Annotated in this window: 47 protein-coding genes, 2 tRNA genes and 1 pseudogene (1 of these 50 running past the window's edge); 23 read left to right on the top strand and 27 right to left on the bottom strand. The window is 67.9% G+C overall.

All coding sequences use genetic code 11. The features are described from left to right. Positions 1-127 precede the first annotated feature (127 nt). Both K9U41_RS00005 and K9U41_RS00010 read left to right on the top strand, forming a co-directional pair. Positions 128-307, top strand: a pseudogene (locus tag K9U41_RS00005) (hypothetical protein); the annotation flags it as partial. Positions 308-770: 463 nt separating this feature from the next. Beyond that, on the top strand, positions 771-1,379 hold the full coding sequence (locus tag K9U41_RS00010; RefSeq protein WP_282638915.1) for an NAD(P)-dependent oxidoreductase: 609 nt from the start codon (positions 771-773) through the stop codon (positions 1,377-1,379). Between the two features lie 148 nt (positions 1,380-1,527). Here the strand turns inward: K9U41_RS00010 and K9U41_RS00015 are convergent. The 7 genes from K9U41_RS00015 to K9U41_RS00045 form a co-directional block, all read right to left on the bottom strand. Continuing rightward, positions 1,528-1,604 (bottom strand) — tRNA-Arg (locus tag K9U41_RS00015). 179 nt (positions 1,605-1,783) lie between these two features. Continuing rightward, the gene (locus K9U41_RS00020; protein WP_282638788.1) at positions 1,784-3,262 is read right to left on the bottom strand and encodes a HAMP domain-containing sensor histidine kinase; all 1,479 of its coding nucleotides are present in this window, start codon (positions 3,260-3,262) and stop codon (positions 1,784-1,786) included. Between the two features lie 204 nt (positions 3,263-3,466). After that, positions 3,467-3,781 (bottom strand): HPr family phosphocarrier protein, encoded by a 315-nt coding sequence (locus K9U41_RS00025; protein ID WP_282638916.1) that lies wholly within the window; start codon positions 3,779-3,781, stop codon positions 3,467-3,469. 73 nt (positions 3,782-3,854) lie between these two features. Beyond that, a complete protein-coding gene (locus K9U41_RS00030) occupies positions 3,855-4,256 on the bottom strand; it encodes a PTS sugar transporter subunit IIA (RefSeq protein WP_138400954.1) in 402 nt (133 codons plus the stop codon). Positions 4,257-4,364: 108 nt separating this feature from the next. Continuing rightward, positions 4,365-4,814: an HPr kinase/phosphorylase gene (locus K9U41_RS00035; RefSeq protein WP_282638789.1), complete on the bottom strand. Its 450-nt coding sequence runs from the start codon at positions 4,812-4,814 to the stop codon at positions 4,365-4,367. Between the two features lie 3 nt (positions 4,815-4,817). Further along, positions 4,818-6,626, bottom strand: a complete 1,809-nt coding sequence (locus K9U41_RS00040; RefSeq protein ID WP_282638790.1) for a sensor histidine kinase — start codon at positions 6,624-6,626, stop codon at positions 4,818-4,820. Between the two features lie 34 nt (positions 6,627-6,660). Further along, positions 6,661-7,359 (bottom strand): response regulator transcription factor, encoded by a 699-nt coding sequence (locus K9U41_RS00045; protein WP_282638792.1) that lies wholly within the window; start codon positions 7,357-7,359, stop codon positions 6,661-6,663. Positions 7,360-7,616: 257 nt separating this feature from the next. On the opposite strand from K9U41_RS00045, the gene K9U41_RS00050 reads away from it, so the two are divergent. Both K9U41_RS00050 and K9U41_RS00055 read left to right on the top strand, forming a co-directional pair. Then, positions 7,617-8,333, top strand: a complete 717-nt coding sequence (locus K9U41_RS00050; RefSeq protein WP_282638793.1) for a HugZ family protein — start codon at positions 7,617-7,619, stop codon at positions 8,331-8,333. Positions 8,334-8,579: 246 nt separating this feature from the next. Further along, positions 8,580-10,193, top strand: a complete 1,614-nt coding sequence (locus tag K9U41_RS00055; protein ID WP_282638794.1) for a phosphoenolpyruvate carboxykinase — start codon at positions 8,580-8,582, stop codon at positions 10,191-10,193. Positions 10,194-10,336: 143 nt separating this feature from the next. Here K9U41_RS00055 and K9U41_RS00060 read toward each other — a convergent pair whose 3' ends face one another. Beyond that, positions 10,337-10,753, bottom strand: coding sequence for a MucR family transcriptional regulator (locus K9U41_RS00060; RefSeq protein WP_282638795.1), 417 nt, complete (start codon positions 10,751-10,753; stop codon positions 10,337-10,339). 490 nt (positions 10,754-11,243) lie between these two features. On the opposite strand from K9U41_RS00060, the gene msrB reads away from it, so the two are divergent. The 8 genes from msrB to rsmA all read left to right on the top strand — a co-directional run bounded on the left by msrB (position 11,244) and on the right by rsmA (position 22,028). Next, complete coding sequence (gene msrB, locus K9U41_RS00065) at positions 11,244-11,699, top strand: peptide-methionine (R)-S-oxide reductase MsrB (protein WP_282638796.1); 456 nt, start codon at positions 11,244-11,246, stop codon at positions 11,697-11,699. After that, complete coding sequence (locus tag K9U41_RS00070) at positions 11,689-13,785, top strand: S9 family peptidase (protein WP_282638797.1); 2,097 nt, start codon at positions 11,689-11,691, stop codon at positions 13,783-13,785. Before msrB ends, K9U41_RS00070 begins: the two co-directional genes overlap by 11 nt. 235 nt (positions 13,786-14,020) lie before the next feature. Beyond that, positions 14,021-15,229, top strand: a complete 1,209-nt coding sequence (locus K9U41_RS00075) for an LptF/LptG family permease (RefSeq protein ID WP_282638798.1) — start codon at positions 14,021-14,023, stop codon at positions 15,227-15,229. 5 nt (positions 15,230-15,234) lie between these two features. After that, positions 15,235-16,329: an LPS export ABC transporter permease LptG gene (gene lptG, locus K9U41_RS00080; RefSeq protein WP_282638799.1), complete on the top strand. Its 1,095-nt coding sequence runs from the start codon at positions 15,235-15,237 to the stop codon at positions 16,327-16,329. A gap of 98 nt (positions 16,330-16,427) precedes the next feature. Next, entirely contained in the window at positions 16,428-18,854 is a 2,427-nt protein-coding gene (locus tag K9U41_RS00085; RefSeq protein WP_282638800.1) for an LPS-assembly protein LptD, read from the top strand. A gap of 110 nt (positions 18,855-18,964) precedes the next feature. After that, complete coding sequence (locus tag K9U41_RS00090) at positions 18,965-19,876, top strand: peptidylprolyl isomerase (protein ID WP_282638801.1); 912 nt, start codon at positions 18,965-18,967, stop codon at positions 19,874-19,876. Positions 19,877-20,112: 236 nt separating this feature from the next. Further along, a complete protein-coding gene (gene pdxA / locus K9U41_RS00095; protein WP_282638802.1) occupies positions 20,113-21,165 on the top strand; it encodes a 4-hydroxythreonine-4-phosphate dehydrogenase PdxA in 1,053 nt (350 codons plus the stop codon). Further along, entirely contained in the window at positions 21,162-22,028 is an 867-nt protein-coding gene (gene rsmA, locus K9U41_RS00100; RefSeq protein WP_282638803.1) for a 16S rRNA (adenine(1518)-N(6)/adenine(1519)-N(6))-dimethyltransferase RsmA, read from the top strand. Before pdxA ends, rsmA begins: the two co-directional genes overlap by 4 nt. A gap of 87 nt (positions 22,029-22,115) precedes the next feature. Here the strand turns inward: rsmA and metH are convergent, their stop codons facing one another. The 3 genes from metH to K9U41_RS00115 all read right to left on the bottom strand — a co-directional run bounded on the left by metH (position 22,116) and on the right by K9U41_RS00115 (position 27,910). Further along, positions 22,116-25,856 (bottom strand): methionine synthase, encoded by a 3,741-nt coding sequence (gene metH, locus K9U41_RS00105; protein ID WP_282638804.1) that lies wholly within the window; start codon positions 25,854-25,856, stop codon positions 22,116-22,118. Between the two features lie 93 nt (positions 25,857-25,949). Continuing rightward, complete coding sequence (gene metF, locus K9U41_RS00110; RefSeq protein WP_282638805.1) at positions 25,950-26,891, bottom strand: methylenetetrahydrofolate reductase [NAD(P)H]; 942 nt, start codon at positions 26,889-26,891, stop codon at positions 25,950-25,952. Beyond that, complete coding sequence (locus tag K9U41_RS00115; protein WP_282638806.1) at positions 26,891-27,910, bottom strand: ArsR/SmtB family transcription factor; 1,020 nt, start codon at positions 27,908-27,910, stop codon at positions 26,891-26,893. Before K9U41_RS00115 ends, metF begins: the two co-directional genes overlap by 1 nt. Before the next feature lie 276 nt (positions 27,911-28,186). Here K9U41_RS00115 and K9U41_RS00120 point away from each other — a divergent pair, with 276 nt between their 5' ends. Continuing rightward, entirely contained in the window at positions 28,187-29,491 is a 1,305-nt protein-coding gene (locus K9U41_RS00120) for a L,D-transpeptidase (protein WP_282638807.1), read from the top strand. A gap of 532 nt (positions 29,492-30,023) precedes the next feature. Next, positions 30,024-30,593, top strand: coding sequence for an HdeD family acid-resistance protein (locus K9U41_RS00125; RefSeq protein WP_282638808.1), 570 nt, complete (start codon positions 30,024-30,026; stop codon positions 30,591-30,593). A 181-nt stretch (positions 30,594-30,774) separates the two neighbouring features. Here K9U41_RS00125 and K9U41_RS00130 read toward each other — a convergent pair whose 3' ends face one another. The 3 genes from K9U41_RS00130 to K9U41_RS00140 form a co-directional block, all read right to left on the bottom strand. Continuing rightward, positions 30,775-33,846, bottom strand: a complete 3,072-nt coding sequence (locus K9U41_RS00130) for an efflux RND transporter permease subunit (protein WP_282638917.1) — start codon at positions 33,844-33,846, stop codon at positions 30,775-30,777. A gap of 68 nt (positions 33,847-33,914) precedes the next feature. Continuing rightward, positions 33,915-34,964, bottom strand: coding sequence for an efflux RND transporter periplasmic adaptor subunit (locus K9U41_RS00135; protein ID WP_282638809.1), 1,050 nt, complete (start codon positions 34,962-34,964; stop codon positions 33,915-33,917). 307 nt (positions 34,965-35,271) lie between these two features. Beyond that, a complete protein-coding gene (locus K9U41_RS00140; RefSeq protein WP_282638810.1) occupies positions 35,272-35,898 on the bottom strand; it encodes a TetR/AcrR family transcriptional regulator in 627 nt (208 codons plus the stop codon). A 156-nt stretch (positions 35,899-36,054) separates the two neighbouring features. Between K9U41_RS00140 and K9U41_RS00145 the strand changes: the two genes are divergently transcribed. Both K9U41_RS00145 and K9U41_RS00150 read left to right on the top strand, forming a co-directional pair. Continuing rightward, positions 36,055-37,140, top strand: a complete 1,086-nt coding sequence (locus tag K9U41_RS00145; protein WP_282638811.1) for a WD40/YVTN/BNR-like repeat-containing protein — start codon at positions 36,055-36,057, stop codon at positions 37,138-37,140. 16 nt (positions 37,141-37,156) lie between these two features. Continuing rightward, the gene (locus K9U41_RS00150) at positions 37,157-37,450 is read left to right on the top strand and encodes a MoaD/ThiS family protein (RefSeq protein WP_282638812.1); all 294 of its coding nucleotides are present in this window, start codon (positions 37,157-37,159) and stop codon (positions 37,448-37,450) included. Between the two features lie 162 nt (positions 37,451-37,612). Here K9U41_RS00150 and K9U41_RS00155 read toward each other — a convergent pair whose 3' ends face one another. Beyond that, positions 37,613-38,608 carry a phosphoglycerate dehydrogenase gene (locus tag K9U41_RS00155; RefSeq protein ID WP_282638813.1) on the bottom strand — a complete coding sequence of 332 codons (996 nt, stop codon included), beginning with the start codon at positions 38,606-38,608 and terminating at the stop codon, positions 37,613-37,615. A gap of 187 nt (positions 38,609-38,795) precedes the next feature. Continuing rightward, a complete protein-coding gene (locus K9U41_RS00160; protein WP_282638814.1) occupies positions 38,796-39,281 on the bottom strand; it encodes an Hsp20 family protein in 486 nt (161 codons plus the stop codon). A gap of 250 nt (positions 39,282-39,531) precedes the next feature. Between K9U41_RS00160 and K9U41_RS00165 the strand changes: the two genes are divergently transcribed. Together K9U41_RS00165 and K9U41_RS00170 are read left to right on the top strand one after the other, a co-directional pair. Beyond that, the gene (locus K9U41_RS00165; RefSeq protein WP_282638815.1) at positions 39,532-40,191 is read left to right on the top strand and encodes a pentapeptide repeat-containing protein; all 660 of its coding nucleotides are present in this window, start codon (positions 39,532-39,534) and stop codon (positions 40,189-40,191) included. Between the two features lie 108 nt (positions 40,192-40,299). Then, positions 40,300-41,247 (top strand): alpha/beta hydrolase, encoded by a 948-nt coding sequence (locus K9U41_RS00170; RefSeq protein WP_282638816.1) that lies wholly within the window; start codon positions 40,300-40,302, stop codon positions 41,245-41,247. A 56-nt stretch (positions 41,248-41,303) separates the two neighbouring features. Here the strand turns inward: K9U41_RS00170 and hisN are convergent, their stop codons facing one another. Further along, positions 41,304-42,086, bottom strand: coding sequence for a histidinol-phosphatase (hisN, locus tag K9U41_RS00175; protein WP_282638817.1), 783 nt, complete (start codon positions 42,084-42,086; stop codon positions 41,304-41,306). A 1,311-nt stretch (positions 42,087-43,397) separates the two neighbouring features. Then, complete coding sequence (locus K9U41_RS00180) at positions 43,398-44,285, bottom strand: N-formylglutamate amidohydrolase (protein ID WP_282638818.1); 888 nt, start codon at positions 44,283-44,285, stop codon at positions 43,398-43,400. Between the two features lie 190 nt (positions 44,286-44,475). Between K9U41_RS00180 and cpdR the strand changes: the two genes are divergently transcribed. Continuing rightward, positions 44,476-44,838 (top strand): cell cycle two-component system response regulator CpdR, encoded by a 363-nt coding sequence (gene cpdR, locus K9U41_RS00185; RefSeq protein ID WP_012114807.1) that lies wholly within the window; start codon positions 44,476-44,478, stop codon positions 44,836-44,838. Positions 44,839-44,899: 61 nt separating this feature from the next. After that, positions 44,900-44,974 (top strand) — tRNA-Val (locus tag K9U41_RS00190). Positions 44,975-45,070: 96 nt separating this feature from the next. On the opposite strand, the gene K9U41_RS00195 is transcribed toward K9U41_RS00190, so the two are convergent. Together K9U41_RS00195 and K9U41_RS00200 are read right to left on the bottom strand one after the other, a co-directional pair. Next, entirely contained in the window at positions 45,071-45,490 is a 420-nt protein-coding gene (locus K9U41_RS00195; protein ID WP_282638819.1) for a hypothetical protein, read from the bottom strand. 137 nt (positions 45,491-45,627) lie between these two features. After that, positions 45,628-46,923: a hypothetical protein gene (locus K9U41_RS00200; protein ID WP_282638820.1), complete on the bottom strand. Its 1,296-nt coding sequence runs from the start codon at positions 46,921-46,923 to the stop codon at positions 45,628-45,630. Between the two features lie 258 nt (positions 46,924-47,181). On the opposite strand from K9U41_RS00200, the gene hemH reads away from it, so the two are divergent. Together hemH and K9U41_RS00210 are read left to right on the top strand one after the other, a co-directional pair. Beyond that, on the top strand, positions 47,182-48,243 hold the full coding sequence (gene hemH, locus K9U41_RS00205; RefSeq protein ID WP_282638821.1) for a ferrochelatase: 1,062 nt from the start codon (positions 47,182-47,184) through the stop codon (positions 48,241-48,243). 111 nt (positions 48,244-48,354) lie between these two features. Further along, positions 48,355-48,531, top strand: coding sequence for a hypothetical protein (locus K9U41_RS00210; RefSeq protein ID WP_282638822.1), 177 nt, complete (start codon positions 48,355-48,357; stop codon positions 48,529-48,531). Between the two features lie 107 nt (positions 48,532-48,638). Here the strand turns inward: K9U41_RS00210 and K9U41_RS00215 are convergent, their stop codons facing one another. Continuing rightward, positions 48,639-49,517, bottom strand: coding sequence for a bifunctional helix-turn-helix domain-containing protein/methylated-DNA--[protein]-cysteine S-methyltransferase (locus K9U41_RS00215; protein ID WP_282638823.1), 879 nt, complete (start codon positions 49,515-49,517; stop codon positions 48,639-48,641). A gap of 169 nt (positions 49,518-49,686) precedes the next feature. Next, positions 49,687-50,460: an SDR family NAD(P)-dependent oxidoreductase gene (locus K9U41_RS00220; protein ID WP_282638824.1), complete on the bottom strand. Its 774-nt coding sequence runs from the start codon at positions 50,458-50,460 to the stop codon at positions 49,687-49,689. Positions 50,461-50,756: 296 nt separating this feature from the next. Here K9U41_RS00220 and K9U41_RS00225 point away from each other — a divergent pair, with 296 nt between their 5' ends. Then, positions 50,757-51,332 (top strand): protease inhibitor Inh/omp19 family protein, encoded by a 576-nt coding sequence (locus tag K9U41_RS00225; protein ID WP_282638825.1) that lies wholly within the window; start codon positions 50,757-50,759, stop codon positions 51,330-51,332. Between the two features lie 17 nt (positions 51,333-51,349). On the opposite strand, the gene bluB is transcribed toward K9U41_RS00225, so the two are convergent. From bluB to K9U41_RS00250, 5 genes are all read right to left on the bottom strand, one after another. Further along, entirely contained in the window at positions 51,350-52,030 is a 681-nt protein-coding gene (gene bluB, locus K9U41_RS00230; RefSeq protein ID WP_282638826.1) for a 5,6-dimethylbenzimidazole synthase, read from the bottom strand. A 148-nt stretch (positions 52,031-52,178) separates the two neighbouring features. Beyond that, the gene (gene glpK, locus K9U41_RS00235) at positions 52,179-53,672 is read right to left on the bottom strand and encodes a glycerol kinase GlpK (RefSeq protein ID WP_282638827.1); all 1,494 of its coding nucleotides are present in this window, start codon (positions 53,670-53,672) and stop codon (positions 52,179-52,181) included. 23 nt (positions 53,673-53,695) lie between these two features. Then, positions 53,696-55,198, bottom strand: a complete 1,503-nt coding sequence (gene glpD / locus K9U41_RS00240; RefSeq protein WP_282638828.1) for a glycerol-3-phosphate dehydrogenase — start codon at positions 55,196-55,198, stop codon at positions 53,696-53,698. A gap of 322 nt (positions 55,199-55,520) precedes the next feature. Further along, the gene (locus K9U41_RS00245) at positions 55,521-56,282 is read right to left on the bottom strand and encodes an SDR family NAD(P)-dependent oxidoreductase (RefSeq protein ID WP_282638829.1); all 762 of its coding nucleotides are present in this window, start codon (positions 56,280-56,282) and stop codon (positions 55,521-55,523) included. Positions 56,283-56,324: 42 nt separating this feature from the next. Continuing rightward, positions 56,325-57,671, bottom strand: partial view of an acyl-CoA synthetase gene (locus K9U41_RS00250; protein ID WP_432715703.1) — the 3' portion only. The gene runs 342 nt beyond the window's last position; only the last 1,347 of its 1,689 coding nucleotides appear in the window; its start codon lies off the right edge, out of view — the gene reads right to left on this strand; the stop codon is at positions 56,325-56,327.

Raw genomic sequence — 57,671 nt, forward strand, 5'->3', positions numbered from 1 at the left:
TCGGCCAAACCACCTAAACCCTCAAAGGAGAAGCCCCGAAACTTGACCGCAACCTGACCCAAGACCACCATCACCCCGGGTCACTTCTCAGTGGAAATCCAGGGTCACTTCTCGCCGGAAATCAACAGACGGACGCATGGTGCATGATTTCTACGTCTTCGAGGTCAAGGCTCCCGGGGCTTCGAAGGGCGAGTGGGACCTCTACAATCTGGTCGCCACCTTGCCCGGGGACGAGGCCTTCCGCCCCCTCTCCGAAAGCGCCTGCCCGGCCATCATCGCCGCGCGCGGAGAGAAGAAGGCGAACTGAATGACGGGCCGCGCCCCGGCGCGGCCCTGGTCCTGCACCATCTGTGGCGGCGGCCTGAAACATCTCAAAAGGGCCCCTGAGCTAAAGCTCAGCACTGGCCAGCGCGAACGTCCGTTTCTGGGGCGATTGTCAAAGACCGCTACTGGCGCGTCCTACCCGGTCCGCCAAAGGGCGGCAAACGATAATCTGCAACCTCACAATCCGGCCCCGCGACCCACCCGAGGGTGGCGAGCAGACCGCCGGGGGCAGCAGCACCGGATGGGGCGGCCCCCTCGCCGCTACCGCAGAGAGGGCATACTCGGATCACTGTCCATATGTGCGCTGGCCGCGACAGGCCGGCGTGGAGCGCCCCGCACCCGACAATGGCTCGGCTGCGAGCCCACCGCTCCTGAACTGATCCCTTAGCGAGCTGCGTTGTCGCGGCTCTGTCCACAAGGAGGAAAACAATAGGAATGTTCTGATCATCGGCGCGGCCGGCAAGACGGGGGCGATCGTAGTCGAGCGAGCCGTGGCGGCCGGGCACGTTGTGACCGTGTTCGTTCGCGATGCGGCGAGGTATCGCGCGCCCGAGAACGTCCGCGTCATCGCTGGGGATGCGACCGATCACGCGAGCGTGGACGAAGCGATGGCCGGGCAGGACGCCGTGATCGACACGATCGGCGGGAAGGCGCCGTACTGCAAGACGACGCTCGAGCGCAGCGTCGCCGGCGCGGTCGTCGCGGCGATGAAGGCGAACGGCGCGAGGCGCGTCATCGTTATCAGCTCGTTCGGCGTCGGCGACTCGGCTGACCAGGTGGGCTGGTTCGTAGAGCATGTGATTGTGCCGACGTGGCTGCGCGGCTCGACCGAAGACAAGGCTGCGACGGAAGCTGTCGTCCGCGCGAGCGGCATTGCCTTCGTCATTGTCCGTCCCGCGATGCTCACCGATGACGCCGCCACCGGAAACGTAAAGGTGTTTCGGGGACGCGACACCGCCCACAAGACCAGCCGGGCCGACGTGGCGCAATTCTGCGTCGATCAGTTGACGAGCGACGAACACGTCGGCAGCGCGGTGACAATCGCCAACTCATGAAGGCGCGTCACCAATGAGAACTCTGGGAATTTGAAAGGGAAGGTCGCGGGCAATGCGGCCCAATCGCAAACTTCAGCCAAAACCGTTTCAAAAACCGTTTCAGATCCGGAAACTGAAACGGTGAACTTCGGCTAAGTCATTGATTTAATGGCGCGCCGGGGAAGATTCGAACTCCCGACCCCCAGATTCGTAGTCTGGTGCTCTATCCAGCTGAGCTACCGGCGCCTGTGCCCGAAACCGGTGGGAACCGGTCTGGAAGGGAAGCCCTTCCCGGGCGTCGCGACGTTGGAGCGCCGCGAGGACCCGTGAGCTACACCCTTCCAGCGGACCACGCAAGACTGGATGCTTGAGAAAAACCGCGCGACCCCACTCCCATGTGGAAAACTGCGCAGCACACCAATACCTCAGGCGCGGATGCGCTCGCGCCGGTGGTGGCGGCTTTCCGGCTGGTCGGGGATGGTGATGCGGAAGGTGGTGCCCACCTGGGTGTCCAGAAGGCGGATCTCGCCGCCATGGGCCCGCACCAGCTCATCGGCGATGGGCAGGCCGAGCCCGGTGCCGCCGCGCCGCGCCGAGGACACGAAAGCCTCGAACAGGTGCTCGCGGCGCGCCGCCGGAATGCCCGGCCCGGTGTCGCCCATCTCGATCTCCACCACCGCACCCTTGCGCCGCGCCTTGATGCGGATCTGGTCCCGCTCGGGGTCCACCGGCGCGCGCACCTCCAGCGCCTGCACGGCGTTGCGGGCGATGTTCAGGATCACGCGGAACAGCTGGTCGGGGTCGGCATCGGCCACGAGCCCCCGCTCGATATCCACCACCCAGCCGATCCCCGAGCCGCTCTGCAGGCCCAGCGTCTCGCGCACCTCGTCGAAGAGCTGGGCGAGGGCCACGTCGCGCCGCTCGGGCAGCGGCTCCTTGGCGCGGCCGTAGGAGAGGGTCTGCTCGCAATAGGTGATGGCACGGTCGAGGGCCGCCAGCAGCTTCGGCGCGAAGCGCTGCACGGTTGGGTCCGGCACGGTGGCCAGACGGTCGGAGAGCAGCTGCGCGGACGACAAGAGGTTGCGCAGATCGTGGTTGATCTTGGACACCGCCAGGCCGAGGGCCGCCAGATGGCTCTTCTGGTGCAGGGTCTGGGACAGTTCGCGCTGCATCTCCTCCAGCGCCTCCTCGGCGGTGCCGATCTCGTCGGAGCGGCCGGAGGGCACGATGATGCGGGAGGCATCCTCCGGGTTCTCGCGGAACGCCGAGATGCGCTCGGTGAGCCGCCGCATGGGCCGCACGAACAGCCAGTTGAGGCTCACATAGACCAGCACGCCCGCCGCCACCGCCACCGCCAGCGACACAAGCAGCACGGTGGCGGCGAAGCGCAGCAGCGCCGCGCGCAGGGGCGTGCCGCTGAGGACGATCTCGATGAAGTCGGCGCCGCGCGGCGGATCGCCCACCACGCGCAGGATGCGGCCGTCGGGGGCCGTGAGCGTATCGAAGGCGTCGTGGACCGCGGTCCACAAGGTGGTCTCGCGCATGTCGATATGCACGTTGGCCATGGGCGGCATGTCGGAGGCGGCGAGCAGGCGGCGCGTGTCCTCGCGCTTCACCACGATCACCTTGGCGCCGACGCTCTCCAGCAACTGGCGGGTGAGGTCGGGCGAAATGCCCTCCTGCGGGGCGGCATCGAGCACGAGGGCGGCGGTGCGGGCCGCCGCCAGCCGGTCGGAGAGCCAGGCAATGCGGTAGTTGGCGATGGTGGGCACCAGCACCGCGATTTCGGCCATGGCCACCACGGCGACGGTCAAGGCGAGAAGCTTGGTGGACAGCCCGAGGCTCCACCGGGCGCCCCTGGGCGCCGGCCGGGTCTCCGGCTGATGGCTCGTCGGCTCCAACATGGCACTGATACGGGGGGCAGACCCGTCCCGGATCGCCGCGCCCAGCGCGCGAGCGATCGACATTAAGAAATAGGCAACCAATCGGTCACCGGCCAGAGCGACTTGAGATTGAGGTAAATGCCGGGCCCAAGCGGTGCCGGAATGCCAGGCCCTTGGCCCGGCAGGCGGCAGGCGGCCAGCGGCGCGATTATCCTGGCTGCGGCGCTATTCGTCCTCGCCGAAGCGGTCGGCCACCAGGGTATCGAGGGCCTCGAGCACCGCGGCGGCCTCGTTGCCGGTGGCGGTCACGGTCACTCTGGTGCCGGGGCCGGCGGCCAGCATCATCAGGCCCATGATGGAATTGCCCCCTACCGCCTCACCATTGCGACATACGGTCACGTAGGCGTCGAACCGCTCCACCGTCTGCACGAACTTGGCGGAGGCACGGGCATGCAGGCCACGCTTGTTCACGATCGGCAGGGCACGCACCAGGGCCTCGGGGGCGATGGGTCCGCCACACGCCGCCTCGGGACACTCCATCTCGTGCGGCATCTCTTGGTGCGGCATCTCTTGGTGTTGCGCCTCGTCCGCGTCCGCCCGCGGGACGAAGGCGTCATTTACCGGAGAGGACACGGCTTGCGACATTGATGTATTTCCTCCCGGCTTCCTGCGCCACATCGACGGCCTGCTCCAGCGGCAGCTCGCCACGCACCTTGGCGAGCTTCACGAGCATGGGCAGATTGATGCCCGCCACCACCTCCACGTCCGGCGTGTTCATCACCGAGATGGCGAGATTGGACGGCGTGCCGCCGAACATGTCGGTGAGGATCACCACACCGTCGCCGGTCCGCACCCGGTCCACGGCTTCGATGATGTCCTGCCGCCGCCGTTCCATATCGTCCTCGGGACCAATGGTAACGGTGGCCATCTGGGTCTGCGGACCCATGACGTGCTCCAGGGCGGAGCAGAATTCGTCGGCAAGGCGGCCATGTGTGACGAGGACGAGACCGATCATGCTTCCTCCGCCTCCACCACCCCTGGATGAAGGCCTCCCGCGTTGCGGGACGGCCATATTCAGATCGGCTCAAAAATTACGCAAGGGGTGCAACGCACAAAAGCACATTTAATCATCGTGGTCACGCGTTCCGATAATGCAAGCGAGAACCAGTGGCGCCTTGCCCCATTCCTCCAATGGAATACGTTCAACTTCAATGCCTTGAAGGAGGATTCGCCGGGCTTGCGGGGCCGGCATCCGGCTGGCGTCGGGTGCTGCAAGATCGACCACATGCCGCACCGCCACCATGGGACGATACGGTAACCGGCGGATGCCGAGGCCGCGCATCTCGATCAAACCGGCCAGCGCGGGGGCTGGACGCGCCACCAGGACGCCGTCCTCCGGCGCCAGCAGCACCCGGTCGTCGGCCACCAGCTCGGCGGGGGACAGGCTGCGCGGCGCGTCGAGGATGAGCCGCAGCGCAAGGCTCGACTTGCCCGAGCCGGACGGCCCGCGGATGAGCACCCCGAGATCGCCGATGGCGATGCAGCTGGCATGGATGCTGGCGGGCGCGCCCACGGCTCAGGCCGTCGGCAGGCGCACGACGAAGCGGGCGCCGGTCACCTGAGGCGTGCCGTCGGCTCCGGCTTCCGTGCGGTTCTCGGCCCAGATGGTGCCGCCATGGGCCTCCGCGATCTGCCGCGAGATGGAGAGGCCGAGCCCGGAATTCTGCCCGAAGCCCTGGTGCGGCCGGTCCGTGTAGAAGCGCTCGAAGATGCGCGAGAGCGCATCCGGGCGAATGCCGGGGCCGTCGTCGTCCACCACGATCTCGGCGCCATCCTTCAGGCGGCGGCAGGTAACGCGCACCGAGCCGCCCTCCGGCGAGAAGGACCGGGCGTTGGAGACGAGGTTATCCACAACCTGCCCCAGGCGCGAGGCGTGGCCCGCCACCAGAAAGTCGGCCGGCGCGCCGTGGGCCCGCTCGAAGGTGAGGGAGACGCAGACCCCGTCGTCCTTGCGCACATCCTGGGCGAGGCCCACCACCATCTCCAGCAATTGCTTGAGGTCGACATTCGCCGCCTCCTGCCGCTGCAGCTCGGCATCGAGCCGGCTGGCGTCGGAAATGTCGGAGATGAGGCGGTCGAGCCGCTTCACGTCGTGCTGGATCACCTCCATCAGGCGGTTGCGCGAGGTGTCGCTCTTGGCCAGCGGCAGCGTCTCCACCGCGCTGCGCAGGGAGGTCAGCGGGTTCTTCAGCTCGTGGGCCACGTCGGCGGCGAAGCTCTCGATGGCCTCGATGCGGTTGTAGAGGGCACCGGTCATGTCGCGCAGGGCGCCGGACAGATGGCCGATCTCGTCCGAGCGGGCGGTGAAATCGGGGATCTCCACCCGCGACTTGATGCGCCGGCGCACCCTTTCGGCCGCCGCCGCGAGCTTGCGCACCGGGTCGGCGATGGTGCCGGCGAGCAGCACCGAGAGCAGCACCATGACCACCGCCGCCACCAGGAACACGCGCACGATGACGAAGCGTTCGGCCTTCACCGCGGCGTCGATCTCGCCGCTCTGGGTGGACAACAGCAGCACCCCGAGGATGGCGCGGAAGCGCTGGACCGGCACGGCGACGGAAACCACCACCTGCCCGCGCTCATCCACCCGCACCTCGCTCCCCTTGGCGCCCAGCGCGGCGGAGGCGACTTCGGGATAATTCTTGCCGGCCTGCGGGCCGAATTCCTTGTAGAGCGGCAGGTCGCCGCGGCCGAACCACAATTGCACCGCCTGCCAGGCCCGCTCCATCACGCCGGGCTTGGGCTCGTTGGGCGAGGGCAGGTCGTAGCGCAGGATTTCGCCGCGCGAATAGAGCGAGCGGGAATCCAGCAGCAGCTGGCCCTCGCGGTCATAGATGCGGGCGCGGGTGCGCGTCGGCCCCACCAGGCGCCGCAGCACCGGGGCGACGCGCTCGGGATTGATGGGGAATTCCAGCGGCGCGAAGCCGTCGTCGGGGCCGTAGCTCTCGCCGGCCTGCAATTCCAGCAGCCGCTCGGGATCGAGCGTGATGGCATTGGTCTCCACCTGCGCCGAGGAGGCGATGGCGGCGGCGATGATCTCGCCCTGCACCAGCAGGCTCTGGATGCGCGCGTCGATGAGGCCGGAGCGGAACTCCGACAGATAGAGGATGCCCGACACCAGGGCGCACAGCCCGGCGAGGTTGAGCAGCACGATGCGCCGGGTGAGCGAGGAGAAGCCCTTGAAGGCCACGAAGCGACGCACGCGCTTCAGCCACGCGATGATACCGCCACGCGGCTCGCGCCCCCGTTCCGCCCGGCCGCCGGAGGCACCGGGCCCGCCCGAGGCCATCTCGTCGGCTCGTACCTCGTCGGTGTGCGCCGTCATGGGGTCCTGAGCCTCCGGCGCGGTGCCGTGGTGCTCACTCCTTGAACCGGTAGCCGACGCCGTACAGGGTCTCGATCATCTCGAAGCTGTCGTCCACCGACTTGAACTTCTTGCGCAGCCGCTTGATGTGGCTGTCGATGGTGCGGTCGTCCACATAGACCTGGTCGTCATAGGCCGCATCCATGAGCGCATTGCGGCTCTTGACCACGCCGGGACGCTGGGCGAGCGCCTGCAGGATCAGGAATTCGGTGACGGTGAGGGTCACCGGCTCGCCCTTCCAGGTGCAGGTGTGGCGCTCGGGGTCCATGCGCAGGTTGCCGCGCTCCAGCACCTTGGCGCTGTCGGTCTCGCGGGGCGCGGTGCCGTCCTTGGCTCCGACCCGGCGCAGCACGGCCTTCACCCGCTCCACCAGCAGGCGCTGGGAGAACGGCTTCTTGATGAAGTCGTCGGCGCCCATCTTCAGGCCGAACAGCTCGTCGATCTCCTCATCCTTGGAGGTGAGGAAGATCACCGGCATGTCGGTCTTCTGGCGCAGGCGGCGCAGCAGTTCCATGCCGTCCATGCGCGGCATCTTGATGTCGAGGATGGCGAGGTCCGGCGGGTTGGTCTTGAATCCGTCCAGGGCCGAGGCGCCATCGGTGTAGGTGTCGATGCGATAGCCTTCCGCCTCCAGTGCGATGGAAACCGAGGTCAGAATGTTGCGGTCGTCGTCGACGAGGGCGATGGTGGGCATGACACCTCTTTTCAGCCGTCTGGAAACAGCGGCCTCAACTGCGGCCTTGCGCGAGGGGTGAACCCCGTTCGCGTGGCCGAAATGTGACACACAAGAGTCAACTGCCGCAAAATAGCGGGATTCTCCACCGACGCCAAACATCCCCCGTCAAACATCCCCCCGCAACCTTCACCCTGCGCGCGCCTGCGGCCGCGCTGCCGCTTGCGCAGGGCCGGCGGGACGCCGCATCCTGACGCGGTTCGAAGGGAGCATGGTTCATGGCCGATTCTGCCGCCACCGTCGTCCGCCGGCTCATCCGCGAAGCGCGCTTCGGCGCGCTGGCGACGCTGGAGGGGACGGGCGGACCCTATGCCTCGCTGGTGGCGGTGGCCACCGATCCCGAAGGCCGCCCGACCCTGCTCATCTCCCGCCTCGCCCGGCACACCCGCAACATCGCGGGGGATGCACGGGTTTCGCTGCTGGTCTCGGCCGCGGGAACGGTGGACCCGCTGGATGCGCCGCGGGCCAGCCTCATCGGCCGCATCGTGCCGGCGCCGCAGGCCGAGGTCCGCACCCGGTATCTCGCCCGCCACCCGGCGGCGGCCGGCTATGCGGACTTCACCGACTTCGCCTTCCACGCCATCCATGTGGAGGAGGCGCACCTGGTGGAAGGCTTCGGCCGCATCGTCGACGTGCCGGGCGCCGCCCTCCTCACCGACTGGAGCGGCGCCGAGGCGCTGGCGGCCGGCGCCGACGGCGTCATCGCGCACATGAACGCCGACCACTCCGATGCCGTCGGCCTCTATGCGACAGCGCTGCTCGGCGCGCCGGACGGCGCGTGGCGCATGGTGGCGGTGGACCCGGAGGGCTGCGAGATTTCCAGCGGCGAGCTGGTCAGGCGGCTAGACTTTTCGCAGCGCGTCACCGAACTTACTGCAGTGCGTCAAGAACTCGTCGCCCTCGTCCAGAAGGCCCGGCAGGCAAGCGCGGCCTGAACGGCGGCGTTTCCGTCCGATCGCCGGGCGATCCGACCTGAAACGCTTAACATATTGTATTCAAATGGTTATAGACGTCTCCATCGGGACGGCCTGTGCTCTCGCTGTACACGTTTGGCTGTGTTTCTTTTGGCGACGTCTCCTTATAACCTGAGGAGGCGCGGCATCACCAGAGACGCAGGATGGCGTCCGTTACCGTGCGCAGGGCCGGCTTCAAGCCGGCGGGAACATCAGGAGGACGAGTCCTTGCTCGAAACCGGTCACCGGAACAGCGCCTGCGGCGCCGCCAGCTTCGGTTTGAAACACCTCACCGCGGTTCATTGGAACCTGCTGGAGCCCGCGCTCTACGAGCACGCCCTGGCGAACCGGGAAGCCCGCCTCTCCTCCGGCGGCGCCCTGGTGGCCGAGACCGGCGCCCATACCGGCCGCAGCCCCAAGGACAAGTTCGTGGTCCGCGACGCCGACACCGAGACCCAGGTGTGGTGGGACAACAACGGCGCCCTCTCGCCCGAGCAGTTCGAGACCCTGTACCAGGACTTCCTCACGGCGGCCGAGGACAGGACCCTCTATGCCCAGGACCTCTACGGCGGCGCCGACCCCTCCTGCCGCATCAAGGTGCGCGTCTATACCGAGTTCGCCTGGCACTCGTTGTTCATCCGCACCATGCTGCGCCGGCCGGACCAGGCCGAGCTGGACAGCTTCGTGCCGGAACTCACCATCATCGACCTGCCGTCCTTCAAGGCCGATCCGGACCGCCACGGGGTGCGCTCGGAGACGGTGATCGCGGTGAACTTCACCCGCGGCATCGTGCTGATCGGCAACTCCTCCTATGCGGGCGAGATGAAGAAGTCGGTGTTCACCGCGCTGAACTACATCCTGCCGAAACAGGGCATCATGCCCATGCACTGCTCGGCGAACGTGGGCGCGGAGGGCGATGTCTGCCTGTTCTTCGGCCTGTCCGGCACCGGCAAGACCACCCTCTCCGCCGACCCCAACCGCACCCTGCTCGGCGATGACGAGCACGGCTGGAGCCAGGGCGGCGTCTTCAATTTCGAGGGCGGCTGCTATGCCAAGACCATCCGCCTGTCGGCCGAGGCCGAGCCGGAGATCTTCGCCGCCTCCAACCGCTTCGGCACGGTGCTGGAGAACGTGGTGCTGGACAAGGTCACCCACGTTCCCGACTTCGACGACGGCAGCCTGACCGAGAACACCCGCTCCTGCTATCCCCTGTCGTTCATCCCCAATGCCAGCGCCACCAGCGTCGCCGGCATGCCGAAGAACGTGGTGATGCTCACCTGCGACGCCTTCGGCGTGCTGCCGCCCATCGTCCGGCTGACCCCGGCCCAGGCCATGTATCACTTCCTGTCCGGCTACACCGCCAAGGTGGCCGGCACCGAGAAGGGGGTGAAGGACCCCGAGGCCACCTTCTCCACCTGCTTCGGCGCCCCCTTCATGCCGCGCCACCCCTCGGTCTACGGCAATTTGCTGCGCGACCTCATCGCCGAGCATCAGGTGGACTGCTGGCTGGTGAACACCGGCTGGACCGGAGGCAAGTTCGGCACCGGGCGGCGCATGCCCATCAAGGTCACGCGCACCCTGCTCACGGCGGTGCTGGACGGCTCGCTGAAGGACGCATCCTTCCGCACCGATCCCTATTTCGGGTTCGAGGTGCCCACTTCCGTCCCGGGCATCGAGCCGCACGTGCTCTATCCGTCCAAGACCTGGGCCGACCAAGCCGAGTTCGACGCCACCGCGCGCCGGCTGGTGGAGATGTTCCGGGAGAATTTTACCCGCTTCGAGAACCACGTGGACGCCGCCGTGCGCGATGCCCAGCCCCAGGTGCGCATCGCCGCCGAATAGGCCTGGAAGCCGGGGCGCCGTCGCCCCGGCTTCGCCCGGGTTTTCTCAAAAGCAAAGGCCCGGCACCTGGGCGCCGGACCTCGTGGTTCCAGGGCGTGCTTGTGGGCGTGCCTGTGGATGCAATCGCGGGATGCAATCGCGCGTCAGGCCTCGCGGCGGCGCTGCTGGCCCAGGCCCATCTGCCTTGCAAGTTCGGAGCGGGCGGCCGCATAGTTCGGCGCCACCATGGGATAGTCGGCGGGCAGGCCCCACTTCTCGCGGTACTGCTCGGGCGTCATGTCGTAGCGCGTGCGCAGGTGGCGCTTCAGGGACTTGAACTTCTTGCCGTCCTCCAGGCAGATGATGAAGTCCGGATGGACCGACTTCTTCACCGCCACGGCGGGCTTAGCCGGCTCGGAGACGGGCTCCTCCTCGCCGCTGGAGAGGCGCTGAAGGACGCCATAGACCTCGCTGATGAGGGAGGGCAGATCCGCGAGGGCCACCGTGTTGTTGCTGACATAGGCCGAAACGATATCCGTCGCGAGCTCGATATAGGCGGTCGTATCCGTGGTTTCGCTCATGGGACCTTCTTCGCGGTTGGCTTTTTTGGCATCCGTATGGCTGAAATTCAAAATGCGCGCGCGCAGGTGGCGCCTTTGGGCCAACTGCGCGAACCGCAGGACCTTGCGCGCAAAGGTGATCCCGAACGGCGCCGTCTTCGGACGAAGGTGGAACCTCGATCGGCGGCCATTGAAATCTCCACCGACCCTGCCCCACCTGCGGCGAACCTTGCGTCCCCTCTCCGTTCAGCCGCCCCACAGCAATCCGACGAAGAAGGTGCTCTATATTTGTTAATTTCGCGACTTCACCTTTGCAACCAGTATTTCGCGAAAACGTTTGCTATTCTTGCATACATAAGCCGCAACTCAATTGCCGGCCGCGTCATCGGCCACGCGGCACTTTCGACCTCCACGGATCCCCGCCTCCAAAAAGGCCCCGCCACGCGCGCCGCCGCCTTGCCGTCGCCACCCTGAATGCCTACCTCTCCATAAACTGAACCAGGGGTCTTCCATGCCCAATCCTGCCCCGTCTCCCGCCGCCCATGGTGACGACGATGCCAAGGTGGTCAAAAGCGAGAGCGAATGGCGCTCCTGCCTGACGCCCGAGCAGTTTCGAATCACCCGCCAGCATGGCACCGAGCGCGCCTTCACCGGCCCCTATTGGGATGAGAAGCGCGCGGGCCTTTATTCCTGCGTCGCCTGCGGGACCGCCCTGTTCCGCTCCGAGGCCAAGTATGATTCGGGCACCGGCTGGCCCAGCTTCTTCTCCCCGGTCTCCGCTGAAGCGGTGGTGACGCACGAAGATACCTCCCACGGCATGCGCCGCATCGAGGTGCGCTGCGCCAGTTGCGAGAGCCACCTGGGCCACGTCTTCCCGGACGGCCCGGCCCCCACGGGCCTGCGCTTCTGCCTGAACGGCACGGCACTTTCGCTCGCGCCCGACGACGGGGACACCCGTGGCGTCTGAGCCGCCCCGCGCACCACGCCGGCCGAGCGAGCGCATCGTCCACGGCGTGCCCCTGACCGACGACTATGCCTGGCTGCGCGCCGACAACTGGCGCGCGGTCATGCGTGATCCGTCGGTGCTGGACACCGACATCCGCGCCTATCTGGAGGCGGAAAACACCTTCGCCGAGGCCTATTTCGCCCCGATGGGCGAGGCCAGGGCCGCTTTGGTCGCCGAGATGCGCGGACGCATCAAGGAAGACGATTCTTCCGTTCCCGCCCCGGACGGGTCCTTCGCCTATTTCTCCCGGCACCGGGAAGGCGGCCAGCATCCGCTGTATTGCCGCAAGCCTCTTCCCGATGGTCCCGAAGCCATCCTGCTCGACGGCGACAAGGAGGCGGAAGGCAAGGCCTATTTCCATTTCGGCCACTGGCGCCATACCAGGGACCATACCCTTCTCGCCTTTGCGGCCGACACGTCCGGCTCCGAACTCTACGCCATCCGCATCCGCGACCTGTCGGGCGGCGCCGACCGGCCCGACGTGATCGAGGAAACCACCGGCGACCTGCTGTGGAGCGCCGATGGAACGGTGCTCTATTACATCCGCCGCGATGCCGAGCACCGGCCGTCCAAGGTGTTCCGCCACGTCCTGGGCACCGATCCCGCCGCCGATGCCCTCATCTATGAGGAGCCGGACAAGGGCTTCTTCGTCTCGCTGGGCGAAACCCAGTCCCACCGCTACGGCCTCATCGCCTGCGGCGACCACGACACCTCGGAGGTCCACCTTCTGGACCTTACCCAAGCCGCGCCCCTGCCCCGCTGCATCGCCCCGCGCGAGGCCGGCGTGCGCTACGAGGTGGAGCACCACCCAGACCTCGCCGGCATCGACAGCCTGATCCTCCTCACCAATGCGGACGGGGCGGAGGACTTCAAGATCGTCACCGCCCCTACCGCCACGCCGGACCGCGCCAGCTGGCGTGATCTGGTGCCCCACCAGGCCGGGCGGATGATCCTGAGCCACACCGTCTTCGCCGGCCACATGGCCCGGCTGGAGCGGGAAGCGGGGCTGCCGCGCATCATCGTCCGGGACCTCGCGTCGGGAGACGAGCACGCCATCGCCTTCGACGAGGAGGCCTATGCGCTGGGACTTCACCCCGGCTTCAGCTTCGACACCCGCGCGGTGCGCTTCACCTACGCCTCCATGACCACCCCGTCGGAGGTGTGGGACTACGACATGGCGACCCGCCGCCGGGAGATGCTGAAGCGCCAGGAGGTCCCCTCGGGCCACGACCCGGCGGACTATGTGACGCGGCGCCTCTATGCCCCGGCACAGGACGGGGAGAGCGTGCCGGTGTCCCTGCTCTATCGCAAGGGAACGCCGCTGGACGGCTCCGCCCCGCTCCTGCTTTACGGCTATGGGGCCTACGGCATCACCATTCCGGCCGGCTTCTCCACCAGCCGCCTGTCGCTGGTGGATCGCGGCTTCATCTATGCCATCGCCCATGTGCGCGGCGGCACGGACAAGGGCTGGCACTGGTACGCCGACGGCAAGCTCGCGGGGAAGACCAACACCTTCACCGACTTCATCGCCTGCGCCGAGCATCTGGTGGCCGAGGGCTTCACCACGGCCGACCGCATCGTCGCCCAGGGCGGCTCGGCGGGCGGCATGCTGATGGGGGCGGTGGCGAACCTGCGGCCGGACCTGTTCGCCGGCATCGTGGCCGAGGTCCCGTTCGTGGACGTGCTGACCACCATGCTGGACGACACCCTGCCCCTCACCCCACCCGAATGGCCCGAATGGGGCAATCCCATCACCGACGAGGCGGCGTTCCGGCGCATCCTGGCCTATTCGCCCGTGGATAACGTAGGCCCGCAGGCCTATCCCTCCATCTTCGCCCTCGCCGGCCTCACCGATCCCCGCGTCACCTATTGGGAGCCGGCGAAATGGGTGGCGCGGCTGCGCGCGGCGGACACCGGCGGGCGGCCCATCCTGCTGCGCACCAACATGGATGCGGGGCACGGCGGCGCCGCAGGGCGATTCGACAAGCTGGACGAGGTTGCGCTCGTCTATCTGTTCGCATTGAAGACGGTGGGCCGCACAGCCTGAGGACGGCGGGGCATGGCGCGCGCCCGGATCACACGGTGATCCGGGCGGTAAACCGGCCTCTTTCCTTCATGTTGGCAGCAGGTCCGTCGTCCCGGCCAGGGGCATGGTGATCGCGTCGGAGCCCGGAAGCCTGCCCCGGCGGCATTTGCGCCGGGCGCAGCTTCCGGTTATCCAGAGCGCGCTCGATTGGGGGAATGCGAGAGAGGGGCGGCTCCGCGCATTGAGGCACGCTTTGATGGGCCGTCTGGATCGTTACATTTTCTCGACCGCCGCGGTGGCGTTCCTGGGCGTCGTGGTGGTGCTCGCCGGGATGATCTGGGCGACGCAGGCCCTGCGCCAGCTGGACCTCGTCACCAGCCAGGGCCAGACCATCATCGCCTTCGTCGCCATCACCAGCCTCACCATGCCCACGCTGGTGCTGGTGATCGCCCCGGCGGCGCTGTTCATCGCCACCGCCTACACCCTGCTCAAGCTCAACGGCGACAGCGAGATCGTGGTGATGGCTTCCGCCGGGATGGGTCCGTGGCGGCTGCTGCGGCCGCTCATCGTCCTCTCCCTCATCGTCTCGGCGTTCTGCGCCCTCCTCGCCATCAAGGTTGTGCCGGCGAGCCTTGCCACCTTCCGCCAGCAGGTCACCAAGGTGCGCGCGGACGTGGTGTCCTTCGTCGCCCAGCCGGGACGGTTCGTGAACCTGTCCCAGGGCCTCGTCTTCCATGTGCGCGAGCGCGCGCCCAATGGGGTGATGCGCGGCATCTTCATCAATGACGCGCGGGATGACGCGGTTTCCACCTACCTCGCCGACCGCGGCCAGATCATCGAGAGCGACTCCGGCATCTTCCTGGTGCTGGAGAATGGCTCCATCCAGCGGCGCGGCGGCGTGAACAAGGAGGCGGGCACGGAACAGGGCCAGGAGAAGGGCCAAGAGAAGGGCAAGTCGTCCAACTCCTCGGTGGTGGAATTCCAGCGCTATGCCTTCGACCTGTCGTCCCTTGCCCCCAATTCCCAGGGCCAGGACGTGAAGCCCATGGAGCGGCCCATCTCCTTTGTGCTGAACCCGCCGGAGGACGACTTCTACCTGCGCTTCTTCCCCGGACGCTACCGGGAGGAAGTGCACAAGCGCCTGTCCGCCGGCCTCTATCCCATGGCCTTCTTCGCCATCGCCGCCGCGGCGCTGGCCCGCCCGCGCACCACCCGCCAGAGCCAGGTCGCGGCGCTCGCCGCCATCATCCCGGCCATGGGCGCGGTGCAGATCGGCAATTTCGCCATCGCCGGCCAGTTGAAGACCCAGGCCGGGGCGGTGCCGCTCATCTATCTTCTGCCCATCCTTACCGTGGTCCTCTGCGCCATGGTGATCCAGGGCTGGATCCGCCTCTCCCCGCCGGCGGCTCTGGTCGCCCTGGGGGACTGGCTGAAGCAGCGCTTCACGCGGCGCGCGGCGGCCTGAGCCCCATGATCGGACGCATTCTCGGCCTTTATTTCGCGCGGCGCTTCGCGAGCGCGGTGGTGCTCATCTTCCTGTCCTGCGTCACGCTCATCGTGCTCGTGGACTTCCTGGAGATGGCGCGCCGCACCGCCGATCGCGAACAGGTGACGGTGGGCCTGCTGGCCCTCGTCACCCTCTACCGCACCCCCTCCTTCACCGAGCAGCTCATGCCGTTCGCGGTGCTGTTCGGCTCCATCTCCACCTTCGTCCTGCTGTCGCGGCGGCTGGAACTGGTGGTGGCGCGGGCGGTGGGGCTCTCGGTCTGGCAGTTCATCACGCCGCCGGTGCTGGTGGCGTTCCTCCTCGGCGTGTTCGCCACCACGGTGTTCAACCCCGTCTCCGCCGACTTCAAGGAGCGCGCGAACCAGATCGAGGGCGAGATCTTCGGCTCCTCCTCGTCAGGGCTCCTGCCCCAGGGCAAGAAGGAGTTCTGGGTGCGCCAGCAGAGCGTGGACGGCCAGTCCATCATCCAGGCCCAGGCCACCCGCCAGGGCGGCCGGACGCTGTCCGGGGTGGTGGTGTTCGAGTTCGACAAGGCCGACCGTCTCGTGGAGCGTGTGGAAGCCCGTTCTGCAACCTTGGGAGATGGTGCATGGATTCTTACCGACGCCAGCGTGCTGGTTCCGGGCCTCGATCATCAGCACTATGATACCTATCTGATTGCCACGAATCTCGACCCCAAGCAGATTCAGGAGTCGCTGATCGCCCCGGAAACCGTGTCGTTTTGGCAACTTCCCGCCGCCATCCGCAGTGCAGAACAATCCGGCTTCGGCGCCGAAAGGTACCGTCTTCAGCTCCAGAGCCTTCTGGCACGGCCGTTTCTCCTGGTGGCAATGGTACTCATTGCCGCGGTGGTGGGGCTACGTGTGTTCCGCTTCGGCGGGGTGGGGCAGACGATTCTCGGTGGCGTGCTGGCGGGCTTTCTGCTTTATGTTGGAACCAAGCTCGCTGAGGATCTCGGCGAGGCGGGTTTCGTTCATCCCGTTGCTGCAGCATGGTTTCCTGCGGTGACCGGGATTCTTCTGGGGGTACTCATTCTGTTGCATCGGGAGGACGGATGACGGTCGGGCTTCCCCCCGCCGTAGGCAACATCTCCGGGGGCCGGCGCCGCAGCGCGCGCCGGACGGGGGTGCTTGCGTCCGCGGCTGGCCTCTTTCTGATGGCAGCAAGCCTCGTCGCCGCCGCTCCCGCGGTTGCGCAGACGCAGAGCGACCAGCAGCCCAACATCACCCCCAGCGCGCTCGGCTCCGGCTTCGCCGGCGCGGGCAAGCTCGACCCGAACCAGAAGATGCTGGTGACGGCCGACCAGCTCGAATACGACTACCAGAGGGAAACGGTCTCCGCCGTCGGCACGGTCCAGATCTATTACGACGGCTCGACCCTGGAGGCGAACCGGGTGGTGCTCGACCGCAAGTCGAACACCCTGTTCGCCCAGGGCAATGTCCGGCTGAAGGACAAGGACGGCAAGATCGTCACCGCGGACAACCTGGAGCTGACGCAGGACTTCAAGCAGGGCTTCATCGATTCCCTGCGCCTCGACACCCCGGACAGGACCCACTTCGCCGCCACCCGCGCCGACCGCACGGACGGCAACGTGACCGTGTTCCAGAACGGCGTCTACACCGCCTGCGAACCGTGCAAGGACGACCCGAGCAAGCCTCCGCTGTGGCAGATCAAGGCCAAGAAGATCGTCCACAACGAAGACGAGAAGATGATCTACTATCAGGATGCCTGGGTAGAGTTCTTCGGCATGCCTGTGGCCTATTTCCCGTACCTGTCCTCGCCGGATCCGACGGTGAAGCGCAAGACCGGCTTCCTCATTCCGGAATTCTTCTCGTCGAGCCAGATCGGCTATGGCGTCGGCACGCCGTTCTTCTGGAACATCGCCCCCGATCGCGACCTGACCCTGACGCCCGCCGTCACCACCGAGCAGGGTGTGCTGATGCAGGCCGAGTGGCGGCAGCGCCTGATCAACGGCGCCTATACCATCCGCGCCGCCGGCATCATGCAGCAGGACAAGGACGCCTTCACCACCACGTCCTACGGGCTGACCGAATATCTGCCCGGCTATCGCGACAACCGCGGCGCCCTGCAGAGCACCGGCGCGTTCGCGCTCAACAAGTTCTGGACCTTCGGCTGGGATGGAACCCTGGTCTCCGACCGCACCTTCCTCCAGGACTACAATCTGATCGGCGACGGGGTCTCCACAAAGACCTCCACCGTCTATCTCACCGGCCAGGGCGACCGCTCCTTTTTCGACGTGCGCGGGCTTTATTTCCTCGGCCTGTCGGTGACCGACAACCAGGACCTGCAGCCCATCGTCGGTACGCTCAATTACAACAAGGTGTTCGACAAGGCCCTGTGGGGCGGTGAATCCGGCATCAAGGCGAACCTCACCAGCCTGACCCGCCAGGAGGCCGACTTCATCGGCACCTCGGCGCTCACCTCCTCCACCGGCGCCGTGGGCATCCCGACCGGCTCCTGCGCGCTCATGAACCCCAATCCCGAGCAGTGCCTGCTGCGCGGTGCGCCGGGCGACTACACGCGCCTGTCCGCGGAGCTTTACTGGAAGAAGGCCATCACCGATTCCGCGGGCCAGATCTGGACACCCTTCGTGACCGCGCGGGTGGACGTCGCCTCCGTGAACACCGGCTACCTGCCCTACAGCTACATGTACGGCGCCACCTTGCCCGGCCAGAACACGCTCCAGTCCGGCGCCGACGACCTGATCCGGGGCATGCCGGCGGTGGGCCTCGACTACAAGTATCCCTTCATCTCCGCCGAGAGCTGGGGCACCCAGATCATCGAGCCGCGGGCCCAGGTCATCATCCGGCCGAACGAGACGGACATCGGCAACTTCCCGAACGAGGATGCCCAGAGCCTGGTGTTCGACGACACCAACCTGTTCGAGGTGAACAAATATTCGGGCTACGACCGGGTCGAGGGCGGCAGCCGCGTCAATCTCGGCGTGACCTATACCGCCGCCATCCACGGGGCGGGCCTTGTCACAGCGGTGATTGGCCAGTCCTACAACCTGTTCGGCCGGAACTCGTTTGCCTATGGCGACATGGCCAATACGGGCCTCGAGTCCGGCCTCGAGACCACAGCGTCCGACTACATCGCCAAGTTCGGCTATTCGCCCACCAAGCATCTCGAGTTCGTGACCCGCTTCCGGTTCGACAACGACAACCTCTCCATGCAGCGCTTCGAGTTGCAGGGGCGGGCGGAGATCGACCGGTTCAACGTGGCCGTCACCTACGGCCGCTATGAAGCGCAGCCGCTCCTGGGCTATTATGACCAGCGCGAGGGCATCTACACCAACGCCTCGTACAAGCTGAACGACAATTGGGCCGTCCGTGGCGCGGTGCGCTACGACTTCGCCGCCGGCGAGTTCGACTACACGCTGGTGGGCCTCAGCTATATCGACGACTGCTTCACCCTCGCCCTCAACTACGTCACCGACTACACCCTGAACGGCCCCAATGCGGCGCCGGTCAACAGGGTGATGTTCCGCATCGGGCTGAGGACACTTGGCGAGGGCGGGTTCTCCACCTCCTTCGGCTCCAGCAGCGAAACCAGCCAGTGAGGCCCCGCGCCGGCTGAGCCGGCCGCAGCTTCGGCTGCGGTCTGCAAAGCGGGCCGCAATGCCGCCACAGGAAGGGGACACAAGTCGCCGTCTGACCTTCGGACAGGATCATGCTGCTTCGTCATTTTCTCCTCACGGCCCTTGCGCTGGCCTTCCTCGCCCTCGGGACCGGCGCGCCCGCGCAGGCCCAGCAGATCATCGTGATGGTGAACGGGGACCCCATCACCACCTATGACGTGGCGCAGCGCCAGCTCATGCACCAGATGATCGAGCGCAAGGGCGTGACATCGCAGCAGGCCCTCGAAGACCTCATCGACGAGCGCATCAAGATCCAGCAGGCCATCCGCCTCAAGATGGAGGTGGAGCAGAAGGACGTGGATCGCCTGTACGCGGGGGTCGCCGAGCGATCGGGCCGGACGCCTGAACAGCTCAGTGAAGGCTTCAAGCAGCAGGGCCTCAGCGATCGCACCTTCAAGCAGAAGCTGCTCGCCGACTATGTCTGGGGCCAGTATGTGCGCGCCCGCTCCGGCACCGTGAACGTGCGCGACGCGGACGTCATCGCCGCGCTGCAGAAGCGCGGGGAGACCCAGCTGGTCGCCACCGAATACACGCTCATGCCCATTGTCTTCGTGGTGCCGCGCACCACCGCCAATTACGGCGCGCGCCTCGCCGAGGCCAATGCCCTGCGCGGCCGCTTCACCGACTGCGACGCCGGCGCGGAAATGGCGAAATCATTGAAAGAGGTCGTGGTGCGACCCAAGGTGACGCGCCTGTCCTCCGAAATGCCGCCCCAGCTGCGGCAGCTCCTCGACAAGACCGAGGTGGGCCGGCTCACCCCGCCAGAAGTGGCCCAGTCCGGGGTCGAGACCTTCGCCATCTGCGGCAAGCGCGAAGTGCGCGGCGAGAGTTCGCAGAAGAAGGAAATCAAGGACGAGCTGTCCAACGTCCAGTTCGCCGCGGAATCCAAGAAGTTCATGGCGGAGCTGAGGAAGCAGTCGCTCATCGAATATCGCCGCCGCTGAAGCGCCCACGGGTTGCAAACCCGGGCCTTCGATCCGACCTTATACCCATGGCCCCTGAGCTTGAGCCATGGGTCAAGCCCGCGCGGCGATTGAGCGTAATCCACCTGGCATCGGTCGAAGACCGAGGCCGACGATACTGATAGCCAAAGGGGCGGTTCCGGCGAGCCGGCCCTTCCGCCGTTTCAACGCGTTTTCATGACGCAAAACCGGTTTCAACTTTTGCGGAAAACGCTGTGATGGTCGCGCCCGCCCCCCTCGTCCTCTCCCTCGGCGATCCCGCCGGCATCGGCCCCGACATCACGCTCATGGCCTGGGCGCAGCGCCGGGACCTGGGCCTTCCCGCCTTCCTCGTCGCCGGCGATCCCGTGGCGCTCAAAGCCCGCGCGCGCCATCTCGGCCTCACCGTGCCGCTCGCCGAGGCCGGGCCGGAAGACGCCGCCGTCCGCTTCGCCGAGATGCTGCCCGTGCTCCCCTGCGGCCCCGCCTCCACCGCGGCGCCCGGCAAGCCGGATGCCTCCAGCGCGCCCTGCGTGGTGGCGAGCCTGGAAGCGGCGCTCGGCCTCGTCCAGGCGGGCCGGGCGGCGGCGCTGGTCACCAATCCGCTGGCGAAATCGGTCATGTATGCGGGTGGCTTCCCGTTTCCGGGCCACACCGAGTTCCTCGCCGCCCGCGCCGCGCGCCCCGGCCGTCCCGCGCCCCATCCGGTGATGATGATCTGGTCGGACCAGCTCGCCGTGGTGCCGGCCACCATCCACCTGCCCTATGCGGACGTGCCCGCCCATCTCACCGTCGACCTGCTGGTGGAGACCGGCCGCATCGTCGCCGGCGACATGGCCCGGCGCTTCGGCCTCGCCCGGCCCCGGCTGGTGTTCTGCGGCCTCAACCCCCATGCGGGCGAGGAGGGCACCCTCGGCACCGAGGACGAGGCCATCGCGCGCCCCGCGGTGGACGCCCTCAGGCGCGAGGGCATTGACGCCCGCGGCCCCCTGCCTGCCGACACCCTGTTCCACCCGCAGGCGCGGGCCGGCTACGACGTGGCGGTAGGCATGTATCACGACCAGGTGCTGATCCCGGCCAAGACGCTGGCCTTCCACGACGGGGTGAACGTGACGCTGGGCCTGCCCTTCATCCGCACCTCGCCCGATCACGGCACCGCCTTCGACATCGCCGGCACCGGCCGCGCCAACCCCTCCAGCCTGGTGGCGGCGCTCCGGCTCGCCCGCCGCCTCGCGGATGCGGAATCAGCGCTTGCGGAGCGCGAGGGCCGGCGCGCGGCGAGCGTGGCGTGAGCGCCCTCGACGAATTGCCGCCGCTGCGCGATGTCATCCGGCGGCACGGCCTCTCGGCGCAGAAGTCGCTGGGCCAGAACTTCCTTCTGGATCTCAACCTCACCGGCCGCATCGCCCGCGCCTCCGGCCCCCTCGACGGGGCGACCGTGGTGGAGGTGGGCCCCGGGCCGGGCGGGCTGACCCGGGCTCTGCTCGCCTTGGGCGCGAAGCGCGTCATTGCCATCGAGCGCGATCAGCGCTGCCTCGATGCGCTGGCGGAAGTCAGTGACCATTATCCGGGCCGGCTGGAGGTGATCTCCGGCGACGCCCTGAAGGTGGACGTGCGCCCCCTCGTGGGTGACGGTGAAGTGCGGGTGGTGGCGAACCTGCCCTATAATATCGCGACGATGCTGCTCATCGGCTGGCTCTCCACGGATCCCTGGCCGCCCTGGTTCTCCTCCCTCACCCTCATGTTCCAGAAGGAGGTGGCGGAGCGCATCGTCGCCGCGCCGGGCTCGAAGGCCTATGGCCGGCTCGCGGTGCTGGCGGGCTGGCGGACCACGGCGCGCATCGCCTTCGATGTGGCCCCCTCCGCCTTCGTGCCGCCGCCGAAGGTCACCTCCTCCGTGGTGCATCTGGTGCCGCGGGCCGAGCCCCTGCCCTGCGCCCTTTCCGCCTTGGAGAAGGTGACGGAAGCCGCCTTCGGCCAGCGCCGCAAGATGCTGCGCCAGAGCCTGAAATCCCTGGGCGTGGACACCGCCGCCCTGCTCGCGGCCACCGGCGTGGAGGAGACGGCGCGGGCCGAGGAGATCGACGTGGACGGCTTCGTCCGGCTGGCGAATGTGTTCGCACAGCTGAAGGCGGGAGCCGGCGTGACGGCGTGACGGTGTGAGGTCGCGATCGCCCCTCGGCACTTTGGGCGATGGGTCCGACCGCCTCGATAGAGACTGGCCGGGTCTGCCTGGCGCCCCCTACTCCGCCGCCTCCACCCGTGCCGGATCGTAGTTGAGGATGGGGGCGAGCCACTTCTCGGCCTCTTCCACGCTCCAGCCCTTGCGGGCGGCATAATCCTCCACCTGGTCGCGCTCGATGCGGCCGACGCCGAAATAGGCGCTCTCGGGGTGGGCGAAATACAGCCCCGACACCGCCGCCCCCGGCCACATGGCGAAGCTCTCCGTCAGCTGGATGCCCGCCTTGTGGGTGGCGTCGAGCAGGCGGAAGATCGTCGCCTTTTCCGTGTGGTCGGGCTGGGCCGGATAGCCGGGCGCGGGGCGGATGCCGCGATAGCGCTCGGCGATGAGGTCGTCGTTGGCGAGGGCCTCGTCCGCCGCATAGCCCCACAGCCCTGTGCGAACCAGATGGTGCAGGCGCTCGGCGAAGGCCTCGGCGAGGCGGTCGCACAGGGCCTTGAGCAGGATGGCGGAATAATCGTCGTTGGCGGCCTTGAAGGCCGCCACCCGCTCCTCCTCGCCGATGCCGGTGGTCACCGCGAAGCCACCCACATAATCGGCGACCCCGGTCTCCAGCGGCGCGACGAAATCCGACAGCGCGAGGTTGAAGCGCCCGTCGCGCTTCGCCAGCTGCTGGCGCAGGGTGTGGAGGGTGGCCAGCGGCGTCTTGCGGGTGTCGTCGCGGAACAGGACGATGTCGTCGCCCATGGCATTGGCGGGCCAGAAGCCCACCACGGCGCGGGCGGTCACCCACTTCTGCGCCACCATCTTTTCCAGCATGGCCTGCGCGTCGGCAAACAGCGCGCGGGCCGGCTCGCCCACCACAGGGTCCTCGAGAATGGCCGGGTAGCGCCCGGTCAATTCCCAGGACTGGAAGAAGGGCGTCCAGTCGATGAAGGGGACGAGATCCGCAAGGTCGTGGTCCTCGAACACCTGGGTGCCGAGGAAGCCGGGCTTGGGTGCCTCATAGGCGGAAAAGTCCAGCTTCAGGGCGTTGTCGCGCGCCTTGGCGAGGGGCACGCGCTGCTTGTTGGCGTCGGCCCGCGCGTGGGCTTCCGCGAGCTTGCGATACTCGGCGCGGATGTCGGCCACATAGGCGCCACGCGTCTCCTTGTTGAGCAGGTTGGAAACCACGCCCACCGCCCGGCTGGCGTCGGTGACATAGACCGCCTGTCCCCGCTCGTAGCGGGGCGAGATCTTCACCGCCGTGTGGACGCGCGAGGTGGTGGCCCCGCCGATGAGCAGCGGCAGGGAAAAGCCCTCCCGCTCCATCTCCGCGGCCACATTCACCATCTCGTCCAGCGACGGGGTGATGAGGCCGGAGAGGCCGATCACGTCCACGCTCTCGGCCTTGGCGGTTTCGAGGATCTTGGCCATGGGCACCATGACGCCGAGGTCGATGACCTCGTAATTGTTGCACTGGAGCACCACGCCCACGATGTTCTTGCCGATGTCGTGCACGTCGCCCTTCACGGTGGCCATCAGCACCTTGCCGGCGGCCGAGGCGGAGGTGACGCCCATCTCCGCCTTTTCCTTCTCCATGAAGGGCATGAGATAGGCCACCGCCTGCTTCATCACGCGGGCGGACTTCACCACCTGGGGCAGGAACATCTTGCCGGCGCCGAACAGGTCGCCCACCACGTTCATGCCCGCCATCAGCGGGCCCTCGATGACGTGGAGCGGCCGGGCGACGGATTGGCGCGCCTCCTCGGTGTCCACCTCCACGAAGTCGGTGATGCCGTTGACGAGGGCATGGGCGAGGCGCTTGTCCACCGGCCAGGAGCGCCAGGCCAGATCCGCCTCGCGCTTCTCCTTGCCGGCGGTGCCCTTGAAGCCTTCGGCGATCTCCAAAAGGCGCTCGGTGGCGTCGGCGCGGCGGTTCAGCACCACGTCCTCGCAGGCCTCGCGCAGGCCTGCCTCGATCTCGTCATAGACGGCGAGCTGGCCGGCATTGACGATGCCCATGTCCATGCCCGCCTGGATGGCGTGATAGAGGAACACTGCGTGCATGGCCTCGCGCACCGGCTCGTTGCCGCGGAACGAGAACGACAGGTTGGAGACGCCCCCCGACACATGGGCGTGGGGCAGGTTCTGCCGGATCCAGCGGGTCGCCTCGATGAAGGCGACGCCATAGCCGGAATGCTCCTCGATGCCGGTGGCCACCGCGAACACGTTGGGATCGAAGATGATGTCTTCCGGCGGGAAGCCCAGTTCCTGGGTAAGGATGCGATAGGCCCGGGCGCAGATCTGGGTCTTGCGCTCGAAGGTGTCGGCCTGGCCCTCCTCGTCGAAGGCCATCACCACCACGGCGGCGCCGTAGGAGCGCACCAGCCGGGCCTTCTCGCGGAAGGCGTCCTCGCCCTCCTTCATGGAGATGGAATTGACGATGCCCTTGCCCTGAAGACGCTTCAACCCCTGCTCGATGATCTCCCACTTGGAGCTGTCCACCATCACCGGCACCTTGGCGATGTCCGGCTCGGCGGCGACGAGGTTGAGGAAGGTGATCATGGCCGCCTCGCTGTCGAGGAGGCCTTCGTCCATGTTGATGTCGATGACCTGGGCGCCGCTTTCCACCTGGTCCCGCGCCACCGCCAGCGCGGCGGCAAAGTCGCCGGTGGTGATGAGCTTGCGGAAGCGCGCGGAGCCGGTGACGTTGGTGCGCTCGCCCACGTTGACGAAGGGGATTTCCGGCGTCAGCTCGAACGGCTCGAGGCCGGCGAGGCGCAGGCGCGGCTCGATCTGCGGCACCACGCGGGGCGCCTTGCCCTTCACAGCGTCCGCGATGGCGCGGATATGGGCGGGCGTGGTGCCGCAGCAGCCGCCGACGATGTTCACGAGGCCGGACGAGGCGAACTCGCCCACCAGCTCCGCCATGGCTTCCGGGCTCTCGTCATACATGCCGAATTCGTTGGGCAGGCCGGCGTTGGGATAGGCGCACACCAGCGTGTCCGCCACCCGGCCGATCTCGGCCACATGGGCGCGCATCTCCCGCGCCCCCAGCGCGCAGTTGAGGCCGATGGAGAACGGCTGCGCGTGCTGGAGCGAATACCAGAAAGCGGCGGGCGTCTGGCCGGAGAGGGTGCGGCCGGAAAGGTCGGTGATGGTGCCGGAAATCATCACCGGCAGGCGGATGCCGCGCTCGGCGAACAGCTGCTCGATGGCGAAGATGGCCGCCTTGGCGTTCAGCGTGTCGAAGATGGTCTCCACCAGCAGGATGTCCGCCCCGCCGTCGATGAGGCCGCGCGCCTGCTCGTGATAGGCGCGGGCGAGGTCGTCGAAGGTCACGGCACGGAAGCCGGGGTCGTTCACGTCCGGGGAGATGGAGGCGGTGCGGTTGGTGGGGCCGAAGGCGCCGGCGACGAAGCGCGGACGGCCGTCCTCGGCCTGGGCGATGTCGCCGGCCTCCCGGGCGAGGCGGGCGCTCTCGAAATTCAGCTCGTAGACCAGCTCCTCCATGCCGTAGTCGGCCTGGGCGATGGAGGTGCCGGAGAAGGTGTTGGTCTCCACCATGTCTGCGCCGGCGCGGAAATATTCCAAGTGGATGGCCCGCACCGCATCGGGCTGGGTGAGGCTGAGAAGGTCGTTGTTGCCCTTCACGTCGCGCGGCCAGTCGGCAAAGCGCTGCCCGCGATAGCCGGCCTCGTCCAGCTTCAGCCCCTGGATCATGGTGCCCATGGCGCCGTCGAGCACGAGGATGCGCTCGGATGCGGCCTTGGCGAGGGCTGAGAAGGTGTCGGCTGCGCGGGTATCTTGAGCGCTCATGGGTCAGTCTCGGGGCCTCGGGACGCGGCCTTGTGGCCCGCCACGGTGAAAATGGGGCCGGCGACGGGCGCCGGCCGGAAGGGTTGCTTCGGTTCAGACCGCCAGCGCCTGCGGCGCCGCCTCTGCCTTGGGCCGCAGGCCCAGAAGGTGGCAGATGGCGTAGACGAGATCGGCGCGGTTCAGCGTATAGAAATGGATATCGGTGACACCGCGATCAACAAGGTCGGTCACCTGCTCGGCGGCCACGGCGGCGGCGATGAGCTTGCGCGTCTCCGCATCGTCGTCGAGGCCCTCGAACCGCCGCAGCAGCCAGGCCGGCACGCTGGCGCCGGTGCGGGTGGCAAAGTTCGAGGCCTGCTTGAAATTGGTCACGGGCAGGATGCCGGGCACGATGGGAATGTCGATGCCCCGCGCCCGCACCTTGTCCAGATAGCGGAAATACACGTCGTTCTCGAAGAAGAACTGGGTGATGGCGCGCGTCGCGCCCGCATCCACCTTGGCTTTCAGCACGTCGATGTCGGCATCGAGGCTGGCGCTCTCGGGATGCTTCTCCGGATAGGCGGAGACCGACACCTCGAAATCGCCGATGCGCTTGATGCCGGCCACGAGGTCATTGGCATAGGCATAGCCGCCCGGGTGCGGCTCGTAGCGTGTGCCGACCCCGGTCACCGGATCGCCGCGCAGGGCGACGATATGCTTCACGCCTGCCGCCTTGTAGGCGGTGACCACGGCGTCGATCTCCTCCCGGCTCGCCGACACGCAGGTGAGGTGGGCGGCGGGGGCAAGGTCGGTCTCCTTCACGATGCGCTCCACCGTCGCATGGGTCCGCTCGCGGGTGGAGCCGCCCGCGCCGTAGGTGACCGAGACGAAATCGGGCGACAGCGGCGCGAGGCGGGCGATGGACGACCACAGGGTCTTTTCCATCTCCGGCGACTTCGGCGGGAAGAACTCGAAGGAGACCTTCACCGGCGGCCGGTCCATCTCCCGGCTCGCCCGGACCGGGGCGGGAGCAGGAGCAAGGGCGGGCGTGGTCATCAGGCAATCTCCCTGTCGGCAAGGTCGGCCCCGGCCATGAGGACGCGCGGATCGCGCGCCAGCCAGAGCGAAACGGTGAGCCCGTCCCCCGCCTTGCCGTCGGGCGCGAGGGTGCGGAAGGTGACGAGATCGAGCCCGGCGTCGGCCAGCCATCCCTCCACCGTCTCGCGCGGGAAGCCGAGATGGCGGTGGGCGTGGGCGTCGCGCAGGAATTCGAGGCCGTGGGGCGCGAAATCCACCACCAGCAGGCGCCCGCCCGGGCGCAGTACCCGCGCCGCCTCCTTCAACGCGCGACCGCCGTCGTCGAGATAATGCAGCACCTGATGCACGATCACCGCATCGAACGAATCGCGCGGCGCCGGCACGGCGTAGATGTCGCTCTGGCGCAGCAGGCAGTGGCGGATGCCGGCCCGCTCCAGATTGGTGCGGGCGACGCCGAGCATATCCGGCGACAGGTCGATGCCCATGCCCCGCTCGATATCGGGGGCGAACACTTCCAGCATGCGGCCGGTGCCGGTGCCAAGGTCCAGCAGCGACTGGATCGGCGCGGCGCCCAGCACCTGCCGCACCGCCGCTTCCACCGCCGCCTCGGGCACGTGGAGCCGGCGGATCTCGTCCCACTCGCGGGCGTGGGCGGCAAAATAGGCCTGCGCTGCCGCGGCGCGCGCCGCCCGCACCGCCACGAGCCGCGCCCGGTCGCCCACCAGCACCGGATCGTCGCGGTCCAGCAGATCAAGGAGCGCGGTGCCGATTCGCCCGCCCGCCCCATCCGCCGCGCGCCGATAGAAGATCCAGCTCGCCTCGCGGTGCCGCTCCACCAGCCCGGCCTCGGCCAGGAGCTTGAGATGGCGCGAGATGCGCGGCTGGGACTGGCCCAGGATCTCGGTGAGGTCCGAAACGGTCAGCTCCGCCTCGCCCAGCACCGCGATCAAGCGCAGGCGCGTGTCCTCGCCCGCCGCCTTCAGGCTTTCGAGCACGGCGGGGAACGACAGGGGCTGGCGCGGCTTCTGATTTGACATAAAGATATCTTTATATCCTAACGTCGCCACATTCAAGCGCCTCCGCTGCACCATGACGCGGGGGCGCGCCGGCCGCTCCCAGCCATGCCGATCACGATCAGCGGCGCTGCGCGAAGCGTCGTTGCGCCCGCACAACGGCAGGCATACACGCTTTTGTCACAGATCGGCGGAGGCGCGGGCGTGCCCGGCGTTGCTCTACGATATTACCGATGTGGCGTGCGAAATTTTCCGCGCCCCGTTTCCAATTTCGTCACGTTTCACGGTTAACCCTCTCATATGACCCTGCGCCACAAACTTCTCCTCGCCGCCTTCGGGGCATCGGTTCTCACCGCGCCGGCCTTCGGCCAGGCCGCCAATGGCACGAGCTACAGCCTGCCCGCCAACGCGGCAGACGAAGAGGAAACGGGCACGCTGCCGCCCGGCTCCGTGAGCGGCTATGGGGCTCCCCCTCCCGGCTATTCAGATCCTTACGCCCGTCAGGCCCCCGTGCGCCGCGACCAGCTGGAGCGCACCGAGTTGCCGCCCCCCGGCCAGCAGGGCACGCCGGCCTATGGCGCGCCCGCGGCGCAGCCTTATCCGCAGCAGGGCTACCCCCAGCAGGCCTATCCCCAGCAAGGTTACCCGCAGCAGGGCTATCCGCAGCCGGTGCAGCCGACCTATTCGGCCGCGCCGAGCGCCGTCGTCCCCCAGGGCGGCCCGCAGCCGGCCGCGGTCGTGCCCCAGGGTCAAACCTACGGCAACCAGACCTATGGCAATCAGGGCTACGGCAACCAGGGCTACAGCCAGCAGACCTATGCCGCGCCCCAGGCTGAAGCGCCGCCGGCCAGTGTCTACGGCCAGCCCGCCCCTGCCGCCCATGAGCCGTCGGCGCAGGCCACCTACGGCGGTTCCGGCCGCGGCGCGGTGGACCAGGACGCCATCTATGCCAGCATCAATGCGGGTCCGCCGCCCGCCGGCGCGTATTCGCCCAACGCGGCCGTGGTCCCCGGCACCACCGAGGCGCCGTCCGGACCCCGCATCGAGAACGTGGACCCGACCGAGCCGGTGCCGGATCGCTTCCGCCGCCAGACGGTGGACTATGTGACCACCCAGCCGGCCGGCACCATCATCATCGATACGCCCAACACCTACCTCTATTACGTGGTGGGCGGCGGCAAGGCGATCCGCTACGGCATCGGCGTGGGCCGCGAGGGCTTCACCTGGGCCGGCACCCAGAAGATCTCCCGCAAGGCGGAATGGCCCGACTGGCGTCCGCCGTCCGAGATGATCCAGCGCCAGCCTTACCTGCCGCGCTTCATGGCCGGCGGCCCGGGCAATCCCATGGGCGCGCGCGCTCTCTATCTGGGCAGCACCGAATACCGCATCCACGGCACCAACGAGCCGCAGACCATCGGCAAGTTCGTATCGTCCGGCTGCTTCCGCCTGCTGAACGCCGATATCGAAGACCTGTTCGACCGCGCCGGCGTGGGCACCAAGGTGGTGATCCTGCCGAAGACCGGCGGCCCGCAGGCCAATGCCGGCGCCCCCGCCCCGGTCTCCACCGCGTCCACCGGCAAGCCCGTGGTCCCGGCCCAGCGCTGAGCCTTCAAATCCGGTCGGCGCCCTGCGCGCCGGCCGGGTTTCCCTGTGTTCTTCGCCTGCCTCCGCTGCGTCGCCACGCGCCCGAACATCCCCCTCGCGCGGGATGCCTCCCCGGTCTCAATCCGGGCCGACGCGATGACTGCGATGCCTGAGCCTGCCCCATAGGCTCTGTTCCAGCCCGCCTCCTCTCCGGACAGCTCTGGCGTGCGAATCGCTCCGGCGTTCGCCCATGGCGCGGCCGGCCAATTCCAGTTCGTCACCGCGCCACCCCACACACCGCTTCGTTCCCCAGCGATGAGCCGGGCGGCGACGGACAGGCGCCCTTCGCACCATCCATCACGCCCCTCAGGTCTTGCCCCCGACGCCGGGGCTGTTCCTGCGCGCGCCGGCCAAGGCTCCGGATTGCACCCCAACTCCGGTACACCCCGCGCTGTGAGCTGCCGGTTCCTCCTGTATGATTGCAGAGGGTGGAACGACTCACCCCAACCGGCGAGGGCTTCATGACCTCGCATCGGGAGACGGCAAAATGACAATGCCTGCACAAACGCCCGCATCCACGGTCACCGACCAGCTCCACGCCGTCCGCGCCAGCTGGGGCTGGTTCGCGGTGCTGGGCATCGCCTTCATCGTGCTCGGGTTCGTGGCCCTCGCCCATGTGCTCGCCTCCACCTTCGTCACGGTGCTGTGGGTGGGCGCGCTGGTTCTCGTGGGCGGCGTGGTCCAGGTCATCCACGCCTTCCGGGTCCAGGGCTGGGGGCGCTTCTTCTACTGGCTGCTGGCCGGCGTGCTCTACGTGGTGGCCGGCGGCCTCATGATCAGCAACCCGCTGCTCGGCGCCGGCGTGCTGACCCTGATGATCGGCGTGGCGCTGGCGGTGGAAGGCATCTTCCGCATCTTCGCCGGCGTCGGCTCCCGTCCCGGCAAGGGCTGGGGCTTCATCGTGGTGTCGGGCATCGTCACCCTGCTTTTGGGCGCCATCATCATCGCCCGCTGGCCGGTGAACTCGGTCTACATCCTCGGCCTGTTCCTGGGCGTGGATCTCATCGTCAACGGCGTCGGCACGCTCATGTTCGGCCTCGCCCTGCGCGAGAAGAAGAACTGAGGCGGGGCGCGCTCCGCCCGGACCATCGGGCGAAGCGCTGCCGATCAAACTATCCTCCCGCCCGGCCACGGCCGGGGGCGCTAGCCGCGACCGGGCAAGGAGGACCGTCCCGGGGGGCGCCGGGACAGCTGGTGTCCACCCAGGTGCGACGCCCGGAGGGCGCGCCGCTCGGGTGGCACATTCACTCGGCCGGCTGCGGCAGGGCTGCCGGCGCGGGCTCGTCGTCCGTCACCTTCACGCGGAACCAGGTGGCGTAGAGCGCCGGCACCACCAGCAGGGTGAGCACGGTGGCCACCAGCAGGCCGCCCATGATGGTCACCGCCATGGGGCCCCAGAACACGCTCTCCGCCAGCGGGATCATGCCCAGCACCGCCGCCAGCGCCGTGAGCACCACCGGCCGCGCCCGGCGGACCGTGGCATCCACGATGGCGCGGTGGGGGGTGTGGCCGTCGCGGATGTCGTGGTCGATCTGGTCCACCAGGATCACCGTGTTGCGCATGATCATGCCGGCCAGCGCGATGAGGCCCAGCAGCGCCACGAAGCCGAACGGCTTGTGGGCGATGAGCAGCCCCGCCGCCGCGCCGATGAGCCCGAGCGGCGCCGTGGCCAGCACCAGCGCCAGGCGCGAGAAGCTCTGCAGCTGGATCATCAGCAGCGTCAGCATGACGATGATCATCACCGGGAACACCGCCGCCAGCGAGGCATTGGCCTTGGCGCTCTCCTCGATGGAGCCGCCGGTCTCGATGCGATAGCCGGGCGAAAGCTCCGCCTTGATGGCGTCGAGCCGGGGCAGGATGCGGGTGGTCACGTCCGGCGGCTGCACCCCGTCCTTCACGTCGCCGCGCACGGTGAGCACCAGGTCGCGGTCGCGCCGCCAGAGGATGGGCTCCTCATGGGCATAGGCGATGCGCGCCACCTGTCCCAGCGGCACGGCGAGCCCGTTGCGGGTGGTCACCGTGAGGGCGGCGAGGTGCTCGAGATCCACCCGCTCCTCGGGCACGGCGCGGGCCACCACGTCGATGAGCAGGTTGCCCTCGCGATGCTGGGTCACGGTATAGCCGGACAGCAGGGTCTGGAGCGTCTCCGCGAGATCCCGCGGGGTGGTGCCGATGGCGCGGGCGCGGTCCTGGTCCACGGCGAGGGTGATGGACTTGACCTGCTCGCCCCAATTGAGGTGCGGGTCGATCATGTCCTTGTCGGCGGCCATGACCACGCGCACCTTCTCGGCGATGTCGCGCACCGCGATGGGGTCCGGCCCCACCACGCGGAACTGCACCGGGAAGCCCACCGGCGGGCCGAACACGAAGCGGTCGACGCGCACCCGCGCTTCCGAGAGCGCGCCCTCGGCGATGGCGCCGTCGAGCCGCGCCTTGAGCCGCTCGCGGCCCTCGATGTCCTTCGCCACGATGACGATCTGCGCGAAATTCGGGTTCGGCAGCACCGGGTTGAGGCCGAGCCAGAAGCGCGGCGCGCCGCGGCCCACGTAAGTGGTGGCCGTCGCCACGTCGGCATCGTCGCCGATCAGGGCCTCGGCCTTCTTCGCCGTGGCCTCGGTGACGGTGATGGACGTGCCCTCGGGCAGGCGCATCTCCAGGAACAGCTCGGGCCGGGTGGAGGTGGGGAAGAACTGCTGCTGCACAAGGCCGAACGCCACGACGGAGCCGACGAACATCGCCACCGTGGCGCCGATCACCAGGAAACGGTGCCGCAGGCTCGCCTCCAGCACCCGGCGGAAGGCACGGTAGAGGCGGCCGTCGTGCATCTCGTGGGCATGGCCCTTCTTCATGTCGGGCAAAAGCACGGTGCCGAGATAGGGCGTGAAGATCACCGCCACAAACCAGGAGGCGATGAGGGCAAAGCCCACCACCCAGAATATGCCGCCGGCATATTCGCCGGAGGACGACTTGGCGAAGCCCACCGGCAGGAAGCCGGCGGCGGTCACCAGCGTGCCGGTGAGCATGGGGAAGGCGGTGGAGGTCCAGGCGAAGGTGGCCGCGCGCATGCGGTCCCAGCCCTCCTCCATCTTCACCACCATCATCTCGATGGCGATGATGGCATCGTCCACCAAAAGGCCCAGGGCGATGATGAGCGCGCCCAGGGTGATGCGATGCAGGTCCATGCCGGTGGCGAACATCACCAGGAACACGATGGCCAGCACCAGCGGCACGGACAGCGCCACCACGATGCCGGTGCGGAAGCCCAGCGACAGGAAGCTCACCACCAGCACGATGACGAGGGCTTCCACGAAGGTCTTCAGGAACTCGCCCACCGAATCGTCGACGATGTGCGGCTGGTCGGCCACCTGGGTCACGTCGATGCCCATGGGCAGCTCGGCGGTGGCCTCCGCCATGGCCGCCTTCAGCTCGTTGCCGAGGGTGAGGATGTTGGTGCCCGCCGCCATGGAGACGCCGATGCCGATGGCGGGGCGGCCATGCTGGCGCACCAGGAAGGCGGGCGGGTCCTCATAGCCGCGCTTCACGGTGGCGATGTCGCCGAGCCGCACCAGCGACCCGTTCACCGCCACCGGAACCTCGGCAATGGCCTCCACGCCGCTGAACGCGCCGGTGAGGCGCAAATTGATGCGGTCGGAGCGGGTATCCACCGCGCCGCCCGCCACCACGGCATTCTGCCGGGCGACGCTGTCGAACACCTGCGCCGGGGTGACGCCCAGGTTGGCAAGGCGGGCGTGGGAGAACTCGATATAGATGCGTTCCGGCCGCTCGCCGATGAGGTCGACCTTCTCCACATCCTTCACCCGCAGCAGGCGCTGGCGGATGATCTCGGCCTGCCGCTTCAGCTCGGCCGGGGCGGCGCCCTCCCCGCTCAGCATGTAGAGGGCGGAATAGACGTCACCATATTCGTCGTCGAAGCCGGGGCCGATGACCCCCGCCGGCAGGTCGCCGCGCACGTCGGAGACCTTCTTGCGCACCTGGTACCAGAGGTCCTTCACCTCTCGCGCCGGGGTAGAATCGGCCAGGAAGATCTGCACGAAGGAGACGCCGGGGCGGGAATAGCTCTCCACCCGGTCGAGATACGGCAGGGATTGCAGCTTCTTCTCGATGGGATCGGCCACCTGGGCCTGCATCTCGGAGGCGGTGGCCCCCGGCCACGCCGCCTGCACCACCATGACCTTGATGGTGAAGGAGGGGTCCTCGGCACGGCCGAGGTTGAGGTAGGAATAGGCCCCCGCCGCCGCCAGCAGCAGGATGGCGAACAGGGTCAAGGCGCGGTGGGTGATGGCCCAGCGCGACAGGTTGAAGCCGGAGCCCGCGCCGTCCTGTCCTTCGGGCGGCGCGCTTTGCGGCGTGTGGCCGGCGGGGCTCACGGCCGGATCTCCTTGAGGCCGGCGGAGGCCATGTCGGTGCTGCCGGGCAGCTTGGCGATGCGCACCTTCTGGCCCGGAAGCAGCGTCTGCACCCCCAGCGTCACCACCTCGTCGCCGGGCGCGACGCCGGCAGCCACCAGCACCTGGTCTTCCGTATAGGCGGCGATGGTGACGGGCCTTGCGGCGAGGGTGCGGCTGGCCGCATCCACCACGAACACCTGCGGTCCATGGCCCCGATCGATGACGGCGGACAACGGCAGCCGCGCCACCTCCTGCTGCTCCTTCGGGCGCAGGGTCACGGTGGCGGTCATGCCCAGGGCGACGCTGGCATCCGCCCCGGTCAGGGTGAAGCGGGCGGGATAGGTGCGCGAGGTGGCATCGGCCTGGGGCGAAAGCTCGCGCAGGCGGGCGGGAATGCGCCGGCCCGGCTCGGCCCACAGGGTCACGAAGGCGTCGGCGGCGCGGGCATCGGCCAGCGCCGTCTCGGGCAGGGAGACCACGGCCTCCTTCTCGTCCAGCCGCGCCACGCGGACGATGGTCTGGCCGGACGACACCACCTGCCCCGGCTCGGCGGAGGTGGCCACCACCACGCCCGCGGCGTCGGCCACAAGCTCGGCGTAGGACAACCGGTTCTCGGCCAGCTCCAGCGATCGTTTCGCCCGCTCCAGCCGGCCAACCGCCTCCTCCTTGGCGAGGGACTTGCGGTCGAGGTCGGCGTTGGAGGAGTAGCCCTTTGCCGTGAGCGAGCGGTAGCGTCCGTCCTCGGCGGAGGTCTGGTTGAGGTTGGCGGTGGCGGCGGCGAGTTCCGCCCGCGCGCTCTCCAGTTCCAGCCTCAGGTCTTCGGGGTCCATGCGCGCCACCACGTCGCCCGGCGCCACGAGGTCGCCCACCTCCACCTTCCGCTGCACCATCTTGCCGCCCACGCGGAAGGCCAGGTCGATCTCCCGCCGCGCCCGGACCACGCCGACGAAGGTCTTCTCCGCATCGCGCGGCTTGAAGGCGACGGTGGTGACCTGCACCGGCCGGGCCACCAACTGCTGGGCCACCTGGGGCGCATCCGTCTTCGTCTGGGCAGGCGCAGGCTCCCCCCAGGCGGTCAGAAACGCGGCGACGGCTGCAAGGGACACTGCGGAAAGGGACACTGCGGCCACGGATTTGGCGAAGGGCCTGGCCAGAAAACCTGTCCGTGACAGGCCGGCACGCGAGGCGCGCGGCGCACCGGAAGGCGGAGGGGGTTCGGGGGCAGCGACGGGCATGGCACGATCCTGTGAAATGTCGAATTACAGCTCAACGCTGACGAAACTCGTCTTTCATCACTTTTAAGGCGCACAAAGGCGCGCGGATCACTCCCGCTCAGGGGAGCGGGGTCCGCTCCACCTCGATGCTCCGCAGAATGAAGATGAGGCTGGCCCTCAGGCCGGCCTCCAGATCCTCGTCGATATGCTGGGCCACCAGCACCGGGTGGCAGTAGCGCACGCAGGCGCCGAGGATGATCTGGCTTGCCATCCTCGCATCGTGGGGCACGAAGATGCCGCTCTCCATGCCCTCGTCCAGCACCTTGGCGATCATGCCGCTGATGCGCGCCTTGTGGGCCTCTATGGCATCCCAATTGTTCTCCATGGCCACCAGCACCATGTCGTGCACGCGCCGCTCCTCAAGGAAATTCTCCTTGTGGTAGCGCAGGATGGCCACATAGCCCCCGATGATCCGCTCCTGCGGAGAGCCCGCGCCGCCAAGCACCTTGGCGATTTCCGCCTCGCTTTCCAGCAGGGAGCGTTCGCAGATCGTCGAAACGATGGCGGTCTTGGACGGGAAGAAGCGATAGACGTTGGCCGCCGACATGCCCAACTCGGCGGCGATGTCCGCCACCGCGGTCTTGGCGAAACCCATGCGGCGAAACAGCTCTTCCGCCGTCCGCGCGATGCGCTCGCGGGTCTCGTCCGCCGTCTCCTTCACCCGGATGTTCAAAGGGACCTCCATCAGAACTGATGAATATCATAAATCATCAGTTATCGAATTCCAAGGGGCTGAGGGAAAATTCCGCCGCGCCTGTCGGAGCGCGACCGGGCCCTGCGTCCTGTGCAGGATGCCCGGCGCAGCCCTAGCGACGCGGGTCGAGGGACGAGGGAGGAGCAAATGGCGCAGAAGGTGCTGGTGTTGGTGGGAACCCGGAAGGGGGCCTTCATCCTCGAAAGCGACGGGAACCGCCGCGCATGGGCCCTGCGCGGCCCCTATTGCGACACCTGGCCCATGAACCATGTGGTGGGCGACCCGGCCACGGGACGCATTTTTGCGGGCGGCGGCAACGAATGGTTCGGCCCCGCCGTTTGGCAATCGGACGATCTCGGCGCCTCCTGGCGCCATTCCAGCCGCGGCCTCGCCTATGCCGCTGGCGAGACGCCGGTGAAGACCGTGTGGAGCCTCGCCGCCGGGTCCGGCGGAACGCTCTATGCCGGCGTGGAGCCCGCCGGTCTGTTCCGCTCCGACGATGGCGGGGAAAGCTTCATCCATCTGGACGGCCTGCAGCAGCATCCCTCCCGCGCCGAATGGAATCCGGGCGGTGCCGGGCTGATCCTGCATTCCCTCGTGCTCGACCCCGACGACCCGGACGCCGTGTGGGTGGGAATCTCCGCCGCCGGCGTGTTCCACAGCGCCGACGGCGGGCGGACCTTCAGCGCCCGCAATCGCGGCACCCGCGCCGATTACCTGCCCGAAGGCCAGAATTATCCCGAGCATGGCCAGTGCGTGCATTGCGTGGTGAAGGCGCCGGGCATGCGCCATCGGCTCTACCAGCAGAACCATTGCGGCATGTACCGTTCCGACGACGGCGGCGCGAGCTGGCAGAGCATCGAGCAGGGCCTGCCCTCCAGCTTCGGCTTTCCCGCCGCCGCCCATCCGCGTGATCCGGACACGCTGTTCCTGGTGCCGCTGAACGGCGACACCGCGGGCCGCTTCATGCCGGACGCCAAGGCCGCCGTCTGGCGCACCCGCGATGGCGGCACCACCTGGACCGCCCTGCGCACGGGCCTGCCGCAGCAGAACGCCTTCTTCAACGTGCTGCGGCAGGCCATGGCCACCGATACGCTGGAGCCGGCGGGCGCCTATTTCGGCACCGGCTCCGGCGAACTTTATGTCAGCGCCGACGAGGGCGAGCGCTGGAGCCGCGTCGCCGAGCACCTGCCGGCCATATCGTCGGTGGAGACCCTCGTGGTGGAAGCGTGACCGTGGAGGCGTGAGCATGCCCAAGCTGCCTGAGTCGCCCGGCGCCGCCGTGCGGGTGCGGCTGCCCGCCCATCTGGTGCGGCTGTTCCCGGATGGCGAGACGCTGGTGGAGGTGGAGGCCTCGACCGTCCGTCAGCTCATGGAGGCGCTGGAGGCGCGCTGGCCGGGCATGCGCGACCGGCTGTGCGACGAGCGCCCGGCCATCCGCCGGCACATCAACGTGTTCGTGGACGGCCGCCGGGCACGGCTCGACACCCCGCTTGCGCCCGGGGCGGACGTGTTCGTCCTCACCGCCATCAGCGGCGGCTGAGCCTTCTTGCATTTATGCAAAAGACTCTATTAACCATAAACTTATCGATATCTCTTGAGATGCCGGCGCAACACCGCCCGCGTTCCGGCCGAACATCGCGCTTCGGCCCGGCGGGCTCGCCCGCCCCGGCCGAAGTGCTTTAATTTCAATATGGTAAATGAATTACTTCACACGCCCGTCGGCGATCAGGCAGCCGGGCGGGACAGGCGTGCCGGCGAGGGCCGCCACCACGCAGTGCGCGGAAATGAGGTTGCCGCGGGCCAGCGCCTCGTGGCTCGATCCCGCCGCGTGGGCGGTGGCCACCACGTCCGCGCGCGCCGCCAGGGCCTCGGCGACCGCCTGCTTTTCGGGGTCGCCTTCCGCCTCGAACACGTCGAGGCCGGCACCGGCGATCTCGCCCTTTTCCAGCGCGGCGAGCAGCGCCGCCTCGTCGATGAGGCCGCCGCGGGAGGTGTTCACCACCACCGCACCGGGCTTCATGGCCTTGAGCGTCGCGGCATTGATGACGTGGCGGGTTTCCGGCACCAGCGGCGCGTGGAGGCTCACCACGTCGCTCTGCGCGATCAGTTCGTCCAGCGGCACGAAGGCGACGCCGGCGGCATCGGGATCCGGCGTGCGTGAGGTGACCAGAACCGTCACGTCGAAGCCGGACAGGCGGCGCGCCACCTGCCGGCCGATGCGTCCGAAGCCGATGAGGCCCACCGTCCTGCCGGTGAGGTCGGCGCCGCTGACCACCCGCCAGTCGCCGCGCGCGATGGCGGCCGCGCTCGCCTTCAGGCGGCGCAGCACCGCGAGCATGAGGGCGATGGTGTGGTCCGCCACCGCCGGATCGTTGGCCCCGGCCGCAATGGTCACCACCCGGCCGAGATCGCGCGCCGCCGCCACATCCACCCGGTCGTAGCCGACGCCACGCCGGGCGATCACCTTCAGCTGGGGATGGGCGGCCAGGATCTCGCGCGTCACCGCGCGCTGGCCGACGATCCAGGCCACCGCGCCATCCAGCAGGGCGTTCAGATCGCCGTCGGGAATGTGGGTGTCGAGCGCATCGCCGGGCAGGCCGGAGGGCACCACCTCGAAGCCCTGAGCCTCCAGGAAGCGGGTGGAGACCTCATCGAACAGGCGGGTGGTAACAAGAACCTTGGGGCGGGAGGCTGGCAACGGGGCGGACCTTTCAGACGGCTGGGGCCCCTCTCGTCCCCCTCCACGCCGCCAAGATCAACCCCGGAAAATCAACCCTGCATATGCGAAAAAGGCGGCGCTGCCCGCGCCGCCCTGAAGGACGGGGGCGAAACCGGTTCGCCCCCCAAGCCCGCCGGCCCGGCGGGCTTTATTCAGGCTGCCCTGTTCAGGCGGCCTGAGCCGATCCCGCCACGCCCTCGATGCTTTTCGGCGCCTGCGCGCCCGCACCGTTGGCGATGGGGATGATACGGGGCTTCTTGGCCTCGGGAATGCTGCGCACGAGGTCCACGTGCAACAGGCCATTCTCAAGCGCGGCGCCCTTGACCTCCACATGGTCGGCGAGCTGGAAGCGGCGCTCGAAGGCACGGGCGGCAATGCCGCGATAGAGCATCTGGCCGGCCTCGGTGGTTTCAGCCGCCTTCTTCTCGCCCTTGAGGGTGAGAGTGTTCTCCTTCACCTCGATGCCGAGTTCGGCCTCGGTGAAGCCCGCCACGGCCACCGTAATGCGATAGGCATTCTCGCCGGTCCGCTCGATGTTGTAGGGCGGGTAAGTGGGTGCCGCATCCACGCCGCCGACGGAATCGAGCAGCGAGAACAGCCGGTCGAAACCAACGGTGTTGCGGTACAGCGGAGACAGATCAAACGTACGCATGGCATATCCTCCTTTGAAGCGACATGCAGGACCCTCCGAAGCCGGGTCCGGTTCCGGCGCCGCCACGAGTGCCCGGCGCCTGTGAAGGATGTGGGGAGGCCGTTTTCGGCCGTCAAGGGGCCGCCGGAGCGGGTCGCTTTCCTGAACCGCGGATGAACGCCCGCGTCGGATTTCGTTCAAGCGCCGCCGGTAAACTTATGACCAAACGTGAGGCTCCATCCGCCAGGCGGCGGAAAGGGAGGAGCAGGCGATGCGCGCCGGCCCGGCTGCCATTTCAGCCTTCCTGTTCGCCCTCCTGGCGATGCCGGCGCCACCGGTCGCCGCCCAGTGCACGCTCGACGTGCGGGAGGAACACGATCTCGCACACGATCCCGCCTCCGGCCTCGACGCAGCGCGGGCGAAAGCCGGCGGGGCGGAGCGCGGCACGGCTGGCGTGGTGGCTGATGCGGGCGCCGACGCGAGCATCGACTTGACCGGTTCAGACTTGACCGGTTCAGACTTGGCCGGTTCAGACTTGGCCGGTTCAGACTTGGCCGGTTCAGACTTGGCCCGCACCAACTTGACCGGCACCGAACCGGGGCAAGGGAACGCCACCGGCGCAGGCGCGGCCGGCCTCCGCCTCAGCCCTGTGGCGGAGGCGTTCGCCGCCCCGCTCGTCCGGAGCCGTCCGGACCCCTACCGGCCCTATCTGGCCCGCCCGCCCGGCGCGCCACCGTTGAAATCCGAGGAAGTCGCCACCAACCTGAAGGCCCGCGGCTTCGTGGACGTCAGCGCCGTGCGTCAGCGCGGGCGCAGCTTCCTCGCCGAGGCCACCGGGCCGCGCGGCGAACGGGTGCGCCTGGTGCTGGATGCCGACAGCGGCGAGATCAACGGCATGCAGGTGATCGGCTTCAGCCCCGCCACCCGGTGACGGCTGAAGGCCGCGATTGTGAAGGCCCGCCCGAGCGTGTAACCCTCGCGCATCGATCCGGGCCGGGCCTTCCGGCTTGCGACCACGCAGAGCCTACCGAAGCCGCGCATGACCCTGTTCGCCCTTCCCAACCATCCGGTGCCCGATGGCTGCATCACCGGCGAACTCGTCGCCGCCGACGGCGTGAAGCTGCGGTTTGCCCGCTGGGCGCCCGAGGCCGGCAGCGTGAAAGGCACCGTCGCCCTGTTCGGTGGACGCTGCGAATTCATCGAGAAATATTTCGAGGTGGTGCGCGAACTGCGCTCCCGCGGCTTCGCCGTGGCCATGGTGGACTGGCGCGGCCAGGGCGGCTCCCAGCGCCTGCTGCGCAACCCGCTGAAAGGGCACGTGTCCCGCTTCTCGGACTATCTCCTGGACCTGGAGGTGTTCGCCCGCGAGGTGATGCTGCCCGATTGCCCACCGCCGCATTTCGCGCTGGGCCACTCCATGGGCGGCACCATCCTTCTGTCCTCGGTGCTGGAGGGCCAGCGCTGGTTCGACCGCATGGTCCTCACCGCGCCGATGCTGGGGCTGGATGCGGTGCCGTTCGAAGGGATCGTGCGCCCCCTGTCCCTCGCGCTGGCCCATCTGGGCTTCGCCCGCGCCTATGTGCCGGGCGGGCATGGGCGCGCGCTGTCGCGCATGCGGTTCGAAGGCAATCTCCTGACCTCCGACCGCGCCCGGTTCGAGCGGACACAGGCCCTCGCCAGCGCCTTTCCGGTCCTGGACCTCGGCGCGCCGACCCTGGGCTGGCTCGCCGGAGCCGAGGCGATCATGGCGGAACTGACGCATCCGGACACCATCAGCCGCATCCGCCAGCCCCTGCTCATCATCGCCGCCGGGGGCGAGCGGCTGGTTTCGAACAAGGCCATCGAGCATTTCTCGGCCCGGCTCATCGCCGGCGCCCACGTGGTGGTACCGGCCAGCCGCCATGAGCTGATGATGGAGAGGGACATTTTCCGCGCCCAGTTCTGGGCCGCGTTCGACGCCTTCATCCCCGGCACGCCGATCCTGTAAGGCGGCATTCTCGCCGCGAGGCGGCGTAACGGAGGCGGTGCAACGCCTCCGAAGTCTTACGCGTTAAGGAGGCGCAAGGCCTCCTCATGAACCCTGCGGCTGCCGGCCGCCACCACGCGCCCGCCATGCACCGGAGAGCCGCCTTCCCAGCTGGTGACGATGCCGCCCGCCCCCTCGATGATGGGGATGAGGGCGATGATGTCGTGGTCCTGCAGCCCGGTCTCGATGACGAGATCCACCAGCCCCGCCGCCACCATGCAATAGGCATAGCAGTCGCCGCCGTAGCGGGAGAGGCGCACGCGCTCCTCCACGGTCTCGAAGGCGGCACGATCGGCCGTGTTCATCAGGCGCGGGCTGGTGGTGAAGAGGATGGCGTCCTCAAGGCGGCGGCAGTCGCGCGCCGACAGGATGCGCTCGCCCGCCGGCCCCCGATAGCGCGCGACGCCGCCATCGCCGAAGAAGCGCTCGCCGATGAACGGCTGGTGCATCATGCCGTAGACCGGATCGCCGCCCTTCAGCAGGCCGATGAGCGTGCCCCAGGCCGGCAGGCCGGCGATGAACGACTTGGTGCCGTCGATGGGGTCGAGCGCCCAGACATAAGGCGCATCGCCAACCACATTGTCGAACTCCTCGCCGATGATGCCATGGGCCGGGAAGGTCTCGCGGATGAGCCTGCGCATGGCCTGCTCGGCGGCGCGGTCGGCCTCGGTGACGGGATCGAAGCCACGGCCGGCGCCCTTGTCCTCGACACCGAGGGCGGTGCGGAAGAAGGGCAGGATAGCCTCGCCGGAGACGGTCGCGAGCTTGTGGACAAAAGCGTCGAAATCGACGGCGGTCATGGCGGCTCCGAAAAGTGAAAGCGACGGGGAGGCCGCGAGGCCCGCGCCGACGTGCGGCGCCCGGGTCGCGGCGGTCGGCGCCAAACGGCGCGCGGCCAAGAAAGCGCGCGGCCCCGCCCCTGCCAAGGAAAAAGATCACCGGACAAGATCACCGGGCCAGATGACTTTCAAAATCACCTGCCAAAATCACCTGCGCGGAGCAGCGCTGCCATTGGGCGAACCGCGGGCATCGCAGCGGTGCAATCGCGCATCAAATAGGCAGTCGACGAACAAACGGCTGCAAACGAATGGTTTCAAGTGCGATGGATGTGCCCAAACAATCCGCCGGCCATGGCCTTGATGCAAAGGGGGCGCGGGGGCATATTGGTGCAGCGCGGCATTGTTTGTTGCAGTGCCGCTGCCCTCCTTGGGCGTTTCCTCCCTAGACTTGGACCGCTCCGGCAACGTGAGCGGTCCCTTTCTTTTGGGCCTGCCTTACTTGGCCCTGCCTTGCGCGCCATACGCGCGTCGGCCCTCTTCCGGGATCCCCTGAACGCGCGTTCCTGGCTTTCTTGCAGTGCGCCTTCTTGCCGTGTGCTTTCTTAGAGAGCGCATCCCTGTCGAGCGCCTCTCAGGCCGAAGCGTCTCGACCGCAGGCCGTCGGGGCAAAGGATCGGGCCAGGACCGCTGGCGTCCTTGCCGCTCGCTTTCCCTCGCCCATCACAATCATATCGCGCCGGGACATCGACCGGGGGAGACGGGCCAAGCGACGTCCCAAGCCCACGGGGGTTTGGCGACCCGCCACAGGCCCTGCCGTCGCGCCTTGCAGAAGGGATTGCGACTCGAATCGAAAATTTTCTGCCCGCACATGACCCGCAACGCGGGCGAGGCCGCACAGCGGCCTCGCTATAATACCTCTAAAATCAATGACTTATCGCGGAATCTCAGACTGCGACAAAAGGGGACTTGATTTATGGCACCGCACTGGGCTATTTGTGCACTGCGACATGGCGATTGGCGTCGCTGTGTCGCTGCCCTCCTTGGGCGTTTCCTCCCTAGACTTGGGCCGTTCGCTCACGCGGACGGCCCCTTTCTTTTTTGGCCTGCCACATACGCCCATTCGGTGCGGTGGAGACCAAAACCACCGTCTAGCAGGCTTGCGGGAGGCGATCTGTCGTCACCTTCTCCCCACCAATACCAATCCGACACCAAGGCATCTGCCATTGATGTCCGCAACCGGTATAATGATGCTCAAACCATCAGCCGTGGTGGAATTGGTAGCCGTGCCATTCGAAAAACGCAAGGCACCAGTTTAAAAAATGCAATGCTCAATCACTCGGCGGCCGCACGGGGCGGCGCCAGCCGGTCGGCGACGGCGGCAAAAAGCTCCGGCAGGAGCCCGGCAATGTCGGAGCGGACACGCTCGAATCCCGCGTGCCGCTCATAGGCGGCCTCGTCCATATAGAGGCTGCGGTTGAGTTCGATCTGCACCGCATGCAGGCCGGCGGAGGGATTGCCGTAATGCTCGGTGATGTAGCCCCCGGCATAGGGCTTGTTGCGCACCACCTTGTAGCCGCGCGCGGTCAGCCCCGCCTCGATGGCCTCGATCACGATCTCGCTGCAGCTGGTGCCATAGCGGTCGCCGATGACGAAATCGGCGCGGGCCACATCCTCGCGGTTCGACGCCGAGGGCATGGAATGGCAATCCACCAGCACCGCCAGGCCCCACTGGCGCTGCACCCGGCCGATGAGCCGGCGCAGGGCCTGATGATACGGCTTGTAATAGGTCTCGATCCGCTCCAGCGCCTCGCTCACGGCCAGGCGGCGCGGATAGATCTCCTGCGCATCCCCCACCACCCGCGCGATGGTGCCGAGCCCGCCGGACACGCGGATCGACCGCGTGTTGGCAAAGGGCGGCAACCGGCCGTCGAACATGCGCGGGTCCAGCTCATAGGGCTCGCGGTTGAGGTCGAGGAAGGAGCGCGGGAACAGCGCCCGCATCATCGGTGCCCCCTCCGACACCGCATGGACGAACAATTCGTCCACGAAGGTATCCTCCGAGCGCCGCAGCGTTGCAAAGTCGAGCCGGGTCTGGGCGACAAAGCTGCGCGGATAGATTCGTCCCGAATGCGGGGAATTGAAAACGAACGGCGCACACATGCCGGCCGGCGCGAGCACCTCGAAGGCAGGTTCTATGGCATCGGCGAGGCAGGCGGTCATCAACAACCCAATGAATTGTAATCGTTCCAGAAAAGTCCCCCGGACCGGGCCTCATGATGGCCCGGCGGGCGGCCGCTTGTGAAGAGGCGGTGCGACCTTCACTTCGAATTTACCCGATTGGGTCAGACAAGTCATATGGCCCCCGGCCCCGCACCGGGGAAGGACCGATCACGACATCAGGGGAAGTGGCGTGCCCAAGATCCTGCTCGCCGAAGATGACAACGACATGCGGCGCTTTCTTGTGAAGGCGCTTCAGAACGCGGGCTATTCCGTCGCCTCGTGCGACAATGGCCGGTCCGCCTATGAGCGCATGCGCGAGGAACCCTTCGAGCTTCTGCTCACCGACATCGTCATGCCCGAGATGGACGGCATCGAACTCGCCCGCCGGGCGACCGAACTCGATCCCGACCTCAAGGTCATGTTCATCACCGGCTTCGCCGCCGTGGCGCTCAACGCCGACAACGAGGCGCCCAGCGAGGCGAAGGTGCTGTCCAAGCCCTTCCATCTGCGCGATCTCGTCTCGGAGGTGGGAAAGATGTTGGCAGCCGCCTGATCCACACTCAGGGGCCTTGCCTCCGGCGAAACCGGCCGATATAGAGGCGGCTCCTGCGAGGGGGCGCGTAGCTCAGCGGGAGAGCACTACGTTGACATCGTAGGGGTCACAGGTTCGATCCCTGTCGCGCCCACCATCCCTCCTTTGAAAACATTAGCAAATTTGCGCGGCTAGGCGGCCTAACCCCCGCCTAGCCCACGGTTTGGCGCCGAACGATTGCCCCAACACGGCATCACTTGACGAGCAGCAGCAGCAGCTTCTGGCCCGCGGGAGCATCCAGTTCCTTCGCCGTCAGCTTGCCGTCCTTGTTGGTATCAGCCGCGTTGAAGCGGGCGCGGACCACCGCCAGAAACTCGTCCAGCTCCAATGTCTTGTCGGCATCCTTGTTGACCGCCTTCCAGTCGGCATCGGTCAGCCGGCCCTTGGTCTCGTCCGCTTCAAGGGTCGTGTCACCATCGGGATTGATGGCCACGAACAGCTTGGTGCCGAGGTCGATCACCTCGACGATTTCGAGCGTGTCGTCGCCATCCTTGTTGAGCAAGGCCAGGGCGTCCTTGCCTGAGGTCGCCGCGGAGGCACCGACGATTCCACCCAACGAGAGCAGGCCGGTCAGCGCGACGGCGGTACCCAGGCGAAACAGCGAACGCAACATGGGAGCGTCTCCTTCTCTCTGCGCCCCACCTGACGGCAGGGCCGGCATCAGGGATGCCTAACCTTCCGCTCCGGCGGCCGCAATACAAGGCCGCAAGACGAGGTCGTCGCCATTCTGCCGTGCAGGACGCGCGCCTGTCAGCCGAGTGCGAGGCGTTTCAGATCGGCGCAGAACCGCTGCGAGGAGTGCGCCGCGACAAATGCACGGCGCGCGTCGCTCCGCGCCACAGCGGTATCCCGTTCGTCTAACACGGCCTGCGCAAGGGCGGCACTCCCCTCGGATGCATCAAAATAACGGACTGTAGCCCCGTAGCTGAGAAAAGCCCCAACAGGCGAAGTGATGACAGGGACATCCCGAGACAAGAGTTGCGGAATTGCACCCGAACTCTCACCCTCGTTCGAGAGCCGCAACTGCACGGCCACATCGACGCTCCGCATCAATTCCAGGAAGCGCGCGGGCGTAGGAGAATCCTCGATCAGCAGGCCCGGCTCGTTCAAAATGCCAGCCTGACGCGCATAATCGCCCGCCAGATACCCCGCGAGCACCAAAGTGCTTTGCGGGCGCGCCGACCTTATTTCCCGGAATGCATTGATAACGAGGTGCGAGCCCTTGGTGGCCGACGGCATGCCGAAGGAGCCCATGCGGATCTCGCCATCCGCTACGGGCGGGGCCTTCTGCTCGAACGAATCGAAGACTGGATGGAACAGCACATCGACGGAGCGCATGCCGTCCGCCTCAAGCCATTGGCGGGCAGCCTCGGAATGGACAATGCACCGCTCCAGATCCAAGCCTTCCGCGATACGGCCCACGCCCACGCGCCCAGGACCGCACTCGCCGGCCGTTCGGTCAAGCGCGAGATGTGACACCAGGGCCGGCATCATGGGGTCGTGAATATGCAACCATTGCCGTGCCTTGATCGGAAAGCGGACGCCTTGTCGCATCAAGCGGGCAACGGGGACATGATGAAGGGAATTTCCCAGAACCCAGATCACTCTCTGGTACTTCCGGAGGTTCAGGCCAGCATCAAAAATAGACAATGAAAACGCTTCGATATGCCCCTTGCCCCCAAAAAATCGACGGGTGACAAGAAAGTATTCCTCTAAATCCGCGTGTGGGAAATAAACATCGACGTCAAACTCGGCCCCCTGGAGCACACGGAAGCTGAAATCCGCAATTCCAGACACCTGCGGCGGCAGCACGGAAACAACAGCAAACAACGGGTTGCGCAGGTGCGGATTATTTTGCAACCGCCCCAACGAATCGAGCGCGGCAAATCCGTTTGCATCCGTGGCTCGAGGAGGCGCATCGGCGGACCGGGAGAGACGCGCGAGATCACGATGGTCGAAGCCGACGATGCTCCGCCTCAACTTGCGGACCTTAGCTTCCAACGATTGCCGCAATCGATCGAAAAAGCCGCCGTCCTTGCGGATCAAGGACCAACCGGTCTTGGGTCGAGGCCCTGTCCGCATCGTCTTCAGTTCCCTTCGCCCGATGGTCGCCTAATAGCAAGCATCCCGCGATGGCGACAACGGCCGCCGTTTGCAAAACCCATTTGATCGCAAGCCGCCGCCCATCCGGTACCGCCGCCGCTGCGTATAGGTCCAGCTGGACCTGAGCGCCGAATCGACACCCCACCGATTGACGCGCCGGCGCGCAGGCGCCATCTCGCCGGAACACGCCCGAGGACCCCAATGATTGCAAACGTGCCCGCGTTCTCCCCCGACACGACGCACCTGCCGCCGGACCACCCGAAGGTGGCCTTCGGCCGCATCGGCGTGCTCATCGTCAATCTCGGCACGCCGGAGGCCACCGACTACTGGTCCATGCGGGCCTATTTGAAGGAATTCCTCTCCGACCGGCGGGTGATCGAGGTGAACCGTGCCCTGTGGTGGTTCGTGCTCAACGCCATCATCCTCACCAGGCGCCCCGGCCCCAAGGGCCGCGACTATGCCAGCATCTGGAACCATGAGCGCAACGAAGGCCCGCTGAAGACCATCACCCGCGACCAGGCGGAGAAGCTGGCGGGGCATCTTGCGGGCCTTGATTCGCGCATCGTGGTGGATTTCGCCATGCGCTACGGCAAGCCGCCCATCGCCGAGCGCCTCGCAGCGCTCCAGGCGCAGGGCTGCGAGCGCATCCTCCTGGTGCCGCTCTATCCGCAATATTCCGCCGCCACCTCCGCCACCGTCTGCGACAAGGCCTTTGATGCGCTCAAACAGATGCGCTGGCAGCCGACCCTGCGCGTCGCCCCGCCCTGGCACGACGACGCGGTCTATATCGACGCGCTGGCCACATCGCTGGAGCGGCACCTGGCGGCCCTCGATTTCGAACCGGAGGTGATCCTCGCCTCCTTCCACGGGGTGCCGAAATCCTATCTGCTGAAGGGCGATCCCTATCATTGCCAGTGCGCCAAGACCGCCCGCCTGCTGCGCGCGCGGCTGGGACTGGACGAGAAGCACTTCCGCCTCACCTTCCAGTCCCGCTTCGGCCGCGAGGAATGGCTGCGCCCCTACACCGACGAGACGGTGAAGGCGCTGGCGGAAAGCGGGGTGAAGCGGCTCGCCGTGGTCAATCCCGGCTTCGTGGCCGACTGCCTGGAGACGCTGGAGGAGATCGGGGTGGAGAACCGCGAGATCTTCGAGCACCACGGCGGGGAGAAATTCGCCGCCATCCCCTGCCTGAATGCCGACGCCGAGGGCATGCGCGTGCTCGCCCACGTGGTGGAGCGGGAGTTGAAGGGATGGGTAGGGTAGGCGCCCACCGCGCAACGAGAAACCTCCACGGGATGTGAATTTTTTCAGCGGAGCAGGAGCCAAACGGCTTCCGCTCCGCTAAAAGGCCGCAACCCCTTTGGAAGGACGCAAATGAGCGAGATCACCCTGCGGCGCGCCTGCCTGGCGCAGGTCCGCGAAATGGCGCAGCGCAGCGAAATCGTCTACGCCCCCGCGGGGTCGCGCTGCACCAGTGCCCGCCGGGCCGGCCCCATGCAGAAGATCGACCCCCGCGCGCTCATTTCCCGCAAGACCACCCGCAAGGGCTGAGCCTTAAACCATCGGCCTTTTGTCGTTGACCGAGGCCAAGTGGGTCCGCTCAAGCGCCGCGCGGGCTTGACCAATGGCCCATGAGCCAAGCTCACGCGCCGTAGGCATTACTCCCCCTCCGGCTCCACCTTGCCGGCTTCCCAGCCGAGTATGGCGCGCTTGCGGGTCAGGCCCCAGTGGTAGCCGGTGAGGTCGCCGCTCTTGCCGATGACCCGGTGGCACGGCACCACGAAGGAAATGGGGTTCTTGCCCACCGCCGCGCCCACCGCCCGCGCCGCCTTCGGCCGGCCCACGTGCTCGGCGATGGTGGAATAGGTGGTGGCAAGGCCCATGGGGATGCGCAGCAGCGTCTCCCACACCCTGATCTCGAAATCCGTGCCGATGAACACGATGCGCAGGGGCTGGTCGCCCCGCCAGGACGCGGGATCGAAGATGCGCGCCACCAAAGGCGCGGTGGCGGTGGGGTCTTCCACATAGGTGGCGTTGGGCCAGCGGGCGCGCATGTCGGCCAGCGCGGCCGCCTCCTCGCCCACGTCGGCGAAGGCGAGGCCGCACAGGCCGCGCGGCGTGGACATGGCCAGCGCCAGCCCGAACGGTGAGGGATGGAAGCCGAAGCGCACCACCAGCCCCGCCCCGCCGGTCTTCCACTCCCCCGGCGACATGGCCTCGTGCACCACGAACAGGTCGTGCAGGCGGCCGGGGCCGGACAGGCCCAGCTCGAAGGCCGCGTCCAGCACGTTCGGGCATTGCGAGACGATGCGGCGGGCCCGGTCGAGCGTCACCGCCTGGAGGAAGGCCTTGGGGGTCAGCCCGCACCAGCGGCGGAACAGGTCGGTGAGGGCGCGGGCGGAGACGCCGGCGGCGGTGGCGATCTCCTCCACCTCCGGCTGCTGGCGCACATGGCGGGAAATATACTCCACCGCCCGGCGCACCACGTCATAGTCGCGGGCGGCGATGGCCAGCGGGGTGGCCGGCGTCGCGGTCATCCGGCCTCCAAGAACGGACAAATCGGGAGCGGACAAATCGAGGGCGGGGCAATCGAGCGCCAGCACGGGGCATCTCCTTCAGGTCGAGCGTGGCCCATCTCACCAGAGCCGGCAAGCTGCGCCCACCCGATTTCGCCGCCCCGCGCCGGACGCCGGCCACGACCGTTGCTCAGGCCGGGTCGCGCTTGATGGCCAGTGGGCCGAAGGTCTGCTGGGACGACATGGACTGGATGCGGTTGATGTTCACATGCCGCGGCAGGGTGCAGGCGAAGAACACCTGCTCGGCGATGTCCTCGCCGGTCATGGGCGTGGCGCCGGCATAGACCTTGTCGGCCCGCTCCTTGTCGCCGCCGAAGCGGACCACGGAGAACTCGGTCTCGGTGAGGCCCGGCTCGATGTTGGTGACGCGCACCCCGGTGCCGGCCACGTCCGCCCACACGTTCAGCGAGAACTGCTTCACGAAGGCCTTGGTGGCGCCGTAGACGTTGGCGCCGGGATAGGAATAGTCGCCGGCGATGGAGCCGGTGAACACCAGGTGCCCCTCCTTGCGCGCCACCATGGCCGGCAGGCTCGCCCGCACGGTCACGAGAAGGCCGGTGATGTTGGTGTCCACCATGGTCTTCCACTCATCGAGGTCGGCCGCGTAGGCGGGCTCGAGGCCGAGGGCGAGGCCGGCATTGGCGAACACCACGTTATAGGCGTCGAACGGCGCCGGCAGGCTGGAGAAGGCCGCGAAGGTCGCCTTCTCGTCGCGCACGTCCAGCACCAGCGGATGGATGAGGGCGCCGAACTCGGCCTTCAGCGCCTCGAGCCGCTCCGCCCGGCGGCCCACTGCCACCACCCGCGCGCCCACGCTCGCGAAGCGGCGCACCGTCGCCGCGCCGATGCCGGAGGTGGCGCCGGTGACAAGAAGGGTCAGGGTGCTGGGATCGAGCATGGACATGGGGCAGCTCCGGCAAGCGAAGAAGGAAATGGACTCTGGCGAGACGGTAAGGGCCTGCTGATTAACCCGCCTTAACCATCGCGTCCATCCGCCACCCTATAACGGTATCAAGGTGAGGTCATGGCCTTGGTGCTGCCATGTTCTGCCGAAAGGGTGCCCGCTGTTACAGCCGGCAACGGAGTTCGCCTTCGGGCCGGCTGTGACCCGAACGTTGATGGCGCCCTTCCGGGCTTTTCCGCAGGTGGCGGAGGCTTGGATGACGCGCTAGGTTTGCGGGCACGTCCGGAGTGCGTTGAATGAAGGTGGTTCTGGTATCGGCGGCCCTGTCGCTGACCATCGGTGCATTGGCACTCGGCGGTTGCAGCACAGAGCTTGACGGCTTCGGGGCGAAGCCGTCCGCCGTGGCGAGCAATCGGGTTCTCACGGCGCCCACCGGTTCGGTGGAGAGCGCGCCGGCGCCCCAGAACGTCTCGGCCTCCACGGCGGAGACCGCCACCAGCGCCATCACGCCGCGCTCCACCGCCGCCAACGTGCCGCTCACCCCGCCTGCGGCCAATCCCGGCGGCACCGCCTATGCGCCCAGCGTCGCGCAAGGCCAGCTGTCCGGCGCCTGGACCTTCTCCTGGGACGACGGGCGCAATTCCTGCCCGCTGCGCCTGAGCACCGACCGCGGCCTTTCCGGCCTCTCGGCCCAGGCCGACGTCTCCTGCCCCAGCGAGATCTTCATGACCAAGGGCTGGGATACCATGGGCCCGGATATCGTGCTCCAGAACCATCAGGGCAAGGTCACGGCCCGGCTCCAGCCGTCCGGCCCCAACCGCTATGTGGGCCTCATTTCCGAGAGCAACCAGAAAGTCACGCTCAGCCGGTGACCCCCACCCGCTGGCCCTCACCCGCTGACGATGGTCTTCTCCCGTTCGCCGAAGCGCTCCTCGAACACCAGGTCGTCCAGCGCCAGCCTTTTGCGCCAGCCGGCGCGCTCAAGGTCGGGCGTGTGCGCGAAATGGTCCACATAGCCCATGCACAGCAGGGCGATGGGCACGATGGGATCGGGGATGGCGAGGATGCGGTGCAGGTCCGCAAGGGCGAGGATCGAGACCCAGCCCACCCCCAGGTTTTCCGCCCGCGCCGCCAGCCAGATGTTCTCGACCGCGCAGACGGTGGAATAGATATCCATCTCGCTCTGGTGGGTGCGTCCCAGCACCACCGGCCCGGCCCGCTCCCGCTCGCAGGTCACGCACAGCAAGAGTGGCGCCTCGCGCAGGCCTTCAAGCTTGAGCGAGCGGTAGAGGTCGGCCCGCTCGCCCTCGAACAGGGCGGCCGCCTCGGCGTTGGCGCGGGTGAAGGCGGCGTGCAGAGCCTCCTTGGTGGCGCTCTCGCGGATGACGATGAAGTTCCACGGCTGCAGGAACCCCACCGAGGGTGCCGCATGGCCCGCCGCCAGCACGCGGGCGAGCACGTCGGGCGGCACCGGATCGGGCAGGAAGTTGCGCCGCACGTCCCGCCGCTCGCGGATGCAGCGGTAGATGGCGGCGCGCTCTTCCGGCGAGAAGTTGTCGTCCTCCATCATCCGGGCGCCCCCCTTTTGGCTTCGCGGCATTCGACGGCGCGCGTTCTATCGTTACGTTTAGAGGGCGATTCACCGAGCAAATTGATTGAATTTGCTCGGATCGCGCTCCAGCCATTGACGGCCAGTGGGCGGCAAGCGGGCTCCGAGGTCAATCCCTGCCGATGAGGCATGCCACGGCGGAGCGCCAGGCCGCGAGCCGCGCGGCGCGCACCTCGGCCGGCATGGCCGGCACGAACCGCCGCTCCAGCCGCCAGCCCTGCGCGAAGATGTCCGGCGGCGGGAAGAAGCCGCATTGCAGGCCGGCGAGATAGGCGGCGCCCAGAACGGTCGCTTCCGCTTCCGCCGGCCGGTCCACCGCCGCGCCGAGGAGGTCGGCGAGGCGCTGCATGGTGAAATCGGAACGGGTCATGCCGCCGTCCACCCGCAGCACGGTGGCGTCGCCCTGCCCCGGCCAGTCCGCATGCATGGCATCGATGAGGTCACAGGTCTGGAAGCACACCGCCTCCAGCGCCGCCCGCGCCAGTTCCGCCGGCCCGGTGGCGCGGGTGAGGCCGAACAGGGCCCCGCGCACCTCCGGTCGCCAATAGGGCGCGCCGAGCCCCACGAAGGCCGGCACCAGGATCACGTCCTGCCCCTCGTCCGCCTCGGCGGCGAGGCGGTCGCTCTCGGCGGCATGGGAGATGATCTTCAGCCCGTCGCGCAGCCATTGCACCGCCGCGCCGGCAACGAAGATGGAGCCTTCCAGGGCATAGGTGCGCCGGCCGTCGATCTGGTAGGCGATGGTGGTGATGAGGCGGTGTCGCGAGGCCACCGGCGTTGCGCCCGTATTGAGCAGGGCGAAGCAGCCGGTGCCGTAGGTGGACTTCACCATGCCCGGCTTAAAGCACGCCTGCCCCACCATGGCCGCCTGCTGATCCCCCGCCATGCCGCGGATGGGGATGGACGCGCCAAACAGGTCCGGATCGGTGTCGCCGAACTCGGCCGCGCAGTCGCGCACCTCCGGCAGCAGCGCGCGGGGCACCCCGAACAGGGCGAGCAGGTCGTCGTCCCAGGCGCCGGTGTGGATGTCGAACAGCATGGTGCGCGAGGCATTGGTGGCGTCGGTGGCATGCACCCGCCCGCCGGTGAGGCGGAACAGGAGGAAGCTGTCCACCGTGCCGAAGGCCAGTTCGCCCTTCTCCGCTCGCGCCCGGGCGCCCGGCACCGTGTCGAGGATGTGGGCGATCTTGGTGGCGGAAAAGTAGGGGTCGATGAGCAGGCCGGTGCGGGCGCGGACCAGCGCGCCATGGCCTTCGCCCTCCAGGCGCGCGCAGGTGTCCGCCGTACGCCGGTCCTGCCAGACGATGGCGCGGTGGATGGCGCGGCCGGTGGCGCGCTCCCACACCAGCGTCGTCTCGCGCTGGTTGGTGATGCCGATGGCGGCGATGTCGGATGGCCCCGCCCCCGCCTGTTTCAGCACCGCGCGGCAGCAGGACAGCACCGTATTCCAGATGTCCTCCGCCTCCTGCTCCACCGCGCCGGAGGCGGGGAAGTGCTGGGGCAGTTCCTCCTGCGCCAGGGCGGCGATGGTGCCGTCGCGGCGCACCAGCAAAGCGCGCGAGGAGGTGGTGCCCTGGTCGATGGCGAGGATGTAGGCGGCCAAAGGATCCTCCCGGATGGTTGTCTTCAGCCGCCGCGCCGGGCGGCCATGTAGGCGTCGAGCGCCCGCGCCTCGGCGTGAGAGGTGCGCAGGCCGAGCTTGGAGCGGCGCCAGAGCACGTCCTCGGCGGTCATGGCCCATTCCTGGTCCATCAGCCAGTCCACCTCGCGACTGCACAGATGCGCACCGAACCAGTCGCCGAGGTCGTCCTCGTGCATCACGCCTTCCAGCAGGCGGAAGCTTGAGGTGCCATAGGCCCGCGCGAGGCGCTTGAGCAGGGCCGGATCGAGGGCGGGAAAGGTGCGGCGCAGGCTTTTCAGCAGATGCTCGAACCCCTGCCGCGGGAAATCCCCGCCCGGCAGAGGCACCTTGCCCGTAAAGGCCGGCCCCAGCACCGGCAGATGGGGGGCAAGGTGCGCCAGCGCAGCCTCGGCGAGGCGGCGATAGGTGGTGATCTTGCCGCCGAACACGGACAGCAGCGGCGCCCCGCCCTCCGGCGCGTCGAGGGACAGCACATAGTCGCGGGTGGCTTCCTGCGCCTTGCCCGCACCGTCGTCGTACAGGGCGCGCACGCCGCTATAGGCCCACACCACCTGCGCCGGCGCGACCGAGGCGGCGAAATAGCCGCTCGCCGCCGCGCACAGATAGGCCACCTCATCGGGGCTCGCCACCGCGTCCTCCGGCCGGCCGTCATAGTCGAGGTCGGTGGTGCCGATGAGGGTGAAGTCGCCCTCATAGGGAATGGCGAACACGATGCGCCCGTCCCCGTTCTGGAACAGGTAGCAGCGATCGTGCGCGAACAGGCGGTGCACCACGATATGGCTGCCCTTGACGAGGCGCAGGCGGGCGCTCGCCTTGAGTTGCAACACCTCCAGCACCTGCCCGGCCCAGGGGCCGGCGGCATCCACCAGCGCGCGGGCGCGCACGCACTGCCGCCCCGCCGCGCTGTCCACCGCGATCTCCCACACACCATCGGCGCGATGGGCGCCCACCACCCTGGTGCGCGGACGGATCCAGGCGCCCCGGTCCGCCGCATCGCGGGCGTTGAGCACCACGAGGCGGGCGTCCTCCACCCAGCAGTCGGAATATTCGAACGCCGTGCCGAGACCGGGGCGCAGCGGCAGCCCGGCAGGGTCGTGCCTCAGGTCCAGCGTGCGCGTGGGCGGCAGCAGGCGGCGGCCGCCCATATGGTCGTAGAGGAACAGGCCGAGGCGCAGCATCCACGCCGGGCGCAGGCCGGGATGGTGGGGCAGCACGAAGCGCAGCGGCCAGATGATGTGGGGGGCGATGCCCCACAGCACCTCGCGCTCGGCCAGCGCCTCCCGCACCAGGCGGAAGGCATAATGTTCCAGATAGCGCAGCCCGCCATGGATAAGCTTGGTGGAGGCGGACGAGGTGCCGGAGGCCAGGTCCGCCTGCTCGAACAGCACCACCGACAGGCCGCGCCCCGCCGCATCGCGGGCGATGCCGGCGCCATTGATGCCGCCGCCGATGATGGCGAGGTCGAAGACGCGCGTGGTTTCCTCCATCCCCGCCTCCCCCCGGTCTCCCGGCTGCGCCCATCGTCGCGACACCGGACTCACCGCCCCATCCCGCCAGACGATGCCGCGCCGGGCGGCGGCGTCAACTGGGCCATCGCCCGTTTCCCGGACCAGCGACGGCGCAGCCGGAGCGCCGAGCCGGGATCCAGCGCAAGACTCCTGCGCAGCAGGCAATGAGATGTCCCGACGGCGAAGCAAAAAGCGCCTTCGGCAGAGTCTTGCGCTGGGCCCCGGCTCTCCTTCCGCTGCCGCTCCAGTCGGCCGGGGCGCGGGGTTGCCCGACACCGAGGTGACGCCAAGCTTACGAAAGCTAAAGCCCGATCAGCCCGCCGGCGGTGAAGCCGCCGTCCACATTCAGGGTCTGCCCGGTGATGAAGGAGGACTTGGTCTCGTCCAGCAGGAAGGCGATGCCGCCGGCCACCTCGGAGGGAACGGCATAGCGGCGCATGGGCACGGTCTTCATCCAGCCGGCGCGGGCCTCCGCCGTGTGCATGGCCTTCACCATGGGCGTCTCGATGGGGCCGGGGGCGATGCCGTTCACCCGGATATTGAAGGGCGCGAACTCCACGGCGAGGATCTGCGTCAGCACCAGCACGCCGCCCTTGGAGGCGCCATAGGCCGAGCGGCCGAGATTGCCCCTGATGCCCGAGACCGAGGCGATGTTGACGATGGCGCCGCCGCCATTCTCCTTCATCACCCGCGCCGCCTCGCGTGCCACCAGGAAGGTGCCGACGAGGTTCACGTCGAGGATCTCGCGGAACAGCGCCACCGAGGTGTCCAGCGCCGGCACGTCGCGGGCGATGCCGGCGGAATTCACCACGCCCCACAGCGGGCCGAAGTCCCGTTGCGTGCGGGTGACGAGGTCCACCACCTGCGCCTCGTCGGAGATGTCGACCACCTCGACGCGGACGCGGTCGCCATGGACGGCAAGCTGCGCCCGCGCCTTCTCCACGGCCGCTTCGTCGATATCGGCCGCGACCACGCGCCAGCCTTCCGCCAGAAGCGCCTCCACCGCGGCGAGGCCGATGCCCGAGGCGCCTCCCGTCACGATCACGCTTCGCGTCCTGCTCATCATGTCTCTCCCTTGGAGCTTCTGTTCTGTGTTCGGCTGGATTCAGGCCGGGCGGGTGACGGGCGGCGGCTCCAGCTGGCCGCGTTCGGCCAGGGCCTCGCGCACCATCTTTTTGGTGATCTTGCCGTAGGCGGATTTCGGCAGCGCATCCCAGAAATGGATGCGGCGGGGCATCTTGTAGCGGGCGACCTTGCCGTCGAGGAAGGCGATCAGCTCGTCTTCGGCAAGGCTTGCCCCCTCGCGCAGCACGCACACCGCCACCCCCACCTCGCCCCACATGGGGTCCGGCACGCCGAGGATGGCCACCTCCGCCACCGCCGGATGGGTGAGCACCTTCTCTTCCACCTCGCGCGGATAGACGTTGGAGCCGCCCGAGATATACATGTCGGAGGCGCGGCCGGTGATGTAGACGAAGCCCTCGGCGTCCATGTGGCCGAGGTCGCCGGTGCGGAACCAGCCGTCGCGGAACGCCTTCGCATTGGCTTCCGGGTTGTCGTAATAGCCGGCGAACACGGCCGGGCCGCAGACGCAGATTTCCCCGGTCTCGAAGGGCTGCACCTCCTCCCCCGCATCGTTCTGGATCTGCACCTGGATGCCGGTGCGCTCGAAGCCGCAGGTGCCGAGCTTCACGTCGGGACCATCTTCGGGATCATGCAGCGCCGGCGGCAGCACGGTGATGTTGCCGGTGACCTCGCCCAGCCCGAAATACTGCACCAGAACCTTGCCCAGCGCCTTCAGCGCCCGCTTCTGGTCCTCCCGATACATGGGCGCGCCGGCATAGATGACGTAGCGCAGGGAGGAATGGTCGTATTTGGCCACGGACGGATGCTCGGCCAGCAGCTTGGTGATGGTGGGCACGGTGAACATGTTGGTCACGCGCCACTCTTCCACCAGCCGCCACGCCTCGGCGGGGTCGAACTTCTCGGACGGCAGGAGGATGGTCTTCACTGCCCGCGCCACCTGCACCAATTGGTGCACGCCCGCCCCGTGGGACAGCGGCGCCACCACCAGGGAGGCGTCGGCATTTGTGGTGCCGGGCATCAGGTCGCACAGATGGTTGGTGATGACGAAGGCCATCTGGCCGTGGGTGAGCACCGCCGCCTTGGGCCGCCCGGTGGTGCCGGAGGTGAAGAAGAACCAGCACGGGTCATCGTGCTCCACGTCCGCCACCTTCACCTTTTCCCCGAGGCGGGCGGCGACGAGATCGGCATAGTCCGGCCCGAAACCGGCGCCGCCGATGGCGATCACCGCCGCAACGGACGGCGCCTCGGCCAGCACGGCGGGCACATGGTCGGGGAAATCGGCGTGGCAGATCATCAGCCGCGCCCCCGAGGCGGAGGCGAGATAGGCCACCTCCCCCGGGGTCTGGCGGAAATTGGTGGGCACCCA

Origin of the sequence: Xanthobacter autotrophicus, assembly GCF_029991245.1 — a bacterium.
Classification (GTDB): Bacteria; Pseudomonadota; Alphaproteobacteria; order Rhizobiales; family Xanthobacteraceae; genus Xanthobacter; species Xanthobacter autotrophicus_C.

Excerpts from the sequence above, each read along its gene's own strand:
- K9U41_RS00020 (WP_282638788.1), bottom strand. The coding sequence starts at position 3,262 with ATGTTGGAGCCGACGAGCCATCAGCCGGAGACCCGGCCGGCGCCCAGG.
- K9U41_RS00025 (WP_282638916.1), bottom strand. The coding sequence starts at position 3,781 with ATGGAGTGTCCCGAGGCGGCGTGTGGCGGACCCATCGCCCCCGAGGCC.
- K9U41_RS00030 (WP_138400954.1), bottom strand. The coding sequence starts at position 4,256 with ATGATCGGTCTCGTCCTCGTCACACATGGCCGCCTTGCCGACGAATTC.
- K9U41_RS00040 (WP_282638790.1), bottom strand. The coding sequence starts at position 6,626 with ATGACGGCGCACACCGACGAGGTACGAGCCGACGAGATGGCCTCGGGC.
- K9U41_RS00045 (WP_282638792.1), bottom strand. The coding sequence starts at position 7,359 with ATGCCCACCATCGCCCTCGTCGACGACGACCGCAACATTCTGACCTCG.
- K9U41_RS00050 (WP_282638793.1), top strand. The coding sequence starts at position 7,617 with ATGGCCGATTCTGCCGCCACCGTCGTCCGCCGGCTCATCCGCGAAGCG.
- K9U41_RS00060 (WP_282638795.1), bottom strand. The coding sequence starts at position 10,753 with ATGAGCGAAACCACGGATACGACCGCCTATATCGAGCTCGCGACGGAT.
- msrB (WP_282638796.1), top strand. The coding sequence starts at position 11,244 with ATGCCCAATCCTGCCCCGTCTCCCGCCGCCCATGGTGACGACGATGCC.
- K9U41_RS00075 (WP_282638798.1), top strand. The coding sequence starts at position 14,021 with ATGGGCCGTCTGGATCGTTACATTTTCTCGACCGCCGCGGTGGCGTTC.
- lptG (WP_282638799.1), top strand. The coding sequence starts at position 15,235 with ATGATCGGACGCATTCTCGGCCTTTATTTCGCGCGGCGCTTCGCGAGC.
- K9U41_RS00085 (WP_282638800.1), top strand. The coding sequence starts at position 16,428 with ATGGCAGCAAGCCTCGTCGCCGCCGCTCCCGCGGTTGCGCAGACGCAG.
- K9U41_RS00090 (WP_282638801.1), top strand. The coding sequence starts at position 18,965 with ATGCTGCTTCGTCATTTTCTCCTCACGGCCCTTGCGCTGGCCTTCCTC.
- pdxA (WP_282638802.1), top strand. The coding sequence starts at position 20,113 with ATGGTCGCGCCCGCCCCCCTCGTCCTCTCCCTCGGCGATCCCGCCGGC.
- metH (WP_282638804.1), bottom strand. The coding sequence starts at position 25,856 with ATGAGCGCTCAAGATACCCGCGCAGCCGACACCTTCTCAGCCCTCGCC.
- metF (WP_282638805.1), bottom strand. The coding sequence starts at position 26,891 with ATGACCACGCCCGCCCTTGCTCCTGCTCCCGCCCCGGTCCGGGCGAGC.
- K9U41_RS00115 (WP_282638806.1), bottom strand. The coding sequence starts at position 27,910 with ATGTCAAATCAGAAGCCGCGCCAGCCCCTGTCGTTCCCCGCCGTGCTC.
- K9U41_RS00120 (WP_282638807.1), top strand. The coding sequence starts at position 28,187 with ATGACCCTGCGCCACAAACTTCTCCTCGCCGCCTTCGGGGCATCGGTT.
- K9U41_RS00125 (WP_282638808.1), top strand. The coding sequence starts at position 30,024 with ATGCCTGCACAAACGCCCGCATCCACGGTCACCGACCAGCTCCACGCC.
- K9U41_RS00140 (WP_282638810.1), bottom strand. The coding sequence starts at position 35,898 with ATGGAGGTCCCTTTGAACATCCGGGTGAAGGAGACGGCGGACGAGACC.
- K9U41_RS00145 (WP_282638811.1), top strand. The coding sequence starts at position 36,055 with ATGGCGCAGAAGGTGCTGGTGTTGGTGGGAACCCGGAAGGGGGCCTTC.
- K9U41_RS00150 (WP_282638812.1), top strand. The coding sequence starts at position 37,157 with ATGCCCAAGCTGCCTGAGTCGCCCGGCGCCGCCGTGCGGGTGCGGCTG.
- K9U41_RS00160 (WP_282638814.1), bottom strand. The coding sequence starts at position 39,281 with ATGCGTACGTTTGATCTGTCTCCGCTGTACCGCAACACCGTTGGTTTC.
- K9U41_RS00165 (WP_282638815.1), top strand. The coding sequence starts at position 39,532 with ATGCGCGCCGGCCCGGCTGCCATTTCAGCCTTCCTGTTCGCCCTCCTG.
- K9U41_RS00170 (WP_282638816.1), top strand. The coding sequence starts at position 40,300 with ATGACCCTGTTCGCCCTTCCCAACCATCCGGTGCCCGATGGCTGCATC.
- hisN (WP_282638817.1), bottom strand. The coding sequence starts at position 42,086 with ATGACCGCCGTCGATTTCGACGCTTTTGTCCACAAGCTCGCGACCGTC.
- K9U41_RS00180 (WP_282638818.1), bottom strand. The coding sequence starts at position 44,285 with ATGACCGCCTGCCTCGCCGATGCCATAGAACCTGCCTTCGAGGTGCTC.
- K9U41_RS00195 (WP_282638819.1), bottom strand. The coding sequence starts at position 45,490 with ATGTTGCGTTCGCTGTTTCGCCTGGGTACCGCCGTCGCGCTGACCGGC.
- hemH (WP_282638821.1), top strand. The coding sequence starts at position 47,182 with ATGATTGCAAACGTGCCCGCGTTCTCCCCCGACACGACGCACCTGCCG.
- K9U41_RS00210 (WP_282638822.1), top strand. The coding sequence starts at position 48,355 with ATGAGCGAGATCACCCTGCGGCGCGCCTGCCTGGCGCAGGTCCGCGAA.
- K9U41_RS00215 (WP_282638823.1), bottom strand. The coding sequence starts at position 49,517 with ATGACCGCGACGCCGGCCACCCCGCTGGCCATCGCCGCCCGCGACTAT.
- K9U41_RS00220 (WP_282638824.1), bottom strand. The coding sequence starts at position 50,460 with ATGTCCATGCTCGATCCCAGCACCCTGACCCTTCTTGTCACCGGCGCC.
- K9U41_RS00225 (WP_282638825.1), top strand. The coding sequence starts at position 50,757 with ATGAAGGTGGTTCTGGTATCGGCGGCCCTGTCGCTGACCATCGGTGCA.
- bluB (WP_282638826.1), bottom strand. The coding sequence starts at position 52,030 with ATGATGGAGGACGACAACTTCTCGCCGGAAGAGCGCGCCGCCATCTAC.
- glpD (WP_282638828.1), bottom strand. The coding sequence starts at position 55,198 with ATGGAGGAAACCACGCGCGTCTTCGACCTCGCCATCATCGGCGGCGGC.
- K9U41_RS00245 (WP_282638829.1), bottom strand. The coding sequence starts at position 56,282 with ATGAGCAGGACGCGAAGCGTGATCGTGACGGGAGGCGCCTCGGGCATC.